Origin of the sequence: Desulfatibacillum aliphaticivorans DSM 15576, from assembly GCF_000429905.1 — a bacterium.
Classification (GTDB): Bacteria; Desulfobacterota; Desulfobacteria; order Desulfobacterales; family Desulfatibacillaceae; genus Desulfatibacillum; species Desulfatibacillum aliphaticivorans.
In genome coordinates this window covers 281,509-339,179 of record NZ_AUCT01000001.1, presented here as the reverse complement: position 1 = coordinate 339,179, position 57,671 = coordinate 281,509, and the positions used below count along the sequence as shown (strand labels likewise).

The window sequence follows — 57,671 nt, the reverse complement described above, 5'->3', positions numbered from 1 at the left end:
GTCATCCACGATCAAAATGGTTTTCCGGTCCTGTTGATCCAGCTCTTCCTGCCTGAGGGCCAGCTCGGCGGCCTGTTTAAGGTCGGCAGCCAAAAAGAGATTGGCATAAACTGAAATCCTTGCATCCCGTCTTCCAGCCGCCAGCTCGGGTGCAAGCAAAATCACCCGGGTGCGGGGCGCGGAGGTTAAAGTGCGCGCCAGGGCTTCCAGCCAAAGCGTGGATTCGGTTTCGTATTCCAGAATTACGGCTTCATAACTGACGCCGGAGATTTTGAATGTGTCCCTGTCATGTATGATTACGGAAGTCTGGGCATCCAATCCGGCCAACTCCACTCTTGTTTCATCGGCCTTTTCCTGGGACGGCATGAGGATATGGACCATCCTGTTTTTCATGATCATTGCTCCGTTCCTTTCGCAAAAGATTGGATTTTTTCTTGCTAACCTTTTGGGAAGCAAAATACAGGCCAACGATGTCTTGGAGGGTGACTATCGCTCGAAATCCCGTGGAAAGCGCAGGCCGCGGCATAATTGCCTCTGGGAGGAGGCGAAAAAGGGTCATAATCCTGACATCCGGCAGGGTATTGACGCACAATGCCTCCTGCAAGTGCGAGAAAACCCGCAAGGTCGGCTGCGCCGGCAGCTTTATGCCGGAAGGTATGCAATTTGCATATTTCTCCGGACAGTTTGCAGAAACCAAAGCATATTTCCCACGGAACGGAGCAAGTTCATGCGTGTTTTAGTAGCAGACGACGATGATATCGGAAGAATGGTCATAACCAGGCTTTTGAGTAAATGGGGGCATGAAACCGTCCCGGCAAAGGACGGTGAAGAGGCGTGGGACCTGTTTCAAAAGAATCCCGCGCGCATCGTCATTACCGATTGGAGTATGCCGAAACTCAGCGGGTTGGAATTGTGCGACCGCATCCGCAGCAATAAGTTTTCGCATTATGTATACATAATTATTCTGACCTCCCGGGAAGGCAAGGAAAACACGGTGGAAGCCCTTGGCGCCGGCGCCGACGACTTCATGAGCAAGCCCATTGACTCGGCGGAACTGAACGCCAGACTGAGGGTGGGGCTTCGAATCATTCAGTTGGAGGAGGAGCAGCAGCAGGCCAGGATCCACCTGCTTCAATCGGAAAAGATGGCCTCCGTGGGCCAGCTTGCGGCAGGGGTGGCCCATGAAATAAATAATCCCACGGGCTTTGTGAGCAGCAACCTGAAAACTTTGGGAGACTATTTGGACGACCTGGCCGGACTCGTAAGAAAATATAAGGAGTTTTGCCAAAATGTTCACGACGACCCTTCCTGCATGACATTGCCGTTAAAGGATCAGCTGCACGGCATCCTGGAGTATGAGCAGCGGATTGACCTGGACTACATCCTGGAAGACACAAACGACCTCATACAGGATTGCCGGGAAGGGACGGAGCGCATTAAAAAGATCGTCAACGACCTCAAGGATTTCGCCCACCCGGATGAAGATGAAGTCAAGCCGGCCAATATTAACCAGGGGCTGGAGTCCACCCTTAATGTGGTTTGGAATGAAATCAAATACAAAGCCGAAGTGTTTAAGGATTTAGGCGAACTGCCTCTGGTGGACTGCTATCCCCACCGGATCAACCAGGTGTTCATGAATATCCTGGTTAATGCGGCCCAGGCCATCGAAGAGAAGGGCGAAATTCATATCCAAACACGGGACCTGGGGCAGGAGGTGGAAATCAAAATCCGGGATACGGGCAAAGGCATTTCCGAAGAACACCTGGCCAAGATCTACGATCCTTTTTTCACCACCAAGGAAGTGGGCAAGGGAACCGGCCTGGGCCTCAACATGGCCTACAACATCATTAACACCCACGGCGGCTCCATAAAATGCGAAAGCGCGATAGGGCGGGGCACGACCTTTATTCTTCGGATTCCCATAGCCCAGAACCGGAAAGAGAAATAATACCGCAGTATTATATGTTTGTCCCGCCTGCTCGCCTTGTTTTGCGCCTTAGGCGCCCCCTCCGTTCTTATGCGCCGGCCTGTAGAAAAAAGTGGCCTTGTCGAAAATGGGCATGGTATCATTATCAGATGTAAGAATTAAGGGCTCCCGCCGGAGCGCTTGCGCGGAGAATTGCAGATCAAAAGACCTTTTGCACGCTTTTTTTTGTATTTTGCAACAGGGTCAGCCAGTCCTTTTAATCCAAAGCGTCAACGTAAACGCGCCCTGAAAACAGGCGCCAGCCATCTACAGAAGATTGGGATGACACATGTTGAGAGTGTTTCATAAATCCTTGAGTATAAAAGGGAATTTCTTCTGGATGCTCTTTTGCGCAACGGCCTTTTTTATGGCGCTTTCTCCGGCTTTGGCAACCCAGGAGACCGAGAGCGGCGCAGGCGGTCCTGCATCCCCGGATATTCAAAACGAGCTGGTCATCGCCCATAACCTGAGCCATCCGCCGTTCAAGTTTGTTGACAAAGACGGCCGGTCCCAGGGCCTGATTGTGGATTTGTGGCGTTTGTGGTCGCAAAAGACGGGCGTGCCCGTCCGATTCACCGGGGCGCCTTTTGAAGAAACCGTGGCCATGGTCCGGGAGGGCGGGGCGCAGATTAATGCGGGGTTGTTCAGCACCGAAGAGCGCCAGGAGTTCATGGATTTTTCCAATCCCATCCACGGAGTGTCGTATTACATTGTTTTTCATAAAAGCATTCTGGGGATAGGAGGGCCGGAGGACCTGAAAGGCTTCAAGGTGGGCGTCCCCGCCGGGGGATACACGGAACAGTTCATGCGAAAGCATCACCCGGGCCTGGACCTTGCTTTGTACAAGGATTATCCGGCCCTGTTCGGCGCCGCTCAGAACGGGGAGATTCGCGTGTTCATCGCCCCGGTGGAGAATCTCAGGGATTATCTGAAAAAGCATTATCTGACCAATGACTATCGGTTCGCCGCCAACCTGCCCATATTCGTCCGCAACTATAGGGGAGGCATAGCCAAAGGAAACAAGGCGTTGCTTGAAATCATCAACCGGGGCCTTGCGCAGATCACCCCGGAAGAGCGGGGCGAGCTGGAGCGCAAATGGCTGGGCTGGACCCGGGTTCGGCCTAAAGACGACGCCCTGGTGATTTCCATAAGCACGGACTATCAGCCCATGTCCTTCCGGGACCCCTTCGGCCGCCCCGCCGGCATGCTGGTGGACTATTGGAAGCTGTGGGCCGAAACCGTGGGCCAAAAGGTCGTCTTTGACATGGTTGATTGGGACCAAAGCGTCAGGATCGTCAAGGACGGAGAGGCGGCTTTTCATTCCGGGCTGTATTCCAGCGAGTCTCGCAGGGAGTGGATGGATTTTTCCCAGACCATTTACGAGCTGGATTCCAATCTTTATTACCTGCCCGAAAGCCCCGTCTCCCCGCCCTTGGAAAGTATGCGAGACGTCTCCATCGGCGTCGTCAAGGGGTCGTATCAGGAGGAATACGCGCTGAACAGCCTGAAGGAAACCTGCACCGCCGTGCCGTTTTCCACCGCCGAAGATATGCTTTACGCCCTGATCCAAGGACAGATAGACGCGTTCATAGATGAGTCCATTGTGGTGGATCTGCTGTTAACCAGGGACCGGTTTGCAGGCAAGGTGGTGGGGCACTCCACCCCGCTGTTTTCCAGAAGCCTGAAAGCGGGCGTTGCCAAAGGCAATAAAGACCTGCTGGAATTGATCAACCAGGGCGTTGAAGCCATGCCCAAAGATAAGCTGGAGGTTATTGAAAAACGTTGGATCGTGGACTCCGAAGCCAGGTATTTCGATAAAATCGCCCGGTTGGAAGGCAAGTCTTCGATCTACCTGAGCCCCCTGGAAAAGGCCTGGATCGATGAGCATCCGGTTATTCGGCTGGGCGTGGATCCCGGGTACGAGCCCTTTGAGTTCCTCACCGAGGGAGGCAAACACGCAGGCGTGGCCTCCGAATACGTAACATTGCTGAACAAGCGCCTGGGAACCAACCTCAAGGTGATTCCTTTCGACACCTGGAGCGAGGTCATCGTCCAGGCCAAGGCAAAGGGCGTGGACGTCCTCCCTGCCGTCATGAAAACGGAAAGCCGGGACGAGTACCTGGTTTTCACCAAGCCCTATCTCAGCTCGCCTGAAATGATTTTCTGCCGGACCGACGCTCCGTTCATCGGCGGCGCGGAAGACCTGACCGGGAAATTCATCGCTCTCAAACGCAACAGCTACATGGAAGACCGGATCCGCGAAAAATATCCCGAGCTGAGCCTGGTTTTGTACGATGACACGGCCCAGGCCCTGGAGGCCGTGGCCTCGGGCGAGGCGGACGCTTACGTCAACACCCTGGCCCACGGATCGTACGTCATCGCCAAGTACAACATATCCAACATCAAGGTCGCCGCTCCCATGGACGGGACCGTGGACGGCATTCGCATCGCCGTGCGCAAGGATTGGCCCATTTTGCGGGACATCCTGCAAAAGGGCCTGGACTCCATCACCCCGGAAGAGGCGGCCGCCATACGCGCCCGATGGATCACCGTGCGCTTTGAACACGGCAGGGAGGTGCGGACGATTCTCAAATGGGCGGGCGCGGTCCTTGGCGTCATCCTGTGCATGATGCTGCTGGTTTTTGTCTGGAACCGCAGGCTGGCCAAGGAAATCGCGCGCCGGGAGGAACTGGAGGCGCATCTGGTTACCGCCAAGGAAAAGGCCGAGTCGGCGGACCGGTTGAAATCGGCTTTTTTGGCCACCATGTCCCACGAACTGCGAACTCCGCTGAACTCCATTATCGGTTTTTCATCCATTGTGCTCCAGGAGCTTCCCGGCCCCTTGAACAAAGAACAGAAAAAGCAGATGGGCATGGTGCGAAACAGCGCCCGCCATTTGCTTGCCCTTATAAACGACGTTCTGGACATTTCCAAAATCGAAGCGGACCAACTGGTCCTGGCGCCCGAAAAATTCGATTTCACCCAGGCCGTCAACGGGGTGGTGCAATCGGTCCGTCCTCTGGCGGAGAAAAAAGGCCTGGTGCTGGAATTGACGCAGGACGCTTCCGATCTCCGGATTTTTTGCGATAAAAGGCGCATGGAGCAGGTGCTCATCAACCTGGTCAACAACGCCATCAAGTTTACGGAAAAGGGGAGTGTGAGCGTTTTGGTCAGCGGTCCGTCCAATCGCAATCCTCAGGGTGTAGATATGGTGATGATCCAGATTCAGGACACGGGCATCGGCATTCAGCCCGGAGATTTCAGCAAGCTGTTCAAACCGTTCAGGCAAATAGAAACCGGGTTGGATAGAAAATACGAAGGAACCGGCTTGGGGCTTTCCATATGCAAAAAGCTGGTGGGGCTCATGGGGGGGGAGATAACCGTGGAAAGCGAAATCGGCCACGGATCGCGGTTTACCGTTCGCCTTCCGGTTAACGGCCCCGTTCAACAGGAGGAGTAGCATGCCTGGGAAAAAAGTATTGATCATCGAAGATAACGAGCAAAACCTGTACCTCATAACCTACCTGCTGGAAAACAGCGGGTATGAGGTGACGCCTGCCAGGGACGGCGCCCAGGGATGCGCCATGGCCGAGGTGGTGCAGCCGGACGTCATTCTTCTGGACATCCAATTGCCCGGCATGGACGGCTACGCCGTGGCCAGAGCGCTCCGGAAAAAGCCCCTGGTCAAGGAAACCCCCATTGTGGCCGTGACCTCCTACGCCATGCCCGGCGACAAAGAAAAAGCGCTTTCCGCAGGATGTACCGGCTACATAGAGAAACCCATAGACCCTGCGGTTTTTATAGATCAGTTGGAAGAACATCTGGTATAGTATCAATACCCCCGGGAGGGGCGACGTATGGCAGCCATATTGATTGTGGACGACAATGAGCAAAACCGTTACTTTCTGGAGGCCCTCCTGAAAGGATTCGGGTACGAGACCCTTTCGGCCGAAAACGGGGTGCAGGCCCTGGAAAAAGCCGCTGAATACTTGCCGGCCCTGGTTATCTCCGACCTTCTTATGCCCCAAATGGACGGGTTTGAACTCTGCCGCCGCTGGAACGCCCATCCCCATCTTAAAAACATCCCTTTTGTCGTATATACAGCTACATACACCGAGCCCCAGGATGAGAAGCTGGCCCTCAGCCTGGGAGCGGACCGCTTTCTTATCAAGCCCTTAGAGCCTAATGAACTGGTCGCCTTCATCCAGGAGGAACTGGACAAGGCCGCAGCCAGGAATGAATCCGCAGCCTTGGAGATGCAGGACGAGCCCGAGGAGCATCACAAGGAATACAGCCAGATAGTGGCCCGCAAGCTGGACAAAAAAGTCCGGCAGCTGGAAGCCGAGATTCGGGAGCGCCAAAAAGCGGAAGACGCCCTGAGAAAGAGCGAAGAACGCTTTCGCCTAGTGGCGGAAACCGCCACGGACCTGGTGTATGAATGGACCCCGGAATCCAATAAACTGACTTGGTTCGGAGATATTGACCATGCTCTGGGCTTCGCCGCCGGAGAGTTCCCCCATACGGTAACGGCCTGGACCAAGCAGATCCATGGAGAAGACCAAAAACGCCTGTTTGACCTTCAGGATCATTCAGGTTCTCAAGCAGAGCCCGTTGTGGATCGATACCGCATCGCCAAGGCGGACGGAACCTGGCGTCACTGGGTGGATAAAGCCGCCCCCGCGGAAAAGATCAACGGCAAAGTCGTCCGATGGATCGGCGCCTGTGTGGACATTACGGAACAAAAAAACCTGGAAGCCCAACTGTATCAGGCCCAAAAAATGGAGGCGGTGGGGCAGCTTACGGGCGGACTGGCCCATGATTTCAATAATCTCATCCAGGTGATACTGGGTTACTCCGACCTGGTTTTGTGGGATAAAGCCTTGGACTCCATGCAAAGAAAAAACTTCGAGCAAATCCATAAGGCCGCCCTAAAAGCCTCGGGCATGACCCGCCAGCTTCTGGCTTTCAGCCGCAGACAGGTCATCCGGCCCATGTACGTGGGCTTGAACGATCTGGTGACCGACATGCTGAAAATGCTCCAGCGCCTTATAAGCGAAAAGGTGTCTGTGGAATGGACGCCGTATAAAAACCTGGGCGCCATCCATGCCGATCCCGGCCAGATTGATCAGGTTCTTTTAAACCTGTGCGTCAACGCCAGGGACGCCATGGACAACCAGGGCCGGCTCTCCATTTCCACCATGAACATCGATTTGAACGAAGATTTTTGCTCCATGAATCCCTGGGCCTCCCCCGGAAAGTACGTCATGCTTTCCGTGAAGGACTCCGGCTGCGGCATGAATCCCCAAACCCTGGAAAACATCTTCCAGCCTTTTTTCACCACCAAGGAAACCGGAAAAGGCACGGGCCTGGGCCTTTCCACGGTCTACGGAATCGTCAAACAGCATAACGGGTTCATCAATGTGGAGAGCAGCCCGGGCTGCGGCGCCGCGTTTCAGGTTTTTTTTCCCAGAGTGGAAAAAAGGCCCCAGCAACGGCCTGCAAATCAGGAAAAATATGGGCTGGGCGGCAGCGAAACCATCCTTGTGGCCGACGATCAGGAAATGCTGCTGGACCTGACCGAACACATCCTGGAACGGGAAGGATACACGGTGCTCAGGGCGAACAACGGGCAGGAAGCCGTCAGCATCGCCAGGGCCAACGAAAACATCGACCTTGCCATCCTGGATATGGTCATGCCCGTTCTAAACGGAAAGGCCGCCATGGAGGAGATTTCCCGCATTAATCCCAAGGTCAAGTTCCTGTTCGCCAGCGGCTACAGCCAGGAAGGCGTTCACGAAAACTACGTCCTGCAAAAAGGCCTCAATCTGATCAACAAGCCATACCCCAGCGAACAGCTTCTCCAAAAAGTCCGCGATATTCTGGATAATGATTGACGCAGGCAGACGCTTGGTAAAAAGTCATCTCGAATACAGAGGGACAGCGGTATTAATTCTCGACCGGAGAGCGCGAAGAGAGCACCCTGGATGAGCACACCGGCCAACACGTCAGGATTTTTCGCGTGGTTATGATCGTCAGTGTGGATGTGTGAAGGGAGGAAGGGTGGCGGAGTTCAAATACAAGGCAAAAAGCATTAGTTGGGCAATAAACATAACGTGGCTGGTGCTGCTTGCCTTATTTTACTATATTGCGGCCACGGTTGACCAAACAGGATACGGGATGTCAGGGTACCTGTTTTTTATTGGGCTTTCGTTTATTATCAGCAAACGCCTTGCCAAGTGGTCATCCTTTTTCAAGTGGATCTACTGGTTCTGTTGTTTATGCCTTTTTCCCAACAGGCCCTTTAATCACCTGGCAGTGGGTTGGGTTTTCTTACTTTTATGCCTTGGTTCAATCATAAACATTTCTTAAGGCGCATGAACGAGAGTGCACAGGGTATTCCGAGGACGCTTTACTTAATTCCTCTTGATCGAATTCTGTTCCACATTTTTTGTGGGCGGTCCCGGCCACCTTGCCGCAAGGGTCCAATGGATGAAATGCGCGGGCAGGCGTTTGGTGAAAAGATATTTCAAATACGGCAACACTGTGGTACTGAAGTCGGACAATCCCTGACCTGAAAATGTCACCCTGGATGAGCACATCAGCCAACACGTCAGGATTTTCCGCATGGTTATGATCGTCAGTGTGGATGTGTAGATGGAACTTACAAAGGTTGTTGATGAACATGGCTTTGGTTGTTACCCACCGCAGGATTATACCGGGATATGGGAAGTTTATTGGCCGAATGGTGTGATCAAAAGTCGAAATAGATATATTGACGGTAAAGAGGAGGGGGAGCAACTTTGCTTTTGGGACAATGGTAATCTGGCCCAAGTGGGCCAAGCTAAAAATGGCCATTGCATTGGTTTATGGGAAGACTTTTCCTATGAAGGACTTAGGTTCAAGGAGACTGATTATTATTCAGACGGAAATTTCCAAAATCGTTTTTATGATCCAATTGGCAATTTGTACTCCATCAGCGAATGGAGTAATGATAGGCCAAGAAAAGCCAAAAACTTTTTTGTGAATACATACTTAAAAATTTGGCGGCTAATATTCTACCGATAGGAACTACGAGTATCATGGCAAGACGTGGTATTGAAGTCGGACAATCCCGAACACGAGGAAATCACCCTGGACGAAACCAACGCCCAAGGCGTCCGCATTTACCGCGTCACCATGACCCTGCGATATGAGTAAAAGCATTCCAAGAGGCAGAAAGTGAACGTGTCAGATGATAGCCTTGAAGCCATGGTGATATCCTGAATTTTAAAGTTTTGATCAAACTTTTTCAAAAGTTTGCCGCCGGAGGCGCGGTTTCGCAGTTAGTCATTTGCTTTTCTCGCCGTTGGTATTTCGCCGGAGGCGCAGTGAATCATTTGCTTTTTTCGTAGTTGGTTTTTCGCCTTTCCGCAGTGCGTCTTTTCATTTTTTCCTTCATTGTTATTGACCCGTTTTGTCATCCATCGTAAAACCTGGGCATGAAAACTTACAGCGTGTGCACGGGAAATCTGCGGGTGGGGAGGCGGCTGCTGGTTTGGGCGGTTGCGATGGTTGTTTTGTTATGGTCTTTGGGCGGTTGCGGATTGCAGGAGCCAGAGAAGATTACGGCGGAAAATGCGTTAAAGCGCCTTTCGGAGCGAAACAGCCCCCGATTCAACGATGACGCGGGTTTCGCCTCGTTGCGGAGGTCCATTGCCTCTGCCCGGGCGTATCTGGAAAAGCTGGACCCTGACCGTCAATTCACCTTTGGCCCGGATGTTTATCCTGCTTCCCGTCTGTTGGCCACCCTGGACGCTTTCGAGGCTGTCCTGGACGCCAATCCCACGCCGGAGGAGTTAAACCGCCAGGTTTCCGAAAAGTTCCTCGTGTACCAGAGCGTGGGCTCGGACGGCGAGGGCGGCATGCTGTTCACGGGATATTACGAGCCCTTGCTGGAAGGCACGCTGGAATACGATCCGGAGTATCAATATCCTCTGTACGGCCTGCCCGAAGATTTGGTTTGCGTGAATTTGGGCCGATTCAAGGAAAAATTTAAGGGCGAGCAGATTTGCGGCCGCTTGGCGGGAAACTCCCTGGTTCCTTATTACACCCGGGAGGAGATCGACTCCAAGAATATGCTGGAGGCCGAGGGGCTGGAGATCGCCTGGGTGAAAGACCCCGTGGACCTTTTCTTTCTGCATGTGCAGGGCTCGGGACGCATCAAGGACAAATACGGCCATACCTATCATGTGCATTATGCGGGCAAGAACGGGCAGCCGTACCGGAGCATCGGCAAGCTCCTGATCGACGAGGGCGTCATTGAAAAGGAAGCCATGTCCATGCAGGCGCTCAGGGAGTATCTGGAAAACCATCCCGAAGACCTGGAGCGGGTGTTCAATCATAATCCCAGTTATGTGTTTTTCGACGTGGTGGACGAGCCGGCCATCGGCTACGCCGGGCAGCCTCTGGAGGGAGGGCGCGCTGCGGCCGTGGATCACCGGATTTTTCCCATGGGCGCTTTGGCTTTTGTGCAGACCGAGCAGCCCGCCGTGGAGCACGGGGTGTTGACCCGTTGGGAGGAGATGAACCGTTTCGTCCTGACCCTGGATACGGGCGGCGCCATTCGCGGCGCAGGCCGGATGGATTTTTTTTGGGGTAACGGAGATTACGCCGAGATAGCAGCCGGCCACATGAAGCAGGACGGCCGCTTGTTCTTTTTGGTGGTTAAAGAGGGGAACGACGCCTGAATTAACGGATGAAATATCACCCCCACCCCAGCCCTCCCCCGTCAAGGGGGAGGGGGCTTGCTCTCCGGCTGCTGCTGCGCCAAAATTTTTGGAGCCGTCGATGGCCCGCTTAAGACAACCTGAGCGACGCTATTCCTGCAAGCAGGATGGGTCGCTTTACTTTCATACAAAACAGGCCTTGGATGATCAGGAAACTGAAAAAAATGGCGCCCGGCTGGTTTTGGACTCGCCGGGAGATCATGAAAGAGGACTATTCCCTGCATCCGCCCCTTGTGGTGTTTCAGCCGGGAGGCGTGGGATCTTCCACGGTTTACGACACCTTACTGGCTGCGGGCCTGCCCAATCGGGTTTTTCACGTCCATTATCTTTCCCGGAAAGGAATTCGCGAGGCGGAGAAGTTTCATAAATCCCTTCCCGACCCGGCCATCCCGGACGAATTGCGGCTGTCCGAATCCCTTAGGCGGAAAATGGCGAAAGACTCCCGGGCCAGGTGGCTGATAATCACGCTCATGCGCGATCCGGTCGCCCGGATTGTATCATCGTTTTTTCATAACGCCTGGACCCATTACCAGGAAATTTTCGACGCCCGGGGAAAGGTGGACCCGGATAGGGCCCTGGCCGCCCTGCAAGGCGTGTTTGAGGGGAAGGGGCGCGAGAACCTGGGTTACAATTGGTTCGAGCACGAATTCAAACCGGCCCTTGGGCTGGATCTTTTTTCTACTCCGGCTGAGAACTGCCGAGGCTGGTTTATCATAGAGAAGGAAAGCCTGCGCGTGCTGGCGCTCAGATTGGAAGACCTGGAGCAGGCTTTTCACGAAGCCGCGGGCCGCTTGCTTGGCCTGAACGCTCCCCTGGAGGCGCCTTTTGTCAGAACCAATCTGGCGCAAGAAAGGGATTATTACCCGGAATATCTTCGGGTGCGGGAGCGGCTTAAACTGTCCCAATCCGTCCTGGATGAACTGTATTCCGATCCTTACGTCCGCCATTTTTACGCCCCGGGCGAAATCGCCCGATTCAAAGAAACTTGGTCATGACCTCCCGATATATGCTATTTGGAAGTCATGGACTTTAACCATTTAACTCTGCAAGAGTACCATTGAGGGGGAACTCATGAATTACCAAATAAAAGCCTTGATAAAAACAGCCATTGTTTTTGTTTGCGCCGCGGCGTTTTTCGGGTGCGGCCTGACCACGGACAAAATTCCGCCCGGAGTGATCAAGGACGCGACCTACCACGACTATTACCTGGAAGTGGACGGCGTCAGCTACCACTATGAAGAGTATAAGGGCGACGGCCCGGTGATTTTTCTGGTGCACGGCTTCGGCAGTTCCACCTACACCTGGAGAGACGTGATTCCGCCTTTAAGCAACCAGGGCTTCCATGTAATCGCCCTGGATATGAAAGGCTTCGGCTGGTCGGACAAGCCATTGGGGGACGATTACACGCCGTACAATCTCATGGAGGAGGTTAACGCCTTTATGGAGGCCAAAGGGTTGTCCCAGGTGGTTTACGCGGGCAATTCCCTGGGCGGCTTTGTGGGCGCCATGCTGACGATAGAGCATCCCGACAAGGTGAAGAAGCTCATTTTGGTGGACGCCGCCGGGGAGCCCATGCCGGATCGCCCCACGGTCATTAAGATGGCCCGGTGGGTGCATGCGGCCGAAGCCATGAAGCTGACGGCCGGGTCCTGGATCATCAATTGGAACCTGACGTCCGCAGTTTACGATAAAAAGGTGGTCACCAAGGAGCGGGTGCAGGCCTATTACGAAAGGATGCAGACCGTAGGCGCGGTGGACGCCATGGTTTCCCTGGCTCAGAATACGGATTTCAATAGCTTGTATTCATTCGTGGGATGCTTATCGTTTATCGAACAGCCCACGCTCATCATCTGGGGCGAGGAAGATACCTGGATTCCCGTGGCGTGCGCCTACAAGTATAACAAGGACATCCCCGGCTCGATTCTGAAAATCATCCCCAAATGCGGCCACATTCCCCAGGAGGAAAAGCCGGAAGTTACGGCCAAGTACATCGGGGATTTCGCCCGGGATTAGAGTTTGTTTGCGCCCTTGAGGCTTTTGGGCCCAAGGCGCCGTTACTGTATGCTCAAAACAAGGAGAGAATTATGCCCCTTTTCACGGTAGACCCGGACAAATGCAATAAAGACGGCATCTGCGCCATTGAATGCCCCATCAGCCTGATTTATATGCCTGACAAGGATTCATTGCCCGCGCCCATCGAAAACGCCGAAGAAAGCTGCATCCACTGCGGCCATTGCGTCGCCGTATGCCCCCACGGCGCCTTGTCCCTGTACGACATGGCCCCGGAGCAATGTCCGCCTGTGAACAAGGATTGGCATCTGTCCGCGGAAAGGGCCGAGCATTTTCTGCGCGCCCGCCGCTCCGTCCGAAGGTACAAGAAAAAGGACGTTCCCAGGGAGACCATCGAGGAGCTGATTCGCATCGCCAGTCACGCGCAATCCGGCCATAACAGCCAGCCTGTGAACTGGCTTGTGGTTTATGAAAAGGAAAAGGTGCACGAACTTGCCGGCCTTGTGGTGGACTGGATGAAGCGGGTTGTGGTGAAGGATCCCAAGCTGGCGGAGATGCTGCACATGGACCGCCTGATTACGGCCTGGGGGCTGGGCTTTGACGTCATCATGCGGGATGCGCCCCACCTTGTGGCCGCCTACGCGGAAGCAGGCTCCCGCCCCGGCCCCGTGGCCTGCCACATTGCTTTGACCTACGCCGAGCTTGCCGCCCATCCCTTGGGAATCGGAACCTGCTGGGCCGGGTTTTTCACCTCGGCCGCCAATGATTGGACGCCCCTGAGGGAGGCCCTGAACCTGGCTGACGGCCAGGAAGTCCACGGCGGCCTGATGGTGGGCGTTCCCAAGTTCCAGTACCACCGCATGCCGCTCAGGAACGAACCCAAGGTGGAATGGCTGTAGTCTAAACCCGTGATCTGGAATCATCCCGCCTCCTTCCTCCACGGGGATAAAGGAGAATAGAGGCTGCCGCAGCCGTCCTGACAGGTTGGGTAGAGCTTGAAAAGCCTTTCCTACAGAGACTGCCCCATACTTGCGGGCATAATGATCAAAGCCAAAAACATATGCGCGAAACCCAACAAAGGGTTTTCGCACCAAATATATTTTGCCGCCCTTCATTCCCGCAAAGTGGTCGGGGGGGCTGCGTCAGGTGCTTTCTCGTTTATGAATACGGCCTGATCAATGCCGCTCCACCTGCTTGATTGCCATACGCTTACTCGCGGGCTCGCCGCCCTGCATTTTGGCAGGCTGTGCGGTAAGCAAAAAATCTCCTATAAGAGTGCTTTTAAAATGGTTCAAAGTGGTATTATTTACAATAAATGCTGGGTCGTAAATACTTGAATGGATGCTCCACGCCAACCAGACTTTCGGACTGGCCGATGGCGAACATGCCGCCGGGCCGCAGGGACTGATATAATTTATTGACTACGTGCTGTCTTGTTTCGTGGTCAAAATAAATCATGACGTTCCTGCAGAAGATCACGTCGTATTCATCCCGGGGCGGGTCGGAAATGAGATTGTATTTGAAAAAGGAGATTTTTTCCCGAAGCTCCTTTTTAACCTTAAAATATCCGTCCCATTTATTCTGGCCTTGCTGAAAATAGCGCCTGACCAGCGGTACGGGAACGGAACGGGTCCTGTCTTTGGGATAAATGCCCTTGGAGGCGGTCTCCAGCATGGTGTCCGATATGTCCGAGGCATGGATTTCAAATTTGCGGCCGGCCTCCGCCAGTTGAATGGCCATGGAATAAGGCTCTTCGCCGCTGGAGCACGCCGCGCTCCAGATTCTGTGCATCGGGCCTTGCGGCAGGTTTTCCACCATATACTCTATATGCTTGTTTTCCCGAAAAAAATACGTGTGGTTGGTGGTCATTGCATCGATAAAGCAGCAGAATTCGGAAGCATCGTTTTCAATGACGTTGATGTATTCCTTCAGACTGGGGATGCGGGTGGTGCGCATCCTTTTTGCGATTCTGGCTTTGACAAGGTCTACTTTGTTGTCCGAAAGACTGATGCCGGTCTCCTGATAGACAATTCCGGCCAGCATTTGGAAATCCTTGGTTGATATAGTGGTGTCGTGCATCAAAGGAGCATCCCCTTGTAGGTTGTAATCAGATTATTCAGGGTCTGTAAAAAACGGCCCCGCGGCATTTTTGGGTATCGGAACAAGGGGATGGAAACTTGATTGTTTCCCAAGCGGAGAGAAACATTTTTTTACAGGGCGGCGCGGGAAATATTGCTCCGTTAAATAAAGGCGGCATGAGTTTTGCCGTGAATGTCTCTGTTATGCTAAGCTGCATGCAGGCGGTCTTTCAGTAACTTATTTGCCTGAAGAAAATGAACGGGCGGGCGCAATGATCCGCTGTTTCCGGAACATGCAGCTTTTTTTATGTGCGGCCTGAAGCGCAGCAAAGGGTGATTCCATGAAGTTGAGATCCAAGTTATTGACTATTCTCTTGGCCAGCGCCCTCCTATTCGGCGTAACCCAGGGATTGATTCAACATTATATCATCTCTCCACGCTTCGCCGCCCTGGAGAGGCGGGAGGCGAAGAAGGATCTCCTCCGTTGCGTTAGAACCCTGGATACAGAAACAGAGCACCTAAAGGCCCTGACTCACGATTGGGCGTCCTGGGACGATACCTGCGACTTTATCAAGGGAGGCGGTCCTGATTATGAAGAGTCCAATCTGGCCTTGGAAACCTTTGTTGACGCCAGCCTGAACGCCATCTATTTTTTTGACGAGAATGGCGACCTTTTTTGGGGCAAAGCCGTAGACATAGAAACAGGGGCTCCCTTGCAAATCCGTCTGCTCTCCGCAGGCAAACTATTAAGAGGCCATCCTCTTTTTCTGGATGCATCATCCTTCGTCTACCAGAAAGATATTTCGAAGTCCGGAATTATCAGGACGGAGTACGGTTCCATGCTGGTCGCCTCCCTTCCCATTTTGAACACGGAAAACAAGGGGCCGGTGATGGGAACCATGGTCATGGCGCGCCTTATTACGGAGGCAATGAAGGACAAACTCCGGGATCAGACGCAGGTTCCCTTCGACATTAAACTGATAGATCCGGGATATGCAGAGGCGGATTCCGGCGGCGAGGGGAACCTACTCCTAAAGCCTTTGGACGAAAACACCCTTCAAGCCTCCATGATCCTGAAGGACATCACCGGAAACCCCTGCCTGGAATTAAGCGCAGATTTGCCCCGGGACATCCTGCAGCAGGGGCTCGCATCCATTCGGACCGCTCGCGGCGTCAAGGCGGCGGCTGGAATTCTTTTTCTGGCTCTATTGATCCGGCTGCTTGAGGCGGCCATTGTCAGGCCCGTCGTCCGGCTGACGGGCCGGATGCTTGTCGCCAGAAAAACCAGGGAGTTGCCTGGCAAGGTTTTTGAGGGCAGGAAGGACGAAATTGGAACCCTGGAGAATGAGTTCGACCGTTTGCTGGAAACGGTGCTCAGCCAGTCCAAAGAGTTGGAAGAGGAGTTGGCGGCCAAACAGAATCTTGCGGAGAAGTTTAAGGAGAATTTTCAAAAATACAAGCTGCTGGCGGAAAACCTCAAGGATGTGGTGGCGACCATCACGCCAGATGGATACATTCAATATTGCAGCCCCGCCATTACGGAATTCAGCGGGCACACTGTGGAAGAGGTTGAGGGAAGGCATGTTTTCGGGTTTATGCCCGAAAACAGCGACCGGGAGCGTTTGATTGAACTGGTGGACAATATAGCGAAGTCCGGAAAAAGCCGATCCATGGAGTATGTCATGAGGGCGAAGGACGGAGCTGGCTTTCACGTGGAGTCCACAGCAAAGCCCATTATGGAGAATGGAAAACTGGTTCTGCTTCATTGCGTGTTCAGGGATATTTCCGAGCGAAAAAAAGTGGAAGATGAGAAAAATCGCCTGGAAGCTAAGCTGCAAATGGCGCAGAGGATGGAGGCCCTTGGCGCGTTGACCGGCGGAATAGCCCATAATTTTAATAATGTTCTTGCTCCCATCATGGGGAACACTGAATTGGCCATGTTGGATGTTCCCGAGGACAGCCAAGCCTATAAAAACTTGCAGCAGGTGCTGGTCGCCTCTGAAAAAGCAAAAAAGATGGTCCGGCAGATTCTTTCGTTCAGCGATCATGGGGACGAAGACCCGGCGATGATTGATATCGAGGACGTCCTGGAGGAGACCTACGGCCTGGTCAGGGCCTCCCTGCCTTCCAGCATTGAGATTCGGAAAGAGGTGGAAAAAATAAGCGGGCTGGTCTACGCGGACCCCAAGGAACTGCAGCGGGTCTTAATGAATATCTGCGCCAACGCCGCATACGCCATGAAGGAGTTGGGCGGCGTGGTGGATATCTCTTTGGAGGAGCAGGACATCACGGAATTCGATTTGGATCATTCCAGGAAGATCAAGCCCGGCAAATATGTCAAATTGAGCATAAGCGACAATGGGCCGGGCATGGAAAGCGAGGTGATCCAGCGTGTCTTTGAGCCCTACTACACGACCAAGCCCGTGGGCGAGGGCTCCGGCATGGGGCTTTCCGAGGCTTTTGCCCTCATTTCCAAATACGGAGGGGAAATCAAGGCCTACTCAGAACCCGGAATGGGCGCTTCCTTTTATATTTATCTGCCCCTCATGGCTGCCTCCTCCAAAACCCATTCCAAGGAAACGCTGCCCCAAGGCTCGGAGCGCATACTCCTGGTGGACGACGAAGAGGCGGTCCTTGCCATGACCCGCCAGATGGTGGAGCACCTCGGGTACAAGGTCACGGCCGTTGACAACAGCCCCCAGGCCCTTGAAATTTTCGAAGCCGATCCCCAGGCCTTTGACTTGATCATGACGGATATGACCATGCCTTATGTCACGGGGGACAGTCTGGCCAACAGAATCCTGTCCATACGCCCCGAAATGCCCATCATTCTGTGCACGGGATTTTCAGAAAGGCTTTCCAGGGAGCAGGCCAGGAACATTGGCATAAAAGCCTATGTGACAAAACCCGTGGTCATGGCCCAAATTGCTGGAATCATCCGGAGCGTCCTGGACCAATGATTTATAAATCCAGGCCCCTTTGTCGCCAATTTGATGCAGTGAGGGCTATTTCACTCACCTTTTGGCTGTCAAATTGACTAGTACATTTGACTTTTTTCTGCCTTTTTGATTTAAATTCTTAAAATCCTTGATAGCTAAGTCATAGCATGCATACAATAGAAGCATGATGCGGACCAACCGCGTTCCCACCGGATCTCAGTTTTCTACAAGGAGGATGTTCGATATGAAATTTCGCAGAAGTGCGTCCGTGCTCGCGTTGTTGACGGTTTTTCTCCTGGGGCAGTTTGCTTTTGCAGGGCAGCCGATTAAAATGCAGACGGCTCCCGCTAAAGTTCAGCCTGCCATTAATAAAAATATCGCCAAACAAGCCCCTTTGGTTGATCCGAAAATTTCCATACTCGGAATTCAAACAAGAAACATGCAGACTCTCTCCATGGTGGAGTATGAGGTTAAAATCAAAAACGACGCCTCCGAACCATACAAAGGCATGGCCCAACTGGCCCTGGACGTGAAAAGCATCATTCCTCCCGGCGAAAATATTTTTTGGGAGGAAGGGACTCCCGCCAAAGAGATAGGGCCTTTGGCGCCTGGAGAGGAAAAAAGTTTTCGCGGCCAGATGTCCCGGAAGGGCTCCGCCGTTTCCCTCAGGGCGTCCATTAAAACCAAGGACAAAGTCTGGCAATCCAGGACCGTTAAAATGGCCGAAATGCCTGCACCCGAGGTGGAGATCACGAACCTGGAAATCCGCGACGGCAAGGTCTACGCTACAATCAAGAACAAGTCCGGTTATCAGATTGATCCCAATGGGGGGCTTCTTATACAGTTCTACGGGGGCGTCAAGCAAGCGGACGGATCCGTGGCATTCTCGCCCGCCGGGGGCAGGAGTATGGCGTTGGCGCCTCATGGAGAGTCCACGCAAAGCACAACAATCAGGGACGGCTTTGACCTGTACAAAGTGACCTTGTTTTTATCCAGAGGAAAGACCAATATAACGGCTGATTCCAAGCTCATCAATCTTTAGCCGCAAAAGGCGGCCGGGGCTGTCCCGGCCGCCTGAAAATTAAAAGCCGTTCGGTATTTTTTTGCGTTTTGCGGACCTCCCCAAAAAAATATTCATTTTTTTACGGTCAAAACCATTATTTTTTTTGACTATTTAGCTTCAATTTAAGTTATACGTTCTAAAAAACTTGAAAGTAAAGTTAAAGCAATGTAAGAATACCGTCCATCATGCGGATAGACCGCATTCCCACCGGATCGATTGTTCCATTTCAGGAGGCTTTTGTATGAAGTCATGCAAAGGAGTGCTGCTGTATGCTTTGCTCGCGGTTTTCGCCCTGACCTCTATTGCCGCGGCAGGGCCGCCGGTCAATCTGAAGGGCGCCCCCGCGGTCAAACAGCCCGGACCCGCAATAAATAAAAATATCCTAAAACAAATCCCGGAAGCCGATCCGGGCCTGGCGATCATCGGTATGCAAAGCAGACACACCCAGGAGGTGTCCGCCCTGGAATATCAGGTTAAAATAAAAAATCAGTCGTCCACGCCTTATGAAGGTTCTGCCAGGCTGGGCATTTATTTAAAAATGTATGACCCCTCAAAGCCCGTCAAGTTCCGGTGGGATACGGCGGAAGCCGGCAAGGAAATAGGCCTGTTGGCCCCCGGTGAAGAAAAGACTATTGGCGGCCGGGTTGTCAGGACCGGATATGCGATTGGCATAAAGGCGGCTGTAAAAGGGAAGGACAAGGAATGGGCCTCAAGAACATCCACGCTTCCTGACATGCCGGCGCCTGATGTGAAGATTAAAAACATCAGCGTGGCAGAAGGCGGCGTCCGCATAGACATGGAAAACCATTCCAACTATAAAATTGACGACCACGCCGGTTTTGGGGTGCAGGTGCTCAAAGGGACGAGCCAGGCGGACGGCTCTGTGGATTTCGCCCCGGCGGGAGGGTTCATGGTGAAATTGGAGCCCCATCAGCAATTCACCCAAACAATGACATTAACTCCCGGACATGACGTGTACAAGGCCCGTTTGTACTACTCCAGGCCCACGCTTGTCGTAGTGGATGAAAAGATTTTTTGGCCTTAACAACCTAAGGCGGCCGGTTTTGATCCGGCGCCTATGGCCAAAAAAAACTATCAGCTGAGTGTGCAATCATAAAACCGGTATGGCCCAAGGGGGGAAGGGGCTGCTCGGGGATTTTCAAAGAATCCCGTTCGAAAAATATTCCCTATTCATTTTGCTTATGATAGAATAATCGCTTGAATTATTCTGCTTTAATCCAATCCGCGGCTTTGCCGCACGACCAACCATTCACAATTTGTTTTTAGGGGGAGAACAACCATGGAAAAAATCTGGCTGAAAAACTATCAGGACGGAGTCCCGGAAGAAATCGATCTGAGCGAGTACAGCTCCATTCCTGATATTATGGACCAGGCTTACGCCAAATTCGGTCCCAAACCCGCTTTTCACCAAATGGGCAAGAGCATTACCTATGATGAATTAAACGAGTTGAGCAAAAAGTTCGCCAGTTTTCTCCAGAACGACCTGGGGCTGAAGCAGGGCGCCAGGGTGGCCCTGATGATGCCCAATGTCCTGCAGTATCCCATTGCCCTGTTTGGAATTCTTCGCGCCGGCATGGTGGCGGTCAACGTCAACCCCCTGTACACGGCCAGGGAGTTGGAGCATCAGTTGAACGACTCGGGCGCCGAAGCCATCCTGATTTTCGCCAACTCGGCCAGCGTCCTGCAGCAGGTGCTCGGCAATACGCCCGTCAAGCACGTCATGATCACGGAAATCGGCGACATGCTGGGATTCCCCAAGAGCCTGCTGGTCAACACGGTCATCAAACGCGTGAAGAAGATGGTGCCGCCGTTCAGCCTGCCCAACGCCATGAAGTTCAAGGCGGCTTTGGCCAAGGGAAATTCTGCGACCTACAAGCCGGCGAAGATTACTTTGGACGACCTGGCCTTCCTGCAATACACCGGCGGCACTACGGGCGTTTCCAAGGGCGCTGAGTTGACGCACAGGAACATCGTGGCCAACGTGCTCCAGGCCCGGGCGTGGATCAGCGGAAAAATCGAGGACGGCAAGGAAATCATGATTACGCCCCTGCCGCTCTACCACATCTTTTCCCTGACCGCCAACTGCCTGACCTTTTCGTCCATTGGCGCCTTGAACGTGCTCATCACCAATCCCAGGGACATCCCGGGCTTTGTCAAGGAACTGAACAAATGGAAGTTCACCTCCATGACCGGCGTCAACACGCTGTTTAACGCCTTGATCAACGATCCCGAATTCGCCAAGGTGGACTTCTCCAGCTTTAAGCTGGCCCTGGGCGGCGGCATGGCGGTCCAGGAGCCCGTGGCCCTCAAATGGAAGGAAATCACCGGCAAGCCCCTGGTCGAAGCCTACGGTCTCACCGAAACCTCGCCGGCCGCTTCCATCAACCGCATGGACCTGAAGGCCTATAACGGCTACATCGGCCTGCCCATATCCTCCACCCTGTTCGCCATCCGGGACGACGACGGCAATGACCTGCCCTTGAACGAGGTGGGGGAAATCTGCATCAAAGGCCCCCAGGTGTTCCGCGGATACTACAAAAGGCCCGAAGAAACCGAAAAGGCCTTCTGGAGCGACGGCTTTTTCAAGACCGGCGACATGGGCTTCATGACCGAGGAAGGCTTCATCAAACTGGTGGACCGGAAAAAGGACATGATCCTGGTTTCCGGCTTCAACGTCTATCCCAACGAAATCGAAGACGTGGTGGCCGGCCATCCCAAGGTTTTGGAATGCGCGGCCGTGGGCGTGCCCGACGCCAAGAGCGGGGAATTGGTCAAGCTCTTTGTGGTTGCAAAGGATCCCTCCCTCACTGAAGAGGAGTTAAAGGCCTTCTGCAAGGAAAATTTCACGGGCTACAAGGTTCCCAAGTTCTATGAGTTCCGGGACGAATTGCCCAAGACCAACGTGGGTAAGATCCTCCGCAAGGATCTTCGCCAATAGTGTCAATCAAAGCAATACTCCGGCCCGGCGTTGAATTGCAGCGCCGGGCCGGCTTTTAAGGAATTATGGACGAAAAACAAAAGCAGGACCTCAAAGTAAAAATTCAGGAGCAGATCAAAATCCTGAAAAAGGATATCGCCTCCCTGGAAGAGGCCACCCGCCCCATTTCCCCGGACAACGCCATAGGCAGAATCTCCCGCATGGAGGCCATCAACGCCAAGAGCGTGAATGAAAAGGCCCTGGCCAACGCCAAGGCCCGAATGAACGGCCTCCTGCGCGCCCTGGACAACATCGGCGACCCGGATTTCGGCTACTGCGCCATCTGCGACGAGGAAATCCCCATAGGCCGGATCATGCTCATGCCCGAGTCCGACGTCTGCGTCAAATGCGCCCAAAAAGCATAATGGCGCAAGTTGTTTTAACCACGGAAAACACGGAAAGCACGGAAGTAAAATTTTTAAGCATAAATTCCATGGGGCGACCCAGACAGGGCAAACCCTGCGCCTAAGCATTAAAATAAACCCGCGCCGCCCAACGAAGGAATATCGTTGCGCCTCCCCGTGGACGCTCATTTTTCGGGTGGCCCAGGCATGGCAGTTTTATGCCTGGGTTGCTTTAGCAACAAAAGGTGCGACCCAAAAGGATGTTTGGAGTTGGGAACGGTCGGCGGGCGGATGACGTGAATTGAATTCCGGTTTTTTTTAGGGGGGCAATCCAGGCAGGGTAGGACCCATCCCTAAATTCCCACCCAGACGGCTTTCCCATCCGTCACTCCCTATAATCCCTGTGGGTAATCCATGGTCTATCGCCTTCTATTGGCCAAGGGCGGAAACCCAGCAACGGCGCCTTCAAATGATTCCTTGAGCCGGACGCCCTATCATGCTACTTTTGCCCACTATTTACTTCATTTTCAGGAAAGAAACGCGCCATGGTAGAACCCTACGACTTCAAAGGCAAAAAGCAGATCAAGGACGCCCATGCGGCCAGGGAGGCCCAGTCTTACGCCGTTTTGTTCGGGTTTTTTCTGACGTTGTTGATCCTGGGCGGGATGATCGGAATGGCGGTCGGCGGAAAGCAGGGCGGGCTTATTGGATGCTTTTGCGGCGCCATGGTCAGCTTGTTGGCAGGCCGCCTGTGGAGAGCGCTGACAGAAGGAATCGCCGACAACGTAGGACGCATTGTTTACATCGGCAAGAAAGCCAACTGGACCAAGTACGAACGCCTGGAATCCGACATGCAGCAAATCCGGTACGCCAAGCACAGCGAACGCTATGGCGAGGCCCTGACCATGGTCAATCGGGTGTTGAAAAAGGCTCCCAAGTGGCCCGAGGCCCTTTTGTTAAAGGCGGACATCCTCTGGGAGGGCTTTGAGTCCCAGGAGGAATCCAAGGCAGTCCTGCGCACCGTCATCAAGCTGACCGAGCCCTCGGACAAATACCATGTGTGGGCCCGGTCCAAGTATAAGGAGCTTTCCCAGTACCGCAAGGAAAGCTCCTCCTGATCATCAATCCGCCACTTGCAGTTTGATTTCGTCGGAATTGGCCTTCAGCTCGGGCGCGTACATGGCGTGGGCCTTGGCGGGCAGGGCTGAGAACCTGCCCGGGATTTCCGCCCGCATCCGGTAGGACAGGTTATGGGTCCCCCTGAGCACGGACCGGCAGAAAAAGGCAACCCGTTCGTCCCGGTATTCCACGTAGGCGCCCATGCCTGCGCCGGTGTAGCCGCTGCGCACTTCCACGGGCTCGAACCCGGCGGGCTTGTAATCTTCAAACACAAGATACTCGTAATCGTTCTTGCTTTGCACGGTCAGCTCCACTTCCACAAGGTCTCCGCTTTGGAGCATGTCCAGGTTGCTTAGCTCCACGCGTTCGTATTTTTCCACCTTGCGGTCCAGAACCTGGCCGCGGGCGCCCGCGTCTTTGATGGTCTTGTCTATGGGTTTGAGCAGGTAGAGTTTGCGATCCACCTTGATTTCCAGGCCGGCGGCCTTGATGTCGTCCTCCAGGGTGAAGTTGCTCATCCAGGCATTGAAATAAACCGGCCCCTTGCCTTTGCGCTCCAGCCTGATTTCATGCTTGCCCGAGGAGATTTCATCCCCTTCCAGGACGAATACATTGTCAAAGTCCATAAGGTTGGTTTGGTTGACGGCGACTTCTTTTTTTAACTTACCGTCCACGTAAACGGATATCTTCATGTCCGGGGCGTCTTCGCCCGAGGCTTTCAGGTAGTCGGCCAGGGCCTCGATGCACAAGGCCGTATCGCGGGTGGATTTCCAGCGGGCGCCGTGCTTCCGGTTATTCAGGAGATACTTGACCAGCCCGGCGGCCTGGTTTTGCTTTTCCTTATCGCCTTCAAAGCCGGTTGCGGCCAGGAGTTTCAAGTACCAGGCATTGGCTTCCATCTGGTCTCCGTACCAGTACCACCAATACCCGCCTGAGCCCATTTCCAGGTAACAGGTCTGGTTTTCGTCGTCGCAAACCAGGTATTGGCTGAGGTTCTTCATGACTCGGCCGAGGTCCTCGTTTTCCTCCATGGCGTGGAGTCCGGCTCCCAGCAAGGTCAGGCCGTAGACCGAAAGATGGGTTTTATCCCGCATGAGGTAGTCTTTCATCGCCTGATTTCCCTGACCGGCCTGGGCCAGGATCATGAAGATATAGGCGTCGGTGTTATCAGCGTATACCTTATAGGGCTTTGTTTTGGAGGCCGCGTTGTTCAGCTTGGTCAGTTGCTCTTCTTGGTAACGTTCCAGCCAGGCAAGACCTTGTGTGAGCACGGCTTGAGGAACGTCCGCCGCGGCTTCCTTGGCCTTCATCAACCCCCGGACCACCGTGGCCGTGGTATGGGGGTAGGAGCGCTCCCCCCAACCGGAAAACCAGCCCCAGCCGCCGTCGGAATTCTGCATGGAGGCCAGTTTGTCCCCGCCTTTCCGCACCATGTCCCGGACCTTGGCCGGATCGTACACCGGGTTTTCGTCCCACTGCTTCCATTGGGCGGCGCGTTCCGCCGAGTCTCCCATTTCCTGGGCGTTCAGGTTAGTGTGCTTGTCTTTGAGGGCTTTCAGGTCGACGCCCTTGCTTTCCAGCAGGTTCAGGGTGATGGCTGTGGGCAGAAACCGGTTCAAAGTCTGCTCGGTGCAGCCGTAGGGATAATTGGCCAGATAGGGCAGGGCGTCGATCATGGCTCCCGCCAGGGTGGGGGAGTACCTCACCTCCAGACGGGAGGCCTCGGGCCGTCTCGCCTGGGGAACGTCAATGGTGAACGCGCTGGAGTTTTGATCCGGCCGGATGACGCCGCTGAAGGTCTCGGTTTTTTCCATGCCGTGAACGTAGACGGGAAAGCGCATTTCCATGGCGTCCGATTCCCTGGCGGAAATCGCCTTCATGCGCACGATGGCCTCGCCTTCCTTGACGACCTTCACTCGCCAGTCCACGCGTTTTTCGCTGTTGGGGTCGAGCGGCAGGATCTTATTGGCGCCTCGTTCCAATTCCAGGCAGCTGCCGTCCACTTCAAGGACGGCCCTGACCGAAACCCGGTCGTCCAAATAATTGTGGATGTTGGCCGAAAGCACCACCTCATCCCCCTGCACGAAAAATCGGGGCGCCTGTAGCCGCAGCAGCAGGTCCTTGGAGGTGACGACCTCGGCTTCCCCCTGGCCCACCCGGGTGCCGTGGCCCATGGCCCAGACCTTGATCTTCCAGGCGGTCAGGTTTTCCGGCATGTCAAATTCCACCTGGGCATGCCCGTTTTTATCCGTCTCCAATGATCCGGCCCAAAAAGCCGTGTCCGCAAATTCCGTGCGCACGTGGACGCTTTCCTCCGAGGCCCCGGCGCCGCCCGCTTCCGCAAAGGCTCCACTAACGTTTGCCTGCAATTCGTCTGCATCGGTAAAGTTAATGGGAATGAATTCCTTTGGGGCTGCGGCAAGCATGGATGAGCTTGCGGCGGATCGGCCTCGCATCATGTTGCCTTTTTTCATAACGATTCCGCCATTCTTTCCGACCTTTTCGTTTTCAAGGGTGTCGTCCGGCGCTGGAATATTCCCGAATATTCCCAAAACCCCCATGGAAACAGAATATCTTGGGACAAGGTTACGCTCTTGAATTCTGAGGTTGTGTTCCGTCACTGGATAATGATGCCTAACCCACTTCCAGAAGAAATTACGAATATTCTGCACATTGGAGCCGCCGGAGATGTACTCCACGGCTTTGTCGTATACCGTCAGCACCGTACTTCCTCTAAAAGGCTCGCCGTCCATGCCGGTCAGACGCAGGTCGATTCTGGCTTTCTGGCCGGGCTTGTATTTTTCCGCGGAGGGCAGAACTTCCACATTGCACACGCGACTTTCCGGCGGAACCACAATCCGCCGGGTTTCGGAGTACACCTTGCCGTCGTGGACGGTCAGGGCCTCCACAAAGAAATTGGGCATGTCCGTTTTGCTGACTTCAATTTCCTGAACCGTGCTGTTTCCGTTAATGCGCAAAACCTTGGGTTTGGGATACCCGTCGACGCTTTCCGGCCTGATAAACAAGAGCACCGTGGAGTCCTTGGCCCGGGTGTTGATGCGCAGCCGCACCTTGTCTCCAGGAACGTATTCCCGCAAGTCAGGAACAAGTTCTATATGGTCGAAGACGAAATTCCTGCCCGTGTCCTTGTCCCCCATGACGCAGAACACGTATCCGCCTTCCTGGGTGCGGCCTTTGGCGTCCGTCACGCTGAGGGCGATGCGGTACTGACCAGCCTTTGAGGCGTCCATCTTGAGTTTTGCACGGCCGTCATTTTCGACCTTGAGATCCCATTCCCTGACGGCCCTTTCCGATGGCTTTCCGTTCTTGCGGGCAATCTTGTACAGAACCGCCTTGCCCGCACCGGACACAGGCTTGCCGTCCGGGGTCTGGGCGGAAAAATCGGCCTTGACCACGTCGCCCACAAAGTAATGGCCTTTGTTCACCCAGGCGTATACCTTAAAGGGATTCCGGGCGGCAATCACCGAACCTTTTCCCACGATGGTCCGGCGGGACTTGTCCGTGACCACTACGGTGATTTCATAGCGATGATCCGTGTCGCCCCTTAGCTCTTTGGCCAAAGCCGTATCAATGGGCAGCTTCAGTACGCCGTTCTCATCGGTCAAGCCCTGGCCCTCGGCCACGACTTCCGGCGGCATGTGAGCATCATGCCACCACCACGACCATCTGGGACGATTGCAGCCCCACTTGGTCCACCCGGGATACCAGTCATAATCGTAGCCAAACCACCAATACCCGGCGCCGTACAGCCAGTCCCAGGCGCCCCAGGGAAACCAGCCTTGATTATACTCGGACCGCAGAACCTTGTAGCTGACCTTGGCCTCCTGGACCGGCGCGCCGAAATAGTAATCCGCCTTGACTTCCACGGGAATCGTCTCGCCCAAAGCGATGGGCTCTTTGGGCGCTTCCACCTTAACCTCAAATTCCGGCTTTTTGTATTCCTCCACCCGGAATGAGATGCGTCCATGGGAGCCTATATAGAAGTAATACCTCCCCAGGGGCGCTTCATCGGGCAGGGTGTATTCACCCTCCACTCCGCCGTATTCGTCCGCTACTTTTGTACTGTTGATTATAGTCGTGTTTTTGGGGTCCACTCCCTCAATCGTGAAGGATTTGCCGGCGTACACCGACTTTTCGCCCAGGTCGTACCTTGCCTGCCGCACCCAGAACTTGTAATGCACGGTCTGGCCCGGCTGGTAAACCGGCCTGTCCGTAATGCCGAAGGCCCGGGTGCGATCCAGGTTGTCAAGTTGCTTGCTGCGCACCCAATAGCTGAATTGCGACAAATGGGCCAGGCGCCCCTGGCTATTCACTGCGGTGATAATGGCCCCATGGGTTCCACGTTCCCGCAGGTCGTCAATGTAAACGAGGCCGTTTCGATCGGTGGTTTTTGTCGCCTCGTCGATTATGAATTTTTTGTTCGATCCGGTAAAGTTGTACCAGAAGAAATCCACTTGCATGCCTTCCAGAGGCTCGCCCGTCCGGGCGTCGCACACCAGAAACATTTCCTTGCCGTCCATGTTTTTTTGCACAATGGTTGTATCGGCAATTCTGATCACGATATTGGAAGTGTTTCCATTCTCCATTTGTGCGGTAAGGAGGTAGACCCCGGCCTTTTTCAAAGGCGTTTTTACGGAGATCCTTTTGTCAAAATGATCTTTCATCGGCTTTAGAGAAAGGTCCCACTCCGCCGCTTTTTTCCCAAGATATTTAGTTTCGCCGTTTTGGATTATTCGATGGGCAATATTGTCAATACTCGTTGTTTTAAAATCAGGAACTCCTTTGGAGCCCCGGATGTATTCTTTAACATCTTCAATGAATTTTTTCTCATCGACCTCGACAGCTTTGAAATGAACCTTTTTGCCGTTGCGAAATGTAAAGCCGACTTCCGCTTCCCTGCCGGCGGGCTGTGGGGTGCAGTACTCAAACTCCCCCAAGGGGCCGGTAAGCTGCTCCAGCTTATCCCGTTGCTTTCCTTGCCTTGCGGGGAATCGTTCAATCATTTCTTTACGAATTTTAACTGCCTTGGGATATTGCCGGCGGTTTTCAAAAGTGGATGCGAGGACGTTCAAGGAGTCCCAGGCGTAATCCCCTCCATTGGCGGCGATTTTTTTATAGATGAGGATGAAGTTGTGTTCCTTGGGAAGGGGAAATCGCTTTATTCCTGTAGCCAAGGAGGCCATGGCCTCGTTTTCCGAAAGGGTGTGCACCGAAAAAGGCCCGTCTTTAACCTCTTCTCCGCTTGTCGCTCCGAACAAAGCGAAATGGAATGCCATGGTCTGGACGCCGAACTGGCTCCGCAGATACTCAGCCCGCTTCCATAAGGCCTCGTTTTGCGCTTCAGGATTCCGTTTTGCCGCATAGTTCAATAGCCAGCGATACCGCTCCCCGTCATTGGCGGCGCTTTCAAAGCTCGCTGGAAGGGCGTAAAAAATAGGGTTTCCATCCGAATCAACCGGAGTTTTTGTATTTCCATAGCCGTAGTTCCGCCAATATCCTTCCTCATAGTCCGGCAGGACCTCCAGGTCGGTCGCGTATTGGAATTTCCATGCTCCGTCCAGACCGGTATAGCCCTGGATCATATCCGCAAACCGGAAATAAAATCGTCCGGCGTCGTTTTTATCCGCGTCATCCGGGAGAATATCCAAAGCCTGCTTCATCAATTGCAGGGCGCGCACCCGATCCCGCTCCGAGGCGTCCACATGGTCGCAGCCCCCCCTGTGGGGCCCCCGTTCAAATTTTCCGGATACTAGACACCCGTTATGATCCAGGGAAAAATAAGTCTCCGCCGCCCGGTGGAGAACGCGCCATTGATCCTTATGAATTTCCACCGCCTTTTCCAGCAGGCCGTCGGCCTCTTTCAACCTGCCAAGACGCTGCATGCAGGCTACCGCATTTTGAATGGACGATGCAGCTTGCTCGGGGCCGGAGTTTTGGTCCTTAATCAACTGCTCATACAAATCCAGGGCGTCCTTATAATTGCCTTCCCGCCTTTGCTTTTCTGCTTGGTGGAACGGGCTTTCATGGTTCGCAGACTGGGAAAAAGCCGCCGGCGCAACCAATAGCAGAATAAAAACGACTACTAAAAAGGGCTTGATTTGCATGGGGAACTCTCCTGGGGTTCGGGTATATGGGCAAAGTTTTTATCCCATGATACATGACCAATGCTCATAGAAAAAGCAAAACTAATGCAAAATTTCACGGCGCAGGCGTGTCGTTAGGCGTTTAATTTATTTGGCAAAACGCCAATAAGTATGATATTCATTCTTAAAATTAGTCTAGCAGACTTGATTTCAAGGAAATTCTACACATAGTCAATTTTTGTAAAATTTACTAATACACGATTCTAAGGAGGCCGTCTTTGGAAAATATAGAACTGGATAAAGCCTTTGGCGTGGCCACCGATTTTGTGGTCAACTACTCGTTTCAGATATTCGGAGCGATGGTCATCCTTATTGTGGGATGGCTTTTAGCCGGCTGGCTTGCCAAGACCATCACCCGTTTGTGCGACGGCCGGAACATGGACCCCATGCTCAGCCGGTTTCTGGGCGGTGTTTCCAAGGTTTTAGTGCTGATTTTTACGGTGATTCTGGCCCTGGATAAATTCGGCATTTCCCTGGGGCCCTTTGTCGCCGCCCTGGGCGCCCTGACCTTGGGCGCCAGCTTCGCCGTGCAAGGCATCTTGTCCAACTACGGCGCGGGACTCACCATCATCATGACCCGGCCGTTCACCCTGGGCCACACCGTGACCATGGCCGGCGTGCGGGGCGTGGTGGAGGACATCACCCTGGCCTCCACGATCCTCATCACCGAGGACGGCGAGAAAATCATGATCCCCAACAAGCACATCGTGGGGGAGATCCTGACCAACTCCTTCGCCTATTCCGTGGTGGAGACCTCCGTGGGGATTTCTTACGCCAGCGACCCGGAGACCGCCATCGAGGCAATCAACAATGCGCTAAAGAATTTTGAGGATATACCCGAAGAACCCGCAAGTCAGATAGGAATTGAAGCCTTTGCAGATTCTTCCATAAATATCGGGGTGCGCTATTGGGCGCCCACCATCAAGTATTATGACCTCCAGTATAGGGTGAACCTCGCCGTATACAAGGCCTTGAAGGAAGCTGGGGTGGAGATCCCGTATCCCCAGAGAGATGTGAGAATCATCAAGGACTCCGAGGGTTCTTAAGGCAGGTTCTATAAAAGCACATGCAATATACAGCAGTCAGGCAAGAAGCCGTCCAAACCCGTCCACTTAACAAGCCCGGGGCGTTGATGAACGAGCCAAACGAGAGTGGGATTGATCCCAAGCTGATTTCGGATGTGGTCATGCAGTTGAATATCGTCCGGAAAAACGCGGCGCTGTATCCGGACGGCCATCCTCAACTGAAAATGGCCATGGCCAGGGTGAGCACGGTCCTGAAGAAGTTTTTTTACGAGTCCGGCGGCCAGGATCTGGTCCTGGGAGTGGTGGGGGACGCCCTCATCCACGGACAGACCGAGCTTGCCCCCAACCTTGCCGCCCACGCCGAGTTCGCCTCCTTTCTCCATGACAGGTCGGTGCTTTCCCTGACCATCAAAAAGGGGCTTACCAGCAGCGAGTTGGTGACGGTGGGCCGCATCATGGGGGAGGACCTCCTGCCCGGCGCCGCGTCCGTGAGCCTCGCTGACATTCTTTCGGCCGAAGGCGTGGTCAATCTGACCGTGTCGCAGCTGGATTACGAAAACCTGCAATTCACCGAAGACCTGGACGCCCCGGATGAGGAGGAGGAAGGCCGGGACCCGGAGGAAAGCGGCTGGAAAGGCTACGTGCGCGGGCTGCTGGGCCAGATTCCCCTGTACGACCGGGAAAGCGTGTCTCTCCTCAACATTGACGGCAAAGAGCTTGCCGAATTTTTAAATGAGCTGGAAGAGGACGCGGCGGTCAGCCTGTCCTACGCCAAGGTTGCGAAACAGTTTCTGAAGGAGTTGGCAGCTCCGGCCAGGGACGAATCCTCCGACTCACTGGTCAAAAAGAGCTTTGTGGACCTGATAAAAACCCTGGCCCCGGAGCCCCGGCTGGATTTTTTAAAGGAAGTCTTTGACTTTTCAACCAAGACGCCGCACATCGCCGCGGAAATCCTGCGCCGGCTTCCCGCCGCCATTTTGTTAAAAGCCATTGAAAAAATAAAAAAATCCAATCTCCAGGTCAACCCGGCCATTCTGGCTTTGGTGGATCAATTGGCGGCAAAAAGCTCGGAGGAGGAGGTCAACATCGTCCTTTCCGACCTTTCCCAGGAAGAGCGCAAGGAACTGGAAGCCAACGCCCAGTCCTTTTTGTCCATGGCCGGAATATCGGAGGCGGAAAAGCAAGGACCCACCATTGAGGGCGTCAGGCAGTTGCAGGCCTTCACCGCCAGGCAGATGGAAAACATTCCCGACGCGGGCCACTGGCAGCACGAGGAGTTGGAAGACCCTCTGCATACCAGCTTCCGGTTTGCGGAAATGCTTCTGGACTTGTTTGAAAAAGCCCCGGATGAAAATGAGGCCATGGATTTCGCCGAAATCCTCATGAGCCTGGCCTGGGAAAACCTCACCCTGGCCCGTTGGGACGTGTTGGGGCATATCTGGACCATCATGGAGGAGATTGCTGCGGACCATGAGCAGGACAAGGCCTTTTTAGGCCGGGTCCGGGCCAAGGTCACGGATAAATTCTGGGATACGGAAAACATTTCCTTTACGGCCGCCATCCTCCTGCAAAAAGGAATGGATGAAGCGGAGCCTTTGATGGAAATCCTGGAGCAAACCGGGCCCATAGCCGGAAACAGCCTGGTGGAAGCCCTGATCCAGGAGGACAACAAGTCCGTCCGGGGAATCCTTTTAAAGCTCATCTCCCACGCATACAGCCCGGCCCAGCCTTTCGTCCTGGAAAATCTGTACGACGACCGTTGGTTTGTGGTCCGCAACATGCTGGCCATCATCAAAACCGTGGGGGACGATAAAGCCGTGGACCGGGTGGAGGAACTGGCCGGGGAAGGCCATCCCAAGGTGCGTATCGAGGCTTTGCGCGCTCTCGCCAGGATCGGATCGCCCAGCCTGCGTTCCCTGATCCTCAGCGCCATTGACGACCCGGAGCATGAAATCGCCATGGGCGGCATATCCGTAGCCGGCCTGATTTTCGACTCCTTTGTCACGGAAAAGCTCATAGACATGGTCAAGGACCATCGCGCCAAAGATCCCCAGGCCCTTTCCCTGCGCATCCGGGCCATCAAAGCATTGGCCGAAATCAGGGACCCGGACGTGCTGGAGGACTTTTACGAGGTGGTCACCTCCAAGTTCCTCTTTGCAGGGCCGACATACGACCGCATTAAACTGGAAATTTTCCGCTCCCTGGAGCGCTTTCCCATAAACCGGCTGGACGACCTGATTAGCGCCGGTTTGCAGGATCATAACGTGGAAATTGTGGATATAGCAAAGAGACTGGCTGCAAGGCAAAAAAGGGCGCAGGCGATCTGATGAATATGAACTACACCGGCATGCAGACCAATCAACTGGATCAAATGGTTTCGTCCTTTGTCTCCAGCATCGTGGCGTCCATCAGGAACTCCCTGATTTACGATCCCAACCACTCCCAGGTGCAGCTTTCCATCACTCAGGCCCAGGAGAAAGCCTCGGGGATTTTTCAAAGCCTGCCCGAAATGATTTTTGTCTGCATTGAAAAGGAAATCCTTTTTGCAGGCAGGCCCATGAATAAAAAAGGCCTGCATTTTGTCAAACTGGCCGAGTTCATGCAAACCGTGGGCGTGCAGCGCCTGGTTTTTCTGCCGGGATTGAACGCCGACGAAATAAGGGAGTTCGTCCATAACGCCACGGCTCCGCCGCCCGAAGGCGAGGACGAGGCGCCCATCAACCTGAACAGCACCCGGTGCGTCCGGGTGGGGCGTTTGGTCACCCAGGCCAGGGCGGGAAATAAGCCCAGGGTGTCCCACAAAGCCCTGGTCAACCTCATGGTGCAAGGGACCCTGTCCCAGGAGGAAATCGCCGAACTGGAAGCCAAGGGACAGCAGACTCCCGGCGAGGAGCTCCGCGAGTTGGACGTCAACTTTCTGGAGCAGGCCCGGGACGCCATCAGTCAGATTTGCAACGGCACAGGACTTCAAAAGGCGAAAATCCGCAATTCGGTCATGAGCTTCATCCATTATTTTTTGAAATATGCCGACGATCTGCTGCCTCTTAAAACCCTGAAGGATCACGATCCCCTGACCTTCAACCATTCCCTCAACGTGTCGGTTTTGTGCGCGGCCCAGGCCCAGTTTCTGGACGCCTCCCCCGAGGTGTTCCGGGACGCCGCCCTGGCCGGGCTTTATCACGACTTCGGGAAGCTTCGCATTCCGGCCAAAGTGTTGAACAAGGCCGAGCCCCTTTCCGCCCAGGAAAAAATGATGATCTCCCAGCACTGCCTGGCGGGCGCACGCATTCTGGCCAAAAACCGCGACCTCCCGAGGGTGGCGGCCATTGCGGCCTACGAGCATCATCTGCATTATTCGGGCAAGGCGGGGTATCCCCGCTCCACCCGCGTGCAGACGCCCATGGCGATCAGCCAGATGGTCACCCTGGCGGATTTTTACGACGCGGCCCTGACCGACAAGCCGTATCGCCCGGCCAGAAGCATCGGCTTTGTCCTGGATCTGCTGCAAAAGCGCTCCGGCGCCCAGTTCGATCCGTACCTGGTGAACATCTTCTCCAAGGTCATCCACGCCTTTGCAAGGTAAGCGCGATTACCAGTGATAGACGGTAATCCTTACGTTTACGAATCCTTTTGCAGGCTTGTGAAATAAGCTGGCAACCACCTCGGTTTCCGGTTTGGAGGGCGCCGTGAATATCAGCCTGACGCTTTCCCATTCTCCTCCGTTTCCTTCCTCCGCCTCCTTTGAAATAACGGCATAACCCAATTCGCCAAGGTATTCCGACAGCTGGTTTTGTATATTCCCTTTTGACTCGGAGCTTTCATAATAGATGCTTTCGTAGCCCCTGGAATGCCCCCCTTTTGTTCCGTAGGAGTATTCCGTCTGAGTGCTGGGCGTCTTGGATATCACCGGCGCTTTCCGAATTATCCTGGAAGGGAAAGTCAAATAATATTTAAGGCTTCGCCGTTCCGTGTGAAGGTTGTCGGAAGACAAAAGGTTAATCTCCCACTGCAACGCCTGCACAAGGCAAAACAGCACGGCGATGATGAAAAATATCTTCTTTACAATTTTAACGCCCGGATTCCTGGGCGCTCTTCTTCGTATCAGTTCCATGCCTTCCCCCTATTTTTGTTGGGTAGGGCTTGCAGAGCCTTTGTTATGAAGGCAGTATCTTTCCAGCCTGAATAATGATCAAAGCCGAAAACATGTATGCGAAACCCAACAAATGATTTTTTGTCCCTATCACTTTATTCCACCCGTGCAGATTACGGGTAGCCCTGGCAGAGCAGTATCCTGCCAGGGTGCGGAGCACATTTAGTATTAAAGAAGACCTTTTGATAACGCGCTCTCCGCCAGATGCGGCTTTCAGACGTTTTACGTTGGCAGCATTTTCGTTCTTACAAAAATCATTTCATGTCCCCCCAAAATCTTGCCCGGTTAGCGGCCGCAACGGGGCGTCATCCCTTGGCGCCCGTCCCATTGAAAGAGGTAAGGGTAATGCCCACCAGCAAAGGGTGGCAGTGTCCGGCGGCGGATTTGCTCTCCTTAAGCGCTGTGCTTTGTCTGAACACCGACAAAATATGGAAAAACGCAATCCATCCCAAGGCGAAGAAAAGCAGGGCCGCGCCCATCACGATTCCCTGCTGAATGGTGACCATGCCGCCTGACAGCGGGGCGGCGGCGATAGCCTCGTTTTGCTGGGCCGCAATGGACGCAGGGCATTGGTCGGCCATGGTCCTCACCCAGTACAGAAAATCCTTTTTGGTGAAGTACTTGCCCGGGCATTTGGTTTTGCCCACGTCGCGGTGGAAAAAAAGGCGGTCGTCGGGTATTCCGAATTTGTTCTGCAGAGCGCGAACGGCATGTGCGATCACGGGCTTCATGTAGCCGGGAACCTCGTTGGTTTCGTAATTGCCCACAATGCAAAGGTGCAGCCCGGTCAGGTTGTATTTGACGTCCCGGACGGCCATGGCGTGAGTCAGAGCCAGGTATCTTCCCGTGGGCTCCAAATTGCCCAGTGGGATGTCCGTGCTTCCGTTGGACAGCACCAGGTGGTAGGCTGCGTCCCTCAGCCCTTTTTTCTTGTGATAGCGCTTAATGGACGCGTAATTGTCCGTCTTGGACGCCGTGTGATGAATGATGATGCTGTTGAACCTTGCTTCTTGAAACCAGGTCATGGCAAAAGCGATGATCACGGCCAGGGCTGCAATCAGCCACAGCAGCTTGTATTTTTTAACCGGACAGCAGGCCTTTGATTTTTCCTCCAAGAGTCTGCGATGAAATTCCCCGATGCTGATATTTCTATCCATGGCGTTATCTCCCTTGCCCCCCTCCCGCTGGTTTGTTCATTTTATCTGTTTGGTTGATCTCTAAATGTCGGGTGAACCTGCGCCTTGAACATTTCACACTGTTGCAAGGCTGTTGACGGCGCTTGGTTAAAAGGCGTTGATGTTTTTAGACGCCGGCGCAGAACCACCCGACCTACGTAAACGCTGTATGATATCAGATGGTTATGTAGGTTGGATGGTTCTGCGCAAACCCCGTTTTTAATAAGCCGAGGCGGTTTCAAAAGTCTCTGATCAATATTGCGCCAAAAACGATCAACGCAGGTTCATCCAACAGACTCCTTTCTGTCGAGCCGGGGCGCCCGACGAAGGAATTACGCGCCCCAATACGCGGTTGACAGGCCCCCGGCCCAACAAGCCAAAGGCTCGCGGCTATAACTCCACCGCGTACCAGTCTATGTTGCGGGTCAAATACATGGTCAGGCCCAAAAGCACGGCCAACCCGGCTACGCCCGAAACCAGGGAGTAATCCTCCAACTGCAACAGAATGAACAAATACCCGTATAAAACCGCATAGACCCCGCCCACGATCAGGGCGAATTTTCTGCTTTTCAGCACGCTGGAGGAATATCCTGTCACCAGAATCATGACTGCAATGCACGAGGCCAGATAGGCGCCGCCAAAGGCGATGTGCTCGGACACGGAAACCAAAAGCAGGTAAAATATGACGATGGCCATGCCCACCAATGCGTACTGGATGGGGTGGATGCGCACCTTGGTTATGACCTCCACCAAAAAGAAGCCCACAAAGGTGATGAGGATGAACAAAATGGCGTATTTCAAGGCTCGCTCCGACTGCTGGTAGGCATCGGCTGTGTTGATGAATTTTACGCCGAAACTCGAGGAGTTGACAGTGTACGATCTGTCCGTCCAAGCCTGGGGATAGTCCCTATTCAGGTCCAGGATGTTCCAGGAAGCGGTGAACCCCGGGTCCACCTTCCTTTTACTGGGCAGGAAGGCGCCGAAAAAGCTGGGGCTGGACCAGTCGGATTTTAGATGGACAGACGTTGTTTGTCCTAATGGAATGAATTGCAGGGCGTAGCTTCCATTGATGTCGATTGCAAAAGAAAAGGTGTAGTTGTCTTGCGATGCATTCGCTTCAATAGGCGATGAAATGCCCGTTTGAAACACATCCAGGGAGGACAGGCAGGGGTCCATGTTCAAGGCAACCTTGTTGAATTCGCCTGAAACCCGCCTGGTCACCCCGCGCATTTCGGATATTCCGATTTCAAGGCTTGCCTTGTCCCACTCCACGGTCTGGGGATTAACGCCCAGTTTTTCCAAATCGAATTTTTTAAATGCTCCGGTAAGATTCAGGGTGGAGTTGTAAACCACCGCTTCGTATATGCCTCTGGACAGGGTCATGGGTTTGACCTCCCCGCTGATGTTAAGCTCGTTTGGCAGAAAATGCGCTTTGTGGTGCGTGTAGTATGTTCTGGGTTCGCCCTTGGCGTTGGTGTCCCGGTGAAGGACCTTATAAGGCAGGGTGATGAAAGGTCCGCACAGCATTTGTGCATTGCCCCATTTGGAGGATATTTCGTCCACCGCCTCCATGCGGCGGCCGGACCTTTCGTTGATCAATCCCGAGATCAGACCCGTTGGGATCATGAGCAGAAAAATCAGGACGATGATGGTTATCATTTTAACGGTGGCCGGGCTGATTTTCCGGTTTTGATCAGGCAATTCTCCTCTGTAATCCTCCATGTCTCCTCCCTGTTTTTATTTGGTTTATTTAATTTTGCGGCGCGTCCCTGGCTTTGCTCCCAAGACGGGCTTTCTCCGCATCATTTTCCGGTTGCGCGCCCATACCAGGAGAGTGAGCAAAACCTTTCTGGGAAAGTGCGAAAAAGCCGAAGCATAGATTATTCCCTGGAATGTGGTCATGAGCGCCTCCTTGTTTTGGGAAGGGTATAAATGAAAGGTGTGCAGGCATGATGGAATCCATGTGGAGAGGCGTGGAAAAAATGTGCAGAATTTGTGCAATACGTCTTAATAGCCTGAAATCATGTTTCTTTTGCTTGGATTATCATCGTTTTACCGGGCTTGTAATGTAAAGCGGCTTGGCTTATGATAGGCAGCCAATAGAGGTTATGCACTCAATTATCGGGAACGGCCTTTTTTCAATTGCTTAAAACGATTGATGCAGCCAGTAACGATTCAAACGGCTAAGCAGCGGCCCAAAAACTCCCTCCCCCTTGACGGGGGAGGGCTGGGGTGGGGGTGACCTTTTATCCGGGGTTTTTTCTAAATGGCGAGGAGACCTCGCAACTACGCCCCCCCATCCTGTCCTTCCCCCGCCAGGGGGGAAGGGACCAAGATTCCGGGACTTTCGCAGTAAGCCAGGGCTAAGCCGCATACTAAACAATGGGCTTTCAATCTTTTATCATTCCTGAAACTTGAGTCATGTCCTATAAACCAAGCCGTTAAGGGAGAAAGACCATGGCCAAGGCCCCGACCATTATGGTGGTGGATGACGACGCCCATATCAGGGAAGTGGTGGGATTCGCTCTTAAAAAGGAGGGATTTCAAACCATCCAGGCCAAAGACGGCTTGCAGGCCGTAAAGATGTTTGCGGAAGCCGCCCCGGACCTGGTCATCCTGGACATCCTCATGCCCGAAATGGACGGCACCGAGGTGTGCAAAAAAATCCGGGCGGACTCGGACGTTCCCATCATTTTTCTTTCCTCCAAGGACGACGAAATCGACCGTATTTTAGGCCTGGAACTGGGGGGCGACGACTACGTGACCAAACCTTTCAGCCCCCGGGAGCTTATTGCAAGGGTCAAGGCCCGGTTGAGGAGAAGGCTGACCGAAGCCAAGCCCGCGGTTTCGTTGCAGGAAAAACTGGGCGCCATTCTGGAAAAAGGCCGCCTGCGCCTGGACGTGGACGCCCATATCGTGTCCTGGGATTCCGTCCGGGTGGAGTTGACCCACCGGGAATTTCGGATTTTGCAGACCCTCATGGGCTATCCCGAGAAAATTTTCACCCGGGAGGAGTTGATCGACGGCGCCTACGGCCGGGATCATTTTGTCAGCGACAGAACCATTGACAGCCACATCAAGTCGGTGCGGAAAAAGCTGGCCGCCGTGGGCGGAGAAGCCATCCGCACCGCCCACGGGGTGGGGTATCAATTAGGGGAGTGCACATGAAACTGGGGCGGCCCCGGCTGAGATCCATCCTGCTGGTTGTAAACCTGGTGGTGCTCTTGCTGCCCTTGGGCGGGATCGCGGTTTTTCGGCTGTACGAAACCGAGCTGGTCAAGCAGACCGAAGCCAGCCTTATCGGCCAGGGAACCCTGGTGGCCTCCATGTTCCGGGTGGAAATGGCCCGCCAGTTCGACCTGGCCCTGGATCAGGGCGAGGCCTGGGATCTGGCTTACGGCAATCCCTTGGACCCGCAATTCACCCCGCGGGAAAAAGACGTGTACGACCCTATCCCGCCCCGGCTGGACATCGCAACCGAGCCTATCCTGCCTCAAGGCAGGGACGCGGTTCCGCCCCAACATCCCCCGGATATTTTCGCCAAAGCCGCGGGCGACGCCATCATGCCCGTCATCATATCGTCCCGCAACACCACGCTGACCGGCACCAGGGTTCTGGATTACCAGGGGACCGTGGTGGCGTCCTCGGGCACGGAAATGAACGAGTCCCTGCTGGTGCGGGAAGAGGTTCCCAGAGCCTTGAAAGGCGAGCACGTGAGCCTGCTCAGGGAAAGGGAGCAGGACCCTTCCATCGGCAGGCAAAGCCGGGTGCGGGTGTTTGTGGCCATTCCCGTCATATACGGAAACCGGGTCTGGGGCGCGGTGGTGCTTTCACGCACGCCCCTGGACTTGAATAAAGGCCTGTACCTGATTCGGTGGCATCTTTTGGAAGCCGGCGCCATTTTGCTTGGCGTGGTCCTGCTGGTGACCACCCTCACCACCCTGGCAATAAGCCGGCCCATGAAAAGGCTGGTCCGGCAGGCCGAGCAGGTTGCGTCAGGCGGGGAGGGCGCAGCGCCGCTCAAGCACCCGGGAACCAGGGAGGTTGCCCAGTTGTCCGAAGCATTGTCCGGCATGGCCGCAACCCTCTCTCAAAGGGCGGAGCAAACCCGCGTCTTCGCCAATAACGTGTCCCACGGTTTCAAAACGCCCCTTACCTCCCTTTCCGCCTCGGTGGAGCTGTTGCGCGATCCTGACCTGGACATGAGCGACGAGGAAAGGGCGCGGTTCCTGGAAATGATGGAGTCGGACATCACACGCCTGGATCACCTGGTGAAGCGCCTCATGGAACTGGCCAAGGCGGACACGACCGAGCGTAAAGGCGAAACCGTGGACGCGATTCTTGTTTTGGAATCCCTGGAGGAAAAATATCGGAACCAGGGCCGGGACATCTCCGTGTCGCATAGCGGAAACATTGGCAAGGTGGGCATGGCCAGGGAATCCCTGGAGTCCATCCTGGTCAATTTGTTGGAAAACGCCTGGTTCCACGGACCGGAGGACGTGCAGGTTTGCATGGAGGCCGGCGTGGATTTTGAGGACGAAGAGGAAAGGGTGGTCATCCGGGTTTCGGACAACGGTCCGGGCATCTCTCCCGGCAACGCCTCCCGGGTTTTCAACCCCTTTTTCACCACCGCCGCCCAAAGCGGAGGCTCGGGCATGGGACTGTCCATTGTGGCCTCCCTGGTGAAATCCCACGGAGGAGCCATCACCCTGGATCAGGACGCCCCCGGCGCCTGCTTTGTCATCTCCCTGCCGCGTATGCCTGCTTAATTCCCTGTGACGGCAGCTTGTTCGGGCTTGCCACAATTTGATTGCCAAGTCCTCTTTTACCTTCGCGTTGGATATATAAAGAGTTGATCAAGGACCGTCCCAAAAGGATCTAAGAATGCGAAATCATGATACTTGACCATTAGTTTTTATCTCGTTAAAAAAATATTGCTGAATCAATGATACTGAAAACTTGATTTTCATTTGTTACACAGGTCAACAATCTCTTGGAGAACTGCCTCCTGTAATTTTTGCATCCAAAAGATCGATCCGAGGATCAGAAATGGCCGAATTTCGTGAGATATCAAATGAGCAGCTTACTGAAATAATTGATCAACATAGCCTATGGCTGGAATCAGGTGGCAGGCAAAGTGAACGCGCCAATTTCCAATTTGCCGACCTCCATGGAAGGGATCTCGTAGGTGCTAACCTGTATTGTGCCGATTTCCAACATGCCAATCTCAGAGAAACCAACCTCCAAGACACAAATTTTAAAGAAGCCAATCTCCAAGAGGCCGACTTATTCGGGGCAAGCCTCCATAAAGCCAATTTGCTGCAAACCTCCTTGAAAAATGCCAATTTGTCGAAAAGTAATCTCCAGAATAGCATACTCTCATATTCCAACCTCAGTGGCGCCAACCGCCAAAGGGCTGATCTTAGGGAAGCAAACTTGCAGGAAGCTGATATGCGAAACGCTAGATTGCAGGGAATCATGTGTTTGAGCGCCGACTTCAAAAAAAGCTGGAGGGCGACCCGTTGAACAAAACCGAAAAGGAATACTACTCACGAACGGTAAAAAGGAAAGTTACGGCGCTCGCTAACTCAGACCTGCACAGTTTAGCCAGGAAATTGCTGGAACAGTGACGGGGATGGGGGCGAATTCATGTTTGACCTTTGAAATTTCACGGAGGCCTTGGACTGTTACGGCGCCGCTCGCTCCCCGGGTCCCTGAGGGACTGTATACGGAAGAATCACTCATTCCAAAGCATGCATTTTTTTCTCGACGCCAGGGGCTCTCTGAATTATACTGTTTTTCCATAAAGCGTTGGATCAGCCGTTAAATGAGCAGGCCATTTTGTCATGACTGATTACTTCCCCCCATGTATAGGTACTGACGGCGCCCATTTATAGACAATTTCCCCCCTATTTGTTTTCAATTTGATGTGTTGCCTTGTATTTTTTTGCATGGGAGCCGCTATGTATTGCATGGAGGACAGTCATGAAACGCACTATTCAAACCAAACTCGTCGCCAATATTCTTGCTTACTTATCCATTGCCATGGTTATTTTTTTGTTTGGCGCCTATAAGATGTCTCACGGGGTGGTGGATGTCTTTCTTAGCGACCTGGCCAGATCCTGTGCGGACAGAATGGCGATATCCCTGGAATACCCCATGAAGCAGCAGGACCAGGAAGGCGTTCTTCGGTTGCTTGGGGCTGAAACCGTGGAAAAGCGGAATTACGCCATTGTGGTGAAATCCGGCGCCGGAGGGGATGTTTTTGCGGGGGTTCTCCGGGGAGAAAACGATGAAACATGGCGGCCCATCACGGATGAAAGCGCCATTGTGGAAGAATGCGTCAAGCAAAGCAGAAACATCGGGTCGAACGGGGCGGAGCTGGGCGTCGTCGACTACTATGTATCATTGCGTTACAAGGCTGCAAAGCTCCGTTACATCCTGGCGGTTATCGTTTCTCTCACATTGATTCTCACAAGCGTTTTATTGGTGAGCCTGTTTTTTGCCTTCCGCAGGGTTGTGGTCCGCCCACTGAAGAAAATATCCGCGGGCATGGAGAACATCGCACAGGGAGAAGGCGACCTGACTGCCAGGATGCACATAGAAACTGATGACGAACTGGGCGATTTGGCCCGGAACTTCAATATTTTCACCGAGAACACGCAATCACTCGTGGCGCAGGTCAAGGAAGTCTCCCAAACCCTTTCCGCCTTTACTATACAAATATCGTCCACGGCTTCCGAGCTTTCGGCCAGTTCGGCGGAAACCTCCAGCACCCTGAGCCAAGTCAGCACCACGGCGGAGGAAATCAAGCAGACCAGTATGGTTTCCAATCAAAAGGCCGACGGCGTGGCGCAAAAAGCCGAAGAGGCCGCCCGGATTTCCAAGGAAGGAGAAAGCGCTTCCAGGGAAGCCATGGAAGGGATGCAGCGCATCAAGGACGAGATGCAATACATCGCCGAAAGCATTATGAAACTCTCGGAGCACTCCCAGAGCATCGGGGACATCATCGGCGCTGTGAACGACCTGGCCAACGAATCCAACCTTTTGTCCGTGAACGCCTCCATTGAGGCGGCCAAGGCCGGGGATTTCGGAAAAGGCTTCGGTGTGGTGGCCCAGGAGGTCAAATCCCTGTCCGATCAATCCAAGCAGGCCACGGGGCAGGTCAAAGCCATCCTCAGCGATATTCAGGCGTCCACCAGCAAGGCGGTCATGGCCATGGAGCGGGGCGCCAAGGCCGTGGAAACCGGAGAGAACCTCTCGGCCAGCTCCGGCAACGCCATTCGGGTTCTGGCCCAAAGAGTGGAGGAATCCTCCCAATCCGCCGCACAGATTTCCGCCTCCAGCCAGCAGCAGCTCATGGGTTTGGACCAACTTACGGCGGCCATGGAGAGCATCAAGCATGCCAGCGCCCAAAACGCGGAAGGCGCCCAGCAGCTGGAACAGGCCACGGCGGAGCTGCACGACCTGGGCGGCGCCTTGAGAAACCTGGCGGATAAATTCAAGGTGGACTAAGTCGGCGCCGGATGCATCGCCTGGCGGAACCAGGGTTTTATTTTGGAACGGCGGAATTGAGCATCCCCGGATGTTGCGCGCAGCGCCGTCTAAAAAGTTTTTGCGGAGCTTTTTACAAAAAGCGACCCGCCGGAGGCGCAGTTACTCTTTTGTTTTCTACCTTCCGAACACGCTTTCGCCGGGCTTGACGACTCCCTTGGGCATGGAGGGGACGGGATCACCGCCCAGGACGTAGCCGCCGTCAAGACGGAGGACGCTTCCGGTCATGAAGGGGGCGTCGTGGAGGAGAAAGCGCACGGCCTTGATGACGTCGTCCATCACTCCGGTTCTGCCCAAAAGGGTATGGTCCAGGATGGCCTTTTTCTGCTCATCCGATAAGATTTCCCACCCCCTTGTGCCCGGCCCGTGGCGGGTTTCAAACAATCCCAGCATGATTTCGTTCACCCGCACCTTGGGCGCGGCCGTCCTGGCCCAGGTTTCGGTGAGGGAGGATACGGCCCGGTTGGCGGCGGCGTAGCCGTCGTTAAAGACCAGACCGGCCGGTCCGCTGCGGCCCGTGACCCCCGCAATGGAAGAAATGTTTATGACCAGCCCGTCTCCCGACTCCACGAGATGGGGCAGGGCGGATTCAAAGGCCCAGCGTTTGGCCCGGAGAGTCGTCTCCATTTCCAGGTCCCACTGGTCCTGGGTGTAATGGCCGTGGACGATGGGCCAGCCGCCCCGCTCGATATTGTTAACCAGGACGTCGAGCCGGCCAAAGTGCCTGGTTACGGTGCGGACCATGGCGGGGATGTTTGACTGGCTTTCCAACAGGTTGTTTTTTAAAATCAGGAAAGGCGCCCCCGAATTTTTCAGGTCGTGCTCAAGTTTGGGCAGGGAGTCCTCCCAGTCAAAATAGTTCACGGCCACGGCCATTCCCTGGCTTGCCAGGTCCAGGGCCAGGGCCTTGCCGATGCCTTTGACGCCTCCCAAAACCAGGGCTGTTTGACGGGGCGCGTTCATGGGGTTTCTCCTTGAAATTATTTGTTAAAGCCAGGCTAAAGCCCGGCGGGGGGCGCCATATATCCAGGGCTGGAATTCTATGCCCCCCATATCTTGCGGGAACTTTGTTGCGATCCGCATTTGCTTGCCTTATTAAAATTCGGGGTGTTACCCTTCGGAATTGAGTTCCATAGGCGCGTTGAAAAGCGCGTGCGCCGCCCAACGGACGGCCAGGTGCAGCAACAGCGTCTCATCCGCCTGGACCTTGCTGATTATCTCATCCCCAATGTCTTCGCATGAAGCCAAGGTCCCTTGTTCCAAGCGCTCTCTGAAGCGGTCCAGGTCGTAACAAGCCAGACGGAAAACCTGCTGGCCTTTGAGGTCCAAGGGGCCGGGTCCGGCGGCGGCTTTAAGCCCGATCAGTTCCATGAAAAGATCGTTGAACCGGTTGAACGGCTCAAGGCCCTGGTTGCGGACCCATTCACCGGCGGTCCACTCCTTACCGCTTGCAAATCCCTGGCAATGGGATTCTTGTAATACAAAATAGCGTTCGGTCTTCAGGCCTGTGTTTCTGTCCCGGGAAGCCAGGCGCACCAAGGGGTAGGTCCTGCACGATCCCGGCCGGTCCTCGTACACGGTGCATCCCTCGGGGGATACAAAGGGACAGATGAAGTTGTTCGCCCCGCTTACTTTGAGGGTGACGACCGGCAGGCCGGTCTGGGGACCCATGTGGCCCGTTGTATATTGCTCCAGGAAATCCGTGGAGTGGAGGCCGAAGTGGTTTTTCAGCCTCATGATGTCGTAGGGCGTCAAAAATTGGTTAAGGTCCCTGCAGCACTGGTTGAAGCAGGGAACCTCCGGGTGGCAGGCGAACACAAAGACGTCTTCCGGTCCCAGAGGGGCTAAAGGCGTGGCATCCGGTTGGGGCATGATCGGCTCCTTTAAGGGATTGAAACAAAATGCCTCCGTCCGCAAGCGGCCGGAGAGGCACAGATTCCAATATGCCGTCGTGAAAGTCAATGCTTAAACTTTAGTAGGCTGCTGGGCGGACAGCCCGGGGCCCACGCCCTGGTCGGCCGGGAGCAGGCGCGGCTGATAAAAAGGCTGAGCCTGTTCCGGCCTTTGGGTGCGGCGGGGCGTTGGAAAAGCAGGTGCGGCGTGCGCGGGAGGCATTTGCGCATTTTTTCACAAACTTGGTGGAGGGGTGAAGAAATTTTTCACAAGCATTGAAGAATATTTTCACAAGCCCTCACAAACTTTTCTTGACAAATTAAAATGCAGGTGCTTAAACCGGTATGTTTGTTTTTTGGGAGAAGCTCAACGAGTTTCTTAACCAATTTGAATTATTTAAAAAAAAGCAATGGATACCTTCTGGACAGGAAACGGATCCAATTGCGACACAAGAAGTACAAGCCGAATCTTAAAGTAAATTGGCCGGATAGCGCCGAAAAACTTGAGCGGCGAGGGAGACGAAAAAAGCGCGGACATAAAGATCCGGCGCTGCTACCCGCATAAAATTATAGGAATACGCATATAGGAAGAATGAAGGAAGGGAGGTGCTGACTAAAACTTAGGATTTAACGGCGGGGTTTTAGGAGAGCTGACAACGCTTGGCCCTGCCTTGGCAATTAGTTGAGTGTATCTGCTGACAACGTGAACTTTAGGAGGTATAGTTTATGCCGAGTTTCGTAATTCAAGAAAAATGTGACGGCTGCAAAGGTGGCGAAAAGACCGCATGCATGTACATCTGCCCCAATGACCTGATGGTCTTGGATCCCAATGCCATGAAGGCTTACAACCAAGAGCCCGATCAGTGCTGGGAATGCTTTTCCTGTGTCAAGATCTGCCCGACCCAGGCTATCGAAGTGCGCGGTTACTCCGACTTTGTGCCTCTGGGAAGCTCTATTATGCCAATGATGGGCACCGAAGATGTTATGTGGACCTGTAAGTTCCGCAACGGAACCGTCAAACGCTTTAAGTTCCCCATCCGGACCACTGCTGAAGGATCCGCCAACGCTTATCTGGACCTGCAGGGCAAGGACATTGATTCCGAACTGCTGTCCACCGAAGAAGCCGATGGCATGGTAATGGCTGGCCCCACCGAACTGGCCTAGTTCGGACTTTGGAATGCAGTGAATCTGAACTTTAAAGTAACATCGAATATTCGACCCTTTTTTAAGGAGGAACAATATGGCATTACCGAACAAACCTCTGGGAGAACTCAAGGCGGACCTGAATCCTGAAGTAGAAGAGCGGGAAGTTGACATTCTGATCGTGGGCGGCGGCATGGCTGCTTGCGGTACCGCTTTTGAAATCAAAAAATGGGCTGCCGACAAAAGCATCCTGCTTTGCGATAAAGCTGCTATGGAACGCTCCGGCGCTGTTGCGCAGGGCCTCTCCGCCATCAATACCTACGTGGGAACCAACTCCAAGGAAGATTACGTCCGCATGGTTCGTAACGACCTGATGGGTCTGGTCCGCGAAGACTTGATCTTTGACCTTGGCCGTCACGTGGACGATTCCGTCCATCTGTTCGAAGAATGGGGACTTCCCGTTTGGAAGAAAACCGACGACGGAAAGAACCTGGACGGTAAAAAAGGCCAGAAGATGGGCACCCTGAAGAGCGGCGCTCAGCCGGTCCGCACCGGTAAATGGCAGATCATGATCAACGGCGAATCCTACAAGAGAGTCGTCGCTGAAGCCGCCAAGCTCGCTCTGGGCGAAGAAAACATCCTCGAGCGCGTGTTCATCGTTGAACTCGTTCTCGATGCCAACGAAGAAAACCGCATTGCCGGCGCAGTGGGCTTCTCCGTCCGCGAAAACAAGATCTACATCATCAAGTGCAACACCATGATGGTGGCTTGCGGCGGCGCCGTCAACATCTACCAGCCCCGGTCCGTTGGTGAAGGTAAAGGCCGCGCCTGGTACCCCGTATGGAATGCCGGCTCCACGTACACCATGTGCATGAAGGTGGGCGCCGAACTCTCCATGATGGAAAACCGTTTCACCCCGGCTCGCTTCAAAGACGGTTACGGCCCTGTCGGCGCTTGGTTCCTGCTGTTCAAAGCCAAGACCCTCAACGGCTTGGGCGAACCCTACGCCGGATCCGATGCAGCCAAGGCTGAGTTGGAAAAATACGCTCCTTACGGAACGGCCGCCATCACCCCGACCTGTCTGCGTAACCACCTGATGCTGTTCGAGATGAAAGAAGGCCGCGGCCCCATCATCATGGACACCGTCACCGCTCTGGCAACTCTGGGCGAAACCATGGACAAGAAAGAACTCAAGCACCTCGAATCCGAAGCTTGGGAAGACTTCCTGGACATGACCTGTGGACAGGCCAACCTGTGGTGCGCCACCAACACCGAGCCTGAGAAGAAAAACTCCGAAATCATGCCCACCGAACCTTACCTGTTGGGCTCTCACTCCGGCTGCTGCGGCCTGTGGTGCTCCGGCCCTGCAGAAGACTGGGTCCCCGCTTCTTACAAATGGGACTACAACGGCGTTGTCTACAACCGTATGACCACCGTTAACGGTCTGTTCACCGCTGGCGACGGCGTGGGCTGCTCCGGTCACAAGTTCTCCTCCGGCTCCCATGCTGAAGGCCGTATGGTTGCCAAGGCTATGGCTCGCTTTGTGAAGAACAACGCCGGCTTCAAACCCGCTCTGAACAAGTCCAATGAAGAGCTGGTCGACCTGGTATGGAAACCCGTCAAGGTCTTCCATGAGTTCTCCGCTTACACCACCGCCGTCGACATCAACCCCAACTACATCAAGCCTGCCGGCATGGCTCTCCGTCTCATGAAAGCTACCCATGAGTACGGCGCTGGAACCGCTACGTTCTATCAAACTTCTTCCAAGTCCCTGGAAGTGGTGATGGATCTTCTGGAAACCATGCGCGAAGACTGCGAAAAACTGGCTGCCGGCGACCTGCACGAACTGATGCGCGCCTGGGAAATCTACCACCGCATTTGGACGGTGGAAGCTCACCTGCGTCACATCCAGTTCCGTAAAGAAACCCGCTACCCCGGCTTCTACTATCAAGCCGACTACCCGGGCCAGGACGACGAAAACTGGTTCTGCTTCGTCAATTCCAAGTACGACCCCAAGGCCGGAACCTGGGAATGCAAGAAAGAAGACTACATCAAGATCATCAGCTAGTACCCATGCTGTTTGATTGACATTCACCTCCAGGCGTTCTTTGCGACGCCTGGAGGTTTTTATTAAGTATACCCCAGAATTTTAGCGCATATGTTTTTTGTGCACGGAGGGATAGCATGACAACAGACACTGCGGCTCGTGCCAGCGGAAGCATTTTAGTGGTGGGAGGGGGTATCAGCGGACTGACCACGACCCTCGAAGCCGCCGAAGTGGGGTACGAGGTCTTTTTGGTTGAAAAGAACCCGTATCTCGGCGGGAGAGTATCTCAGCTGAATCAGTATTTTCCCAAGCTATGTCCTCCCACATGCGGACTCGAGATCAACTTTCGCCGAATCAAGGACAACCCCGGCATCAAAACCTTCACCCTGGCCGAAGTGGTCAAGGTCTCGGGCGGTCCTGGCGACTATGACGTGGAAATAAAGCTGAATCCCCGGTATGTTAACGAAAACTGCACTTGCTGCGGCGAGTGCGCGAAAGCGTGCCAGATCGAAGTGGATAACGATTTCAACTTCGGCATGGACAAAACCAAGGGGGCTTTCCTGCCTCACGAAATGGCCATGCCCGCACGCTACATGATCTCACCCAAGATCATTGGAACCGAGGATGCCAAACGTTGTTTGGAAGCTTGTAAATATGACGCCGTTGACCTCGAAATGGAGCCCAGAACCATTAACCTTAAAGTGGGCGCCATAGTGTGGGCGACGGGTTGGGAACCCTACGATGCTACCAAGATCGACAATCTCGGTTTTGGACAGTACGACAACATAATCACAAACATGATGCTGGAGCGTCTGGCCGCCCCGAACGGACCTACAAAGGGTCAGATCGTTCGGCCTTCGGACAACACCGCGCCTGAAAGCGTGGCCTTCGTCCAATGCGCCGGCTCCAGAGACGAGAACCACCTGCCCTACTGCTCCTACATCTGCTGCATGGCTTCCCTGAAGCACGCCTGCTACATCAGGGAGCAGTATCCGGACGCTAAGATCTACATTTTCTACATTGATCTCCGTGCACCGGGCGACAGGTACGAGAAGTTCTACAAGAAGGTCAAGGAAGACGAAAACGTATTTTTCATCAAGGGCAAAGTAGCGGAAGTTTCCGCCGATGCCTCAGGCGATATCACCGTGACCGCAGAAAACGCCGTCACCGGGGAAAAGGTCTCCCAAACCGTGAGTATGGCGGTTCTGGCAACCGGTATGCAGCCTTCCGCAGCGCTTAACAAACTTCCGGCTGATCTCAAATACACGGATGATGGTTTCATCATCAATGATTATGCGGCTGGTGGAATGTTTGCTTGTGGATGCGCCGCCCAACCGGCTGATGTGGTGTCTTCGAACCAGAATGCAACTGGCATGGCTTTGAAGGCCATTCAAACCTTGGTGAAGAGGTAGGAGGTAATCCATGGACAAGAAGTTCGGTTTCTATATCTGTTCTGGATGCGGAATCGGAGACGCCCTTGACATTAAAGGTCTGATCGAGGAAGTCCCCGAAGAGGAGGGCTATTCCAATTGCAAGACCCATCCTTTTCTATGCAGCCAGAGCGGTGTGGACCTCATCAAGAAGGACGTGGCTGATGGGGTCAACACCATCGTGATCGGCGCCTGCTCCCGCAGGGTTAACTGGGACGTTTTCAAGTTTGATAACTGCATTGTTCAGCGCGTCAACCTTCGTGAAGGCGTTGTGTGGTCCCATAAAGACCTTATCACCGACGAAGAGATTCCCGAAGACGAGCCTAACAACCTGCAGATGATGGCTGAAGACTATCTCCGCATGGGCATGGTCAACGCCGAAAAAATCAAGCTGCCCGAACCTTATCAACTGGAAGAAGGCACAAACAGGAAGATCATGGTCATCGGCGGCGGCATCACCGGCATTTCCGCGGCTCTCGACGCTGCAGCCGTCGGCTACGACGTGACCATCGTGGAGAAGGAAGATGCTCTGGGCGGCTGGGCCGCCAAGGTGCGTAAGCAGCTTCCCATGGCGTATCCTTACGAGGAACTCCAGTCTCCCATCATTGGAAGCCTGATCGCCAAAGTAGAGGAAAATCCCAAAATCACCGTAAAGACCGGCACAGTGGTCGCTCGTATCGCCGGACAACCCGGCGACTTCACCGTGACCCTGAAAAAGCCCGGCGAAAAAATTCCTTTTGACGTGCCTTATCCGCTGCCGGATGAAATGAAGGTGGATGAGAACGGAAAAGAGCTGGACAACGATGCTCTGGCCGTCAAGTACAAGGAATACAACGAAGGAAGGCACGACATCCTGAAGCTGGACCCCGACGGAGAAAAATTCGGCGCCGTGGTTCTGGCCGCAGGTTGGAGACCTTACAAACCTGCGGAAGGCGAATTTGCGCATCTGGGCTTCGGCGTGGAAGAAAACGTCGTCACCAACGCCCAGTTTGAAGAAATGGCCGCCAAGGGCAAGATCGTCACTGCGGACGGCCAGGCCGCCAAAAGCGTGGTCTTCGTGCAAAGCCCGGGACAGGGCGACGACTCCGACTTCCCCTATGCTTCTTCCGTGACCAGCCTTGTTTCCCTGAAACAGGCCAAGTACGTCACCGAAGACTATGAAGACGGAAAAGCCTTTGTGTTCTATCAACACATGCGCACGCCCGGCCTGTCTGAAAACTTTTACAAGAGCATTCAGCAGACCCCCGGCATCTTCCTGACCAAGGGCGAGGTCGTCAGCGTATCCAAAGGCGACGCAGGCCTGATTGTGGAAGCGGACAACACCCTGTTGGGCGAAAAAATCCAGGTCAAGGCCGACCTGGTGGTTCTGGCCACCGGCATGGTGCCCGCCACCAAGGACGATCCGGTCGTCAACCTGGCTTATCGCCAGGGCCCGGCTTTCCGCGACATCGGCCTGTTCAACGGCTACTGCGATTCTAACTTCATCTGCTTCCCTTACGAAACTCAGCGCACCGGCATCTACGCCGCCGGCGGCGTGAGGCGCAGCCTCACCATGGCTGAGTCCGTGGAAGACGCCACCGGCGCCGCACTCAAGGCCATTCAGTGCCTCGAGTCCACCGACCGCGGCGTATCGGTTCATCCCCGTTCCGGCGATAAGACCTTCCCGGACTTCTTCTTCCAACGCTGCACCCAGTGCAAGCGCTGCACGGAAGAATGCCCCTTTGGCGCCCTGGACGACGATGAAAGAGGAACGCCCAAGCCCAATCCCACACGGTGCCGCCGTTGCGGAACCTGTATGGGCGCTTGTCCCGAACGCATCATCGGCTTTGCGGACTACAACATCGACTCCATCGGCTCCCAGGTCAAGTGCATCAAGGTTCCGTCTGAAGACGACTTCGACGAACCGCCCCTGCGCATCCTGGCTTTGGTCTGCGAAAACGACGCAATGCCGGCTCTGGACATCGCAGCCATGAACGGTCTGACCTATAACCATCAGCTTCGTATCATTCCTGTGCGCTGCCTGGGTTCCGTGAACGTGATCTGGATCAAGGACGCATTGTCTCAGGGCATGGACGGAGCCATCCTCATCGGGTGCAAGCATGGCGACGACTATCAGTGCCATTTTGTCAAGGGCTCTGAACTGGCCGACATTCGTATGAAGAAAATCGGCGACGCCCTTGCCAGCCTCGCACTGGAACCGGAACGTGTGACCCAGGTCCAGGTAGCTATTGACGAATACGACAAGCTCCCCGGGATCATCAACAAGTTCTGTGAGGAAGTCGAAGATCTTGGACCCAACCCGTTCAAGGGATTCTGATTTAGGAGGAAAAAACAATGGGTCAACAACTGTTGGAACCTGATGTTAGTTTTATTAAAGTGCTCAATGAGCGCGGCGGCGACACGCTGAAGAAGTGCTTTCAGTGCGCCACCTGCTCCGTAGCGTGCCCCATTTCTCCGGACAACAAGCCTTTTCCTCGCAAGGAAATGATTGCTGCTTCCTGGGGTCTGAAGGACCGCTTGGTGAACAACGTGGATATCTGGTTGTGCCACCAATGTGGAGACTGCTCCGTCATGTGCCCCCGCGGCGCCCGTCCCGGCGATGTGCTGGGCGCGGTCCGCAACGTGGCCATTGAAGAGAACTCTCCCATTCCGGCGCTGGCCAGGGCCGTAAACGATCCCAAAAAGCTGCCTGTGCTGCTTTTGATCCCGGCCGTCCTGTTCCTGATCATGGGCAAAGTGATCGCTCCCATGCTTTGGGCGGTGATCGGCCCCATCCTGGGCGCCATCTTCCGTTTTGACTACACCCAGACTACCTTCCTGAACTTCTCTCCCGAGTTGTTTCATGGACACATCGCCCACTCGGCGTTTTTCAACACCTGGCTGGTGGATATGATCTTCATCCCCACCGCCATTTTCGCCGTTGTGTGCTTTGCTCTGGGCGTCAAGAAGTTTGCGACCAACATGCATAATGCAGCTGTGGCCGAAGGCAAGGTCAAGGAAACCGAGTTTTCCTGGAAGGGCATTGCCCAGGCTCTGCCCAAGGTCGCCGCCTCCATTCTGCGTCACGAAAAATTCAATGAATGCTCCGAGAACAAGTCCCGCGGCACCTCCCATATGATGGTGTTGTTCGGCTTCATCGGTCTGTTCATTGTCACAACCTGCTTTATGCTCATCCTTTATGGATCAGCCCTGGTAGCCGGGTACGACCATGCATGGCACGGCCCTTACAGCCAGCTTAACCCCATCAAGTGGCTTGCCAATTTTGCCGGCATCGCTTTGCTGATCGGCTCCTTGGCCATGATCAAGAACCGTTTGGGCAAGAGCGAAAACCACCTGAAGAGCAGCTATCCTGACTGGAGCCTTTTGGGTCTGGTGTTGGGTCTGGCCGTTACCGGTCTTGGCGCGGAAGTCACTCGCCTCGCAGGCGCCGAGTTCGTGACCTACCTGACCTACTATGTGCACCTGATTTTTGTGTGGTGCCTGTTTGCTTACGTGCCGTTCTCCAAACTGGCTCACTTGGTTTACAGGACTGTGGCCCTGTGCTACGCCGAGTACGCCGGAAGAGACGCAAAATAAGCATTTGCAGTTCTTTGTTTCCACTGTCGGGGGAAGGTCTTTTTTCATCTCCGAAAAAAGCCTCCCCCGGCTTTTATTTTAAGCCCTGGATTTTTCCTTCCTTTTTTGCCTGATTTCATAATAGAATAATCAATCCATTCAATTCATCACAACCAGTCCGCTTTATAGCCGGCCATCGCCAGTTAAAAAAAAGGGGGATTCCATGCATCGCTATCTGATCGTCGCTGTTTTGGCTTGTTGTTTTGGTTGCGCCTCAACCATGCCGTTGGATAACTCCGCCCGCTCCTCGGCGCCGGGGTCGTTCGTCCAGCTTTCCCAGGGTAAGGTTCATTATAGCCTGGACGGGCCGGAAGACGGCGAGGTCGTTGTGTTGGTTCACGGCTTCTCCACTCCCATGTTCATCTGGGAAAGAACCGTCCCCGCGCTGACGGACGCAGGATTTCAGGTTCTGACGTACGATTTGTACGGCCGCGGATATTCGGACCGCCCGGACGTGAAATACAACGAAGACTTGTTCGACTCCCAACTGGAGGAACTGCTTGACGCCTTGGATATAAAGCAGCCCGTCAATCTTCTGGGTTTGTCCATGGGCGGGGCCATTGTCACCATCTTTACGGCCAGGCATCCTGAAAAGGTCAGCAGGGTAGGTATGATCGCCCCTGCGGGCTTTCCCGTCAAGATTCCTTTCACGGCCAAGCTGGTGCGCATTCCGGGCTTGGGAGATTTCTTGATGAGCGTCATGGGAGACAGGACTATTCGAAAAAGCGCCGCCAAATCGTTTTACGACCAAAGCCAGGTGAAGCCTTTTTTGGCCAAGTTTGACGATCAAATGAAGTATGATGGATACAAGCGGGCCATCTTACGCACACTGAAGGATTTCAACCTGAACGACCAGGAAGAGGCGTTTAAAGCGGTTGGAAAGTTAGGCAAGCCCGTTCTGTTGATTTGGGGAGAGAACGATCAAACCGTGCCCTACGAACACCACGAAAAGGTGATGGCGGCCATTCCTCAAACCGAGTTTCACTCCATTGAAAATGCAGCGCATGTTCCCCATTATGAAAAGCACGGGGTGGTTTCACCGATTATCGCGGCGTTTTTTGAAGATTAGTTCCGGCGCGGTCACAGTCAGGGCAGGCCGAACTCTTTCACCCATTGCTGAAATATTGCAACCTTTTCTTCTCCAAACTTGGCAAGCCCTCCGGCGACCTGATCCACGGATTTTGTTACGCCTTGGGCGTGGCCGTTTTTTGAGTGGAATTTGTCCACGTAGCAGATAATTTTTTCTTCCTGGCTAAGCGGGAGCATATCCCTTTCCGGCAGGCCCATATTAAACAGGGCCGCTTCCTCTTTGGGAATGCCCACGCCTACGTGGCGTTCACAGACCAGACCGTGGCGAGGCATGTTGTCTGCATCCAGGATCTTTTTCCCTTCTATGCCGTGATGCAGATAATGCAGGTCGCCGTGGCAATCCAGGCCGGGAGCGTTGGTGGTGAATATGCCGATGTCATGCAGCATGGCCGCTTCATGGAGAAAATCCAGGTCAATGGAACCAGGGCCGATTCTTTTGGCCAGGGCCACAGCCCTATCCGCCACCCAGGTGGAATGATTCACCAGTATGGCGTAGGCTTTTGATTCGGGATCGTAATATCTTTTTATAATTTCTATGGGGTCCATCTTTCTTCTCTCAATGAAAAAGGCGAAGGCCCTTGCCTTTTAGCCATTGCACGGCGGCCGCGTTAAACATACTGCGGAAGGCCGTTACGCCTCCTACTCCTTTTCGGCCGAAAACAAAATTTATTTCACTAATGAGCGGCTTTTTTTTGTTTTGATCGAACAATACGTCCACAGCCGCCAGGTTGACTCCCGTTCTGTCCTTGAAACCTTTGACGCATTCCACCCCTTCGGCGGTCAGCTCCGGATCGCCTTCCCGGTCGATCAATGCGCCTTTGCCCACGTTGTTTCTAAATTCTCCGGGCGTCTTTTGGCAGCGCCAGTATGTTTTAACCATGTCGCCTATCAGGACCACGCGCAGGTCTTTTCCGCCATGATCCACAAATTCCTGAGCAACGAAACCGCCTCCCTGCTTTTGAAAAAAATCCAAAGCCGTATCAAGTTCATCTTGGCTTGTTATCAGAAAAATGCCGAATCCGCATCCGCCCTGGTTATTTTTCAGGACAAAAGGGCGGGGCAGGGGAGGGCGGTCAGGATCCGGAAATTTCCTCCGCCAGTCGTCCGCGGACTCGAACAATAAGGTTTTGGGGTGCGGCAGGCCGAATTTATTCAATAAAAGAGAATTGCCGACCTTGCCTTCAAAACCGAATCGATTGGAATAGTTGGGGAAAATGCAATCCGTAAAACTCCGGCAGATGGCGTACTGCTCCTGATTGACGCTTTGAGGCACTATAATGGCCGCGGCGTTTTTCAAAATGCCCGCGGTCTGATACTCAGACAGGCTTTTGACCGACAAGGTCAGGCCGAAGTCCCCTTTGAAATGCGGATGCAGCGAAACGATCATTTTATTTATGCCCGGAAAGGAGCACAGCTTCGATAAAGGGGTCGATATCTCCGTCAAGCACGGCGTTCACATTGCCCACGTCCATGTTGATCCGGTGGTCCTTCACCATCTGATAGGGATGTAGGACGTAAGACCGGATCTGGTTGCCGAAGCCGATTTCCTCCTTGGCCTCATAATTGTCCTGCATTTGCTTTTGCTGTTGTTCCTGCTCCACCTGGTACAGCCTGGCTTTCAGGACTTTCATGGCAAGGTCGCGATTTCTGTGCTGGGACTTTTCCTGCTGGCATTGGACGACAATGCCTGTGGGGATGTGCAGAATCCGCACGGCGGAACTGGTCTTGTTTACATGCTGGCCGCCCGCGCCGCTGGCCCGGAACACGTCAATTCGCAGATCCTTTTCGTTCACGTCCACCACGATTTCCTGGTCTATTTCAGGGTAGACCGCGACGGATGCAAAGGAGGTCTGGCGCTTGCCGTTGGAGTTGAAGGGAGAAATGCGGACAAGGCGATGGACGCCTTCTTCGGTCTTCAGATATCCGTAGGCATAGTCGCCGGTTACGGTAAAGGTGACGCCTTTGACCCCGGCTTCGTCGCCCGGCTGATAATCTATGATGGAGTACGAGAAGCCCTTTTGCTCCACCCACCGGAGATACATGCGCAAAAGCATTTCCGCCCAGTCCTGGGCGTCGGTTCCGCCTGCGCCGGCATTGATGGCCACAATGGCGTTGCGGGCGTCGTCTTCGCCGTCCAGCATGCGGCTGAGGGACAGCTTGTCTATGCCTTTTTCAATTTTGACAAGGTGTTGGCGGGCCTCTTCAATGGTTTGGCCGTCCTCTTCCTCCACGCCCAATTCCAGAAGGACCTCTGCTTCGGACAACTCTTCTGCGAGCTTCTCCCAGCCTTCCACCAGAGAGGTAATGCTTGTGCGTTCCTTTAATATGGCTGTATTTTTATCAGGCGAGTCCCAGAACCCATCCTGGGCCATGATGGACTCAATTTCGGCTAATCTTTGCTTTTTACTTTCTAAGTCAAAGATACTCCTTCAATTGAACTAATTTTTCCTGGAGATCTTTGATTAATTGTTTCAACTCGCTGCTCATGATCGCCTCCTGTATACAAGCCCGTTTTCGGGATTATTCATTAAGAGAAACCCTTTAATAATGACGCATTCTAAAAAATTTGTAAAGATGAATTAGAGGGCTGAAAACTCCGGACAGGACGCCGGAGAAAATGGCCGGGCCAAGCGCCGCCGGAATATATCTTGCCAAAAAAGGGTGAGGCGCTTTACTAAAGAAAGACAGGTCAAAGATTCCCAAAGCCCCATGAAATCATGTCTGATGGAGGATGCTATGAAAAAATCGTTCGGACCGCAAACCTACCTCCCCGCAACGCCCGTGCTCCTGGTGGGAACCTACGACAAAGAGGGAAAGCCCAATCTGATGACCGCCGCCTGGGGCGGCATCTGCTGCTCCAATCCTGTGTGCATGACTGTGTCCCTGCGTAAAGCGACTTATTCCTATTCAGGGATAGTGGAGCGCAAGGCCTTTACGCTTGGAGTTCCCTCACAGTCGCAGGTCAAGGAAGCAGACTATATGGGCATCGTGAGCGGCGCCAAGGTGGACAAGTTCGCGGAGGCGGGCTTTCATGCAGTAAAGGGCGATTTTGTGGACGCCCCATACGCCGAAGAAATCCCCTTCGTTGTGGAGTGCGAGCTGGTG

At 54.0% G+C, this 57,671-nt stretch carries 40 protein-coding genes (2 of these 40 only partly in view); 29 read left to right on the top strand and 11 right to left on the bottom strand.

Going from position 1 to position 57,671, the window contains the following annotated elements; genetic code table 11:
- Positions 1-393, bottom strand: the 5' portion of a protein-coding gene (locus G491_RS0101505; protein ID WP_028313326.1) for a response regulator. It extends 333 nt beyond the left edge of the window; only the first 393 of its 726 coding nucleotides appear in the window; the start codon lies at positions 391-393; the stop codon falls past the left edge of the window.
- 334 nt (positions 394-727) lie between these two features.
- On the opposite strand from G491_RS0101505, the gene G491_RS28980 reads away from it, so the two are divergent.
- The 9 genes from G491_RS28980 to G491_RS0101445 all read left to right on the top strand — a co-directional run bounded on the left by G491_RS28980 (position 728) and on the right by G491_RS0101445 (position 13,640).
- Positions 728-1,948 (top strand): response regulator, encoded by a 1,221-nt coding sequence (locus G491_RS28980; protein WP_035217424.1) that lies wholly within the window; start codon positions 728-730, stop codon positions 1,946-1,948.
- A 358-nt stretch (positions 1,949-2,306) separates the two neighbouring features.
- A complete protein-coding gene (locus G491_RS33195; RefSeq protein WP_051326951.1) occupies positions 2,307-5,426 on the top strand; it encodes a transporter substrate-binding domain-containing protein in 3,120 nt (1,039 codons plus the stop codon).
- 1 nt (position 5,427) lies between these two features.
- Positions 5,428-5,796, top strand: coding sequence for a response regulator (locus tag G491_RS0101490; protein ID WP_028313325.1), 369 nt, complete (start codon positions 5,428-5,430; stop codon positions 5,794-5,796).
- Between the two features lie 27 nt (positions 5,797-5,823).
- Positions 5,824-7,860 carry a hybrid sensor histidine kinase/response regulator gene (locus G491_RS33190; protein WP_051326950.1) on the top strand — a complete coding sequence of 679 codons (2,037 nt, stop codon included), beginning with the start codon at positions 5,824-5,826 and terminating at the stop codon, positions 7,858-7,860.
- A 760-nt stretch (positions 7,861-8,620) separates the two neighbouring features.
- Complete coding sequence (locus tag G491_RS35230) at positions 8,621-9,031, top strand: toxin-antitoxin system YwqK family antitoxin (RefSeq protein WP_157467902.1); 411 nt, start codon at positions 8,621-8,623, stop codon at positions 9,029-9,031.
- A gap of 413 nt (positions 9,032-9,444) precedes the next feature.
- Positions 9,445-10,692, top strand: a complete 1,248-nt coding sequence (gene mltA, locus G491_RS0101460) for a murein transglycosylase A (RefSeq protein WP_084511215.1) — start codon at positions 9,445-9,447, stop codon at positions 10,690-10,692.
- Positions 10,693-10,874: 182 nt separating this feature from the next.
- Positions 10,875-11,726, top strand: a complete 852-nt coding sequence (locus G491_RS0101455; RefSeq protein ID WP_028313321.1) for a putative capsular polysaccharide synthesis family protein — start codon at positions 10,875-10,877, stop codon at positions 11,724-11,726.
- Between the two features lie 76 nt (positions 11,727-11,802).
- Positions 11,803-12,744, top strand: coding sequence for an alpha/beta fold hydrolase (locus G491_RS0101450; protein WP_028313320.1), 942 nt, complete (start codon positions 11,803-11,805; stop codon positions 12,742-12,744).
- Between the two features lie 71 nt (positions 12,745-12,815).
- The gene (locus tag G491_RS0101445; RefSeq protein WP_028313319.1) at positions 12,816-13,640 is read left to right on the top strand and encodes a nitroreductase family protein; all 825 of its coding nucleotides are present in this window, start codon (positions 12,816-12,818) and stop codon (positions 13,638-13,640) included.
- A gap of 403 nt (positions 13,641-14,043) precedes the next feature.
- Here the strand turns inward: G491_RS0101445 and G491_RS0101430 are convergent, their stop codons facing one another.
- The gene (locus G491_RS0101430; protein ID WP_012610723.1) at positions 14,044-14,820 is read right to left on the bottom strand and encodes a CheR family methyltransferase; all 777 of its coding nucleotides are present in this window, start codon (positions 14,818-14,820) and stop codon (positions 14,044-14,046) included.
- Positions 14,821-15,160: 340 nt separating this feature from the next.
- Here G491_RS0101430 and G491_RS33185 point away from each other — a divergent pair, with 340 nt between their 5' ends.
- The 6 genes from G491_RS33185 to G491_RS0101395 all read left to right on the top strand — a co-directional run bounded on the left by G491_RS33185 (position 15,161) and on the right by G491_RS0101395 (position 23,281).
- Positions 15,161-17,779, top strand: coding sequence for a CHASE4 domain-containing protein (locus G491_RS33185; RefSeq protein WP_051326948.1), 2,619 nt, complete (start codon positions 15,161-15,163; stop codon positions 17,777-17,779).
- 223 nt (positions 17,780-18,002) lie between these two features.
- Positions 18,003-18,800 (top strand): hypothetical protein, encoded by a 798-nt coding sequence (locus G491_RS0101415; RefSeq protein WP_028313316.1) that lies wholly within the window; start codon positions 18,003-18,005, stop codon positions 18,798-18,800.
- Positions 18,801-19,062: 262 nt separating this feature from the next.
- The gene (locus G491_RS0101410; RefSeq protein WP_028313315.1) at positions 19,063-19,866 is read left to right on the top strand and encodes a hypothetical protein; all 804 of its coding nucleotides are present in this window, start codon (positions 19,063-19,065) and stop codon (positions 19,864-19,866) included.
- Positions 19,867-20,121: 255 nt separating this feature from the next.
- On the top strand, positions 20,122-21,780 hold the full coding sequence (locus G491_RS0101405) for an AMP-binding protein (protein WP_028313314.1): 1,659 nt from the start codon (positions 20,122-20,124) through the stop codon (positions 21,778-21,780).
- Positions 21,781-21,845: 65 nt separating this feature from the next.
- Positions 21,846-22,184 (top strand): TraR/DksA family transcriptional regulator, encoded by a 339-nt coding sequence (locus G491_RS0101400; RefSeq protein ID WP_028313313.1) that lies wholly within the window; start codon positions 21,846-21,848, stop codon positions 22,182-22,184.
- Positions 22,185-22,708: 524 nt separating this feature from the next.
- On the top strand, positions 22,709-23,281 hold the full coding sequence (locus G491_RS0101395; protein WP_028313312.1) for a hypothetical protein: 573 nt from the start codon (positions 22,709-22,711) through the stop codon (positions 23,279-23,281).
- A gap of 3 nt (positions 23,282-23,284) precedes the next feature.
- On the opposite strand, the gene G491_RS28965 is transcribed toward G491_RS0101395, so the two are convergent.
- Positions 23,285-29,407, bottom strand: a complete 6,123-nt coding sequence (locus G491_RS28965; protein ID WP_051326947.1) for an alpha-2-macroglobulin family protein — start codon at positions 29,405-29,407, stop codon at positions 23,285-23,287.
- A gap of 257 nt (positions 29,408-29,664) precedes the next feature.
- Here G491_RS28965 and G491_RS0101385 point away from each other — a divergent pair, with 257 nt between their 5' ends.
- The 3 genes from G491_RS0101385 (at position 29,665) to G491_RS33180 (ending at position 34,054) form a co-directional block, all read left to right on the top strand.
- A complete protein-coding gene (locus G491_RS0101385; RefSeq protein WP_028313311.1) occupies positions 29,665-30,492 on the top strand; it encodes a mechanosensitive ion channel family protein in 828 nt (275 codons plus the stop codon).
- 86 nt (positions 30,493-30,578) lie between these two features.
- Entirely contained in the window at positions 30,579-32,798 is a 2,220-nt protein-coding gene (locus G491_RS0101380) for a HEAT repeat domain-containing protein (protein ID WP_028313310.1), read from the top strand.
- Positions 32,798-34,054 carry an HD-GYP domain-containing protein gene (locus G491_RS33180; protein WP_012610713.1) on the top strand — a complete coding sequence of 419 codons (1,257 nt, stop codon included), beginning with the start codon at positions 32,798-32,800 and terminating at the stop codon, positions 34,052-34,054. Before G491_RS0101380 ends, G491_RS33180 begins: the two co-directional genes overlap by 1 nt.
- 6 nt (positions 34,055-34,060) lie before the next feature.
- On the opposite strand, the gene G491_RS0101370 is transcribed toward G491_RS33180, so the two are convergent.
- From G491_RS0101370 to creD, 3 genes are all read right to left on the bottom strand, one after another.
- Positions 34,061-34,582: a hypothetical protein gene (locus tag G491_RS0101370; RefSeq protein WP_028313309.1), complete on the bottom strand. Its 522-nt coding sequence runs from the start codon at positions 34,580-34,582 to the stop codon at positions 34,061-34,063.
- Between the two features lie 344 nt (positions 34,583-34,926).
- Positions 34,927-35,778: a peptidoglycan recognition protein family protein gene (locus G491_RS0101365; protein ID WP_028313308.1), complete on the bottom strand. Its 852-nt coding sequence runs from the start codon at positions 35,776-35,778 to the stop codon at positions 34,927-34,929.
- A gap of 408 nt (positions 35,779-36,186) precedes the next feature.
- A complete protein-coding gene (gene creD / locus G491_RS0101360; RefSeq protein ID WP_028313307.1) occupies positions 36,187-37,518 on the bottom strand; it encodes a cell envelope integrity protein CreD in 1,332 nt (443 codons plus the stop codon).
- Between the two features lie 735 nt (positions 37,519-38,253).
- Here creD and G491_RS0101350 point away from each other — a divergent pair.
- The 4 genes from G491_RS0101350 to G491_RS28955 all read left to right on the top strand — a co-directional run bounded on the left by G491_RS0101350 (position 38,254) and on the right by G491_RS28955 (position 43,311).
- A complete protein-coding gene (locus G491_RS0101350; RefSeq protein WP_028313306.1) occupies positions 38,254-38,964 on the top strand; it encodes a response regulator transcription factor in 711 nt (236 codons plus the stop codon).
- Positions 38,961-40,565 (top strand): sensor histidine kinase, encoded by a 1,605-nt coding sequence (locus tag G491_RS0101345; protein WP_028313305.1) that lies wholly within the window; start codon positions 38,961-38,963, stop codon positions 40,563-40,565. Before G491_RS0101350 ends, G491_RS0101345 begins: the two co-directional genes overlap by 4 nt.
- 280 nt (positions 40,566-40,845) lie before the next feature.
- Complete coding sequence (locus tag G491_RS0101340) at positions 40,846-41,322, top strand: pentapeptide repeat-containing protein (RefSeq protein WP_035217284.1); 477 nt, start codon at positions 40,846-40,848, stop codon at positions 41,320-41,322.
- A 459-nt stretch (positions 41,323-41,781) separates the two neighbouring features.
- Positions 41,782-43,311 (top strand): methyl-accepting chemotaxis protein, encoded by a 1,530-nt coding sequence (locus G491_RS28955; RefSeq protein WP_051326946.1) that lies wholly within the window; start codon positions 41,782-41,784, stop codon positions 43,309-43,311.
- A gap of 156 nt (positions 43,312-43,467) precedes the next feature.
- On the opposite strand, the gene G491_RS0101330 is transcribed toward G491_RS28955, so the two are convergent.
- Both G491_RS0101330 and G491_RS28950 read right to left on the bottom strand, forming a co-directional pair.
- Complete coding sequence (locus G491_RS0101330) at positions 43,468-44,313, bottom strand: SDR family NAD(P)-dependent oxidoreductase (RefSeq protein ID WP_028313303.1); 846 nt, start codon at positions 44,311-44,313, stop codon at positions 43,468-43,470.
- A gap of 147 nt (positions 44,314-44,460) precedes the next feature.
- Positions 44,461-45,222, bottom strand: a complete 762-nt coding sequence (locus G491_RS28950) for a YkgJ family cysteine cluster protein (RefSeq protein WP_035217278.1) — start codon at positions 45,220-45,222, stop codon at positions 44,461-44,463.
- A gap of 746 nt (positions 45,223-45,968) precedes the next feature.
- Here G491_RS28950 and aprB point away from each other — a divergent pair.
- The 6 genes from aprB to G491_RS28945 all read left to right on the top strand — a co-directional run bounded on the left by aprB (position 45,969) and on the right by G491_RS28945 (position 54,546).
- Positions 45,969-46,406 carry an adenylyl-sulfate reductase subunit beta gene (gene aprB, locus G491_RS0101320; RefSeq protein ID WP_012610702.1) on the top strand — a complete coding sequence of 146 codons (438 nt, stop codon included), beginning with the start codon at positions 45,969-45,971 and terminating at the stop codon, positions 46,404-46,406.
- 76 nt (positions 46,407-46,482) lie between these two features.
- The gene (aprA, locus tag G491_RS0101315) at positions 46,483-48,453 is read left to right on the top strand and encodes an adenylyl-sulfate reductase subunit alpha (protein WP_012610701.1); all 1,971 of its coding nucleotides are present in this window, start codon (positions 46,483-46,485) and stop codon (positions 48,451-48,453) included.
- A gap of 116 nt (positions 48,454-48,569) precedes the next feature.
- Positions 48,570-49,844: a CoB--CoM heterodisulfide reductase iron-sulfur subunit A family protein gene (locus G491_RS0101310; protein ID WP_028313302.1), complete on the top strand. Its 1,275-nt coding sequence runs from the start codon at positions 48,570-48,572 to the stop codon at positions 49,842-49,844.
- A 10-nt stretch (positions 49,845-49,854) separates the two neighbouring features.
- Positions 49,855-52,179 (top strand): FAD-dependent oxidoreductase, encoded by a 2,325-nt coding sequence (locus G491_RS0101305; RefSeq protein ID WP_028313301.1) that lies wholly within the window; start codon positions 49,855-49,857, stop codon positions 52,177-52,179.
- A gap of 17 nt (positions 52,180-52,196) precedes the next feature.
- On the top strand, positions 52,197-53,438 hold the full coding sequence (gene qmoC / locus G491_RS0101300; protein ID WP_012610698.1) for a quinone-interacting membrane-bound oxidoreductase complex subunit QmoC: 1,242 nt from the start codon (positions 52,197-52,199) through the stop codon (positions 53,436-53,438).
- 202 nt (positions 53,439-53,640) lie between these two features.
- Complete coding sequence (locus tag G491_RS28945) at positions 53,641-54,546, top strand: alpha/beta fold hydrolase (RefSeq protein ID WP_051326945.1); 906 nt, start codon at positions 53,641-53,643, stop codon at positions 54,544-54,546.
- Positions 54,547-54,563: 17 nt separating this feature from the next.
- On the opposite strand, the gene G491_RS0101290 is transcribed toward G491_RS28945, so the two are convergent.
- The 3 genes from G491_RS0101290 to prfB all read right to left on the bottom strand — a co-directional run bounded on the left by G491_RS0101290 (position 54,564) and on the right by prfB (position 57,053).
- A complete protein-coding gene (locus tag G491_RS0101290) occupies positions 54,564-55,112 on the bottom strand; it encodes an HD domain-containing protein (RefSeq protein WP_012610696.1) in 549 nt (182 codons plus the stop codon).
- Positions 55,113-55,122: 10 nt separating this feature from the next.
- Positions 55,123-55,953 (bottom strand): ATP-grasp domain-containing protein, encoded by an 831-nt coding sequence (locus tag G491_RS0101285; RefSeq protein WP_028313300.1) that lies wholly within the window; start codon positions 55,951-55,953, stop codon positions 55,123-55,125.
- Position 55,954: 1 nt separating this feature from the next.
- A protein-coding gene (gene prfB / locus G491_RS0101280; protein WP_136360590.1) for a peptide chain release factor 2 occupies positions 55,955-57,053 on the bottom strand; the annotation gives its coding sequence in 2 pieces (ribosomal slippage) (positions 55,955-56,983 and positions 56,985-57,053; 1,098 coding nt in all).
- Between the two features lie 249 nt (positions 57,054-57,302).
- On the opposite strand from prfB, the gene G491_RS0101275 reads away from it, so the two are divergent.
- Positions 57,303-57,671, top strand: the 5' portion of a protein-coding gene (locus tag G491_RS0101275; RefSeq protein WP_028313299.1) for a flavin reductase family protein. Its footprint extends 195 nt past the window's final position; the window shows 369 of its 564 coding nt (coding positions 1-369); the start codon lies at positions 57,303-57,305; its stop codon lies beyond the right edge, outside the window.

Excerpts from the sequence above, each read along its gene's own strand:
- G491_RS33195 (WP_051326951.1), top strand. The coding sequence starts at position 2,307 with ATGCTCTTTTGCGCAACGGCCTTTTTTATGGCGCTTTCTCCGGCTTTG.
- G491_RS33190 (WP_051326950.1), top strand. The coding sequence starts at position 5,824 with ATGGCAGCCATATTGATTGTGGACGACAATGAGCAAAACCGTTACTTT.
- G491_RS33185 (WP_051326948.1), top strand. The coding sequence starts at position 15,161 with ATGAAGTTGAGATCCAAGTTATTGACTATTCTCTTGGCCAGCGCCCTC.
- G491_RS0101345 (WP_028313305.1), top strand. The coding sequence starts at position 38,961 with ATGAAACTGGGGCGGCCCCGGCTGAGATCCATCCTGCTGGTTGTAAAC.
- G491_RS0101405 (WP_028313314.1), top strand. The coding sequence starts at position 20,122 with ATGGAAAAAATCTGGCTGAAAAACTATCAGGACGGAGTCCCGGAAGAA.
- G491_RS28965 (WP_051326947.1), bottom strand. The coding sequence starts at position 29,407 with ATGCAAATCAAGCCCTTTTTAGTAGTCGTTTTTATTCTGCTATTGGTT.
- G491_RS0101445 (WP_028313319.1), top strand. The coding sequence starts at position 12,816 with ATGCCCCTTTTCACGGTAGACCCGGACAAATGCAATAAAGACGGCATC.
- G491_RS0101310 (WP_028313302.1), top strand. The coding sequence starts at position 48,570 with ATGACAACAGACACTGCGGCTCGTGCCAGCGGAAGCATTTTAGTGGTG.
- G491_RS0101455 (WP_028313321.1), top strand. The coding sequence starts at position 10,875 with ATGATCAGGAAACTGAAAAAAATGGCGCCCGGCTGGTTTTGGACTCGC.
- G491_RS0101395 (WP_028313312.1), top strand. The coding sequence starts at position 22,709 with ATGGTAGAACCCTACGACTTCAAAGGCAAAAAGCAGATCAAGGACGCC.
- G491_RS0101290 (WP_012610696.1), bottom strand. The coding sequence starts at position 55,112 with ATGGACCCCATAGAAATTATAAAAAGATATTACGATCCCGAATCAAAA.
- qmoC (WP_012610698.1), top strand. The coding sequence starts at position 52,197 with ATGGGTCAACAACTGTTGGAACCTGATGTTAGTTTTATTAAAGTGCTC.
- G491_RS0101285 (WP_028313300.1), bottom strand. The coding sequence starts at position 55,953 with ATGATCGTTTCGCTGCATCCGCATTTCAAAGGGGACTTCGGCCTGACC.
- G491_RS28950 (WP_035217278.1), bottom strand. The coding sequence starts at position 45,222 with ATGCCCCAACCGGATGCCACGCCTTTAGCCCCTCTGGGACCGGAAGAC.
- G491_RS0101330 (WP_028313303.1), bottom strand. The coding sequence starts at position 44,313 with ATGAACGCGCCCCGTCAAACAGCCCTGGTTTTGGGAGGCGTCAAAGGC.
- aprB (WP_012610702.1), top strand. The coding sequence starts at position 45,969 with ATGCCGAGTTTCGTAATTCAAGAAAAATGTGACGGCTGCAAAGGTGGC.
- G491_RS0101305 (WP_028313301.1), top strand. The coding sequence starts at position 49,855 with ATGGACAAGAAGTTCGGTTTCTATATCTGTTCTGGATGCGGAATCGGA.
- G491_RS0101430 (WP_012610723.1), bottom strand. The coding sequence starts at position 14,820 with ATGCACGACACCACTATATCAACCAAGGATTTCCAAATGCTGGCCGGA.
- G491_RS0101415 (WP_028313316.1), top strand. The coding sequence starts at position 18,003 with ATGAAATTTCGCAGAAGTGCGTCCGTGCTCGCGTTGTTGACGGTTTTT.
- G491_RS0101450 (WP_028313320.1), top strand. The coding sequence starts at position 11,803 with ATGAATTACCAAATAAAAGCCTTGATAAAAACAGCCATTGTTTTTGTT.
- G491_RS0101350 (WP_028313306.1), top strand. The coding sequence starts at position 38,254 with ATGGCCAAGGCCCCGACCATTATGGTGGTGGATGACGACGCCCATATC.
- G491_RS35230 (WP_157467902.1), top strand. The coding sequence starts at position 8,621 with ATGGAACTTACAAAGGTTGTTGATGAACATGGCTTTGGTTGTTACCCA.
- mltA (WP_084511215.1), top strand. The coding sequence starts at position 9,445 with ATGAAAACTTACAGCGTGTGCACGGGAAATCTGCGGGTGGGGAGGCGG.
- aprA (WP_012610701.1), top strand. The coding sequence starts at position 46,483 with ATGGCATTACCGAACAAACCTCTGGGAGAACTCAAGGCGGACCTGAAT.
- G491_RS0101365 (WP_028313308.1), bottom strand. The coding sequence starts at position 35,778 with ATGGATAGAAATATCAGCATCGGGGAATTTCATCGCAGACTCTTGGAG.
- G491_RS33180 (WP_012610713.1), top strand. The coding sequence starts at position 32,798 with ATGAATATGAACTACACCGGCATGCAGACCAATCAACTGGATCAAATG.
- G491_RS0101340 (WP_035217284.1), top strand. The coding sequence starts at position 40,846 with ATGGCCGAATTTCGTGAGATATCAAATGAGCAGCTTACTGAAATAATT.
- creD (WP_028313307.1), bottom strand. The coding sequence starts at position 37,518 with ATGGAGGATTACAGAGGAGAATTGCCTGATCAAAACCGGAAAATCAGC.
- G491_RS0101490 (WP_028313325.1), top strand. The coding sequence starts at position 5,428 with ATGCCTGGGAAAAAAGTATTGATCATCGAAGATAACGAGCAAAACCTG.
- G491_RS0101400 (WP_028313313.1), top strand. The coding sequence starts at position 21,846 with ATGGACGAAAAACAAAAGCAGGACCTCAAAGTAAAAATTCAGGAGCAG.
- G491_RS0101410 (WP_028313315.1), top strand. The coding sequence starts at position 19,063 with ATGAAGTCATGCAAAGGAGTGCTGCTGTATGCTTTGCTCGCGGTTTTC.
- G491_RS0101370 (WP_028313309.1), bottom strand. The coding sequence starts at position 34,582 with ATGGAACTGATACGAAGAAGAGCGCCCAGGAATCCGGGCGTTAAAATT.
- G491_RS28955 (WP_051326946.1), top strand. The coding sequence starts at position 41,782 with ATGAAACGCACTATTCAAACCAAACTCGTCGCCAATATTCTTGCTTAC.
- G491_RS28980 (WP_035217424.1), top strand. The coding sequence starts at position 728 with ATGCGTGTTTTAGTAGCAGACGACGATGATATCGGAAGAATGGTCATA.
- G491_RS0101380 (WP_028313310.1), top strand. The coding sequence starts at position 30,579 with ATGAACGAGCCAAACGAGAGTGGGATTGATCCCAAGCTGATTTCGGAT.
- G491_RS28945 (WP_051326945.1), top strand. The coding sequence starts at position 53,641 with ATGCATCGCTATCTGATCGTCGCTGTTTTGGCTTGTTGTTTTGGTTGC.